Source organism: Streptomyces sp. MMG1121, from assembly GCF_001280015.1.
GTDB lineage: Bacteria > Actinomycetota > Actinomycetes > Streptomycetales > Streptomycetaceae > Streptomyces.
In genome coordinates, this window is record NZ_LGDV01000190.1 from 228897 (window position 1) to 286141 (window position 57245).

The 57245-nt window shown below is 72.2% G+C and carries 47 protein-coding genes and 2 pseudogenes (1 of these 49 only partly in view); 24 read left to right on the forward strand and 25 right to left on the reverse strand.

Features of this window, described 5'->3' with window-relative positions; all coding sequences use genetic code 11:
* Positions 1–846: the 5' portion of a helix-turn-helix domain-containing protein gene (locus tag ADK64_RS20545; protein WP_053661058.1), read on the reverse strand. It extends 156 nt beyond the left edge of the window; only the first 846 of its 1002 coding nucleotides appear in the window; the start codon lies at positions 844–846; its stop codon lies off the left edge, out of view.
* Between the two features lie 52 nt (positions 847–898).
* Between ADK64_RS20545 and ADK64_RS20550 the strand changes: the two genes are divergently transcribed.
* From ADK64_RS20550 to ADK64_RS20555, 4 genes and pseudogenes are all read left to right on the forward strand, one after another.
* The gene (locus tag ADK64_RS20550; protein ID WP_053661060.1) at positions 899–1285 is read left to right on the forward strand and encodes a cupin domain-containing protein; all 387 of its coding nucleotides are present in this window, start codon (positions 899–901) and stop codon (positions 1283–1285) included.
* Between the two features lie 59 nt (positions 1286–1344).
* A pseudogene (locus tag ADK64_RS48695) lies at positions 1345–1416 on the forward strand (hypothetical protein); the annotation flags it as partial.
* Positions 1402–1524: a hypothetical protein gene (locus ADK64_RS43210; RefSeq protein ID WP_324614427.1), complete on the forward strand. Its 123-nt coding sequence runs from the start codon at positions 1402–1404 to the stop codon at positions 1522–1524. The pseudogene ADK64_RS48695 and the gene ADK64_RS43210, both read left to right, overlap by 15 nt.
* A gap of 83 nt (positions 1525–1607) precedes the next feature.
* Entirely contained in the window at positions 1608–3446 is a 1839-nt protein-coding gene (locus tag ADK64_RS20555; protein WP_053661062.1) for an NHL domain-containing thioredoxin family protein, read from the forward strand.
* Between the two features lie 26 nt (positions 3447–3472).
* Here ADK64_RS20555 and ADK64_RS20560 read toward each other — a convergent pair whose 3' ends face one another.
* The 5 genes from ADK64_RS20560 to ADK64_RS20580 all read right to left on the reverse strand — a co-directional run bounded on the left by ADK64_RS20560 (position 3473) and on the right by ADK64_RS20580 (position 10336).
* Positions 3473–5833, reverse strand: a complete 2361-nt coding sequence (locus ADK64_RS20560; protein WP_053661064.1) for a hypothetical protein — start codon at positions 5831–5833, stop codon at positions 3473–3475.
* A 101-nt stretch (positions 5834–5934) separates the two neighbouring features.
* Positions 5935–6525, reverse strand: a complete 591-nt coding sequence (locus ADK64_RS46030; protein WP_159046304.1) for a hypothetical protein — start codon at positions 6523–6525, stop codon at positions 5935–5937.
* 163 nt (positions 6526–6688) lie between these two features.
* Positions 6689–7027, reverse strand: coding sequence for a hypothetical protein (locus ADK64_RS20570; RefSeq protein WP_053661068.1), 339 nt, complete (start codon positions 7025–7027; stop codon positions 6689–6691).
* Positions 7028–7131: 104 nt separating this feature from the next.
* Positions 7132–8430: a M18 family aminopeptidase gene (locus tag ADK64_RS20575; RefSeq protein ID WP_053661070.1), complete on the reverse strand. Its 1299-nt coding sequence runs from the start codon at positions 8428–8430 to the stop codon at positions 7132–7134.
* A gap of 79 nt (positions 8431–8509) precedes the next feature.
* Positions 8510–10336, reverse strand: a complete 1827-nt coding sequence (locus ADK64_RS20580) for an acyl-CoA dehydrogenase (RefSeq protein WP_053661072.1) — start codon at positions 10334–10336, stop codon at positions 8510–8512.
* Positions 10337–10554: 218 nt separating this feature from the next.
* Here ADK64_RS20580 and ADK64_RS20585 point away from each other — a divergent pair, with 218 nt between their 5' ends.
* The 3 genes from ADK64_RS20585 (at position 10555) to ADK64_RS20595 (ending at position 13267) form a co-directional block, all read left to right on the forward strand.
* On the forward strand, positions 10555–11028 hold the full coding sequence (locus tag ADK64_RS20585; protein WP_053661074.1) for an SseB family protein: 474 nt from the start codon (positions 10555–10557) through the stop codon (positions 11026–11028).
* Between the two features lie 118 nt (positions 11029–11146).
* Entirely contained in the window at positions 11147–12124 is a 978-nt protein-coding gene (locus tag ADK64_RS20590) for a pirin family protein (protein WP_053661076.1), read from the forward strand.
* Positions 12125–12190: 66 nt separating this feature from the next.
* A complete protein-coding gene (locus ADK64_RS20595) occupies positions 12191–13267 on the forward strand; it encodes an AI-2E family transporter (RefSeq protein WP_053661078.1) in 1077 nt (358 codons plus the stop codon).
* Here the strand turns inward: ADK64_RS20595 and ADK64_RS20600 are convergent.
* On the reverse strand, positions 13207–15360 hold the full coding sequence (locus tag ADK64_RS20600) for a SpoIIE family protein phosphatase (RefSeq protein ID WP_053661080.1): 2154 nt from the start codon (positions 15358–15360) through the stop codon (positions 13207–13209). The genes ADK64_RS20595 and ADK64_RS20600 overlap by 61 nt on opposite strands.
* Before the next feature lie 215 nt (positions 15361–15575).
* Here ADK64_RS20600 and aspS point away from each other — a divergent pair, with 215 nt between their 5' ends.
* The gene (gene aspS / locus ADK64_RS20605; RefSeq protein ID WP_053661082.1) at positions 15576–17339 is read left to right on the forward strand and encodes an aspartate--tRNA ligase; all 1764 of its coding nucleotides are present in this window, start codon (positions 15576–15578) and stop codon (positions 17337–17339) included.
* Positions 17340–17391: 52 nt separating this feature from the next.
* Here the strand turns inward: aspS and ADK64_RS20610 are convergent, their stop codons facing one another.
* Entirely contained in the window at positions 17392–18102 is a 711-nt protein-coding gene (locus tag ADK64_RS20610; RefSeq protein ID WP_053661084.1) for a hypothetical protein, read from the reverse strand.
* Between the two features lie 184 nt (positions 18103–18286).
* Here ADK64_RS20610 and ADK64_RS20615 point away from each other — a divergent pair.
* Both ADK64_RS20615 and ADK64_RS20620 read left to right on the forward strand, forming a co-directional pair.
* A pseudogene (locus tag ADK64_RS20615) lies at positions 18287–18649 on the forward strand (DUF5753 domain-containing protein); the annotation flags it as partial.
* Positions 18646–18855: a DUF397 domain-containing protein gene (locus tag ADK64_RS20620; RefSeq protein WP_053661086.1), complete on the forward strand. Its 210-nt coding sequence runs from the start codon at positions 18646–18648 to the stop codon at positions 18853–18855. The pseudogene ADK64_RS20615 and the gene ADK64_RS20620, both read left to right, overlap by 4 nt.
* 74 nt (positions 18856–18929) lie before the next feature.
* Here ADK64_RS20620 and metG read toward each other — a convergent pair whose 3' ends face one another.
* The 5 genes from metG to ADK64_RS20645 form a co-directional block, all read right to left on the reverse strand.
* Positions 18930–20546 (reverse strand): methionine--tRNA ligase, encoded by a 1617-nt coding sequence (gene metG, locus ADK64_RS20625; RefSeq protein WP_053661088.1) that lies wholly within the window; start codon positions 20544–20546, stop codon positions 18930–18932.
* 90 nt (positions 20547–20636) lie between these two features.
* On the reverse strand, positions 20637–22520 hold the full coding sequence (locus ADK64_RS20630) for a VWA domain-containing protein (protein WP_078992745.1): 1884 nt from the start codon (positions 22518–22520) through the stop codon (positions 20637–20639).
* Positions 22521–22593: 73 nt separating this feature from the next.
* Positions 22594–24543 carry an FUSC family protein gene (locus ADK64_RS20635; protein ID WP_053661090.1) on the reverse strand — a complete coding sequence of 650 codons (1950 nt, stop codon included), beginning with the start codon at positions 24541–24543 and terminating at the stop codon, positions 22594–22596.
* Between the two features lie 65 nt (positions 24544–24608).
* Positions 24609–25538, reverse strand: a complete 930-nt coding sequence (locus tag ADK64_RS20640; protein WP_053661092.1) for a hypothetical protein — start codon at positions 25536–25538, stop codon at positions 24609–24611.
* A gap of 286 nt (positions 25539–25824) precedes the next feature.
* Positions 25825–26316: a hypothetical protein gene (locus tag ADK64_RS20645; RefSeq protein WP_053661094.1), complete on the reverse strand. Its 492-nt coding sequence runs from the start codon at positions 26314–26316 to the stop codon at positions 25825–25827.
* Between the two features lie 165 nt (positions 26317–26481).
* On the opposite strand from ADK64_RS20645, the gene ADK64_RS20650 reads away from it, so the two are divergent.
* Together ADK64_RS20650 and ADK64_RS20655 are read left to right on the forward strand one after the other, a co-directional pair.
* Positions 26482–27663 carry a PP2C family protein-serine/threonine phosphatase gene (locus tag ADK64_RS20650; protein WP_053661236.1) on the forward strand — a complete coding sequence of 394 codons (1182 nt, stop codon included), beginning with the start codon at positions 26482–26484 and terminating at the stop codon, positions 27661–27663.
* Positions 27664–27745: 82 nt separating this feature from the next.
* The gene (locus ADK64_RS20655) at positions 27746–28858 is read left to right on the forward strand and encodes a hypothetical protein (RefSeq protein ID WP_053661095.1); all 1113 of its coding nucleotides are present in this window, start codon (positions 27746–27748) and stop codon (positions 28856–28858) included.
* On the opposite strand, the gene ADK64_RS20660 is transcribed toward ADK64_RS20655, so the two are convergent.
* The 3 genes from ADK64_RS20660 to ADK64_RS46035 all read right to left on the reverse strand — a co-directional run bounded on the left by ADK64_RS20660 (position 28859) and on the right by ADK64_RS46035 (position 32439).
* On the reverse strand, positions 28859–30826 hold the full coding sequence (locus ADK64_RS20660; protein ID WP_053661097.1) for a hypothetical protein: 1968 nt from the start codon (positions 30824–30826) through the stop codon (positions 28859–28861).
* Between the two features lie 145 nt (positions 30827–30971).
* Complete coding sequence (locus ADK64_RS20665; RefSeq protein ID WP_053661099.1) at positions 30972–32216, reverse strand: amidohydrolase; 1245 nt, start codon at positions 32214–32216, stop codon at positions 30972–30974.
* Positions 32217–32292: 76 nt separating this feature from the next.
* Positions 32293–32439, reverse strand: coding sequence for a hypothetical protein (locus ADK64_RS46035; RefSeq protein ID WP_199829666.1), 147 nt, complete (start codon positions 32437–32439; stop codon positions 32293–32295).
* Between the two features lie 184 nt (positions 32440–32623).
* Between ADK64_RS46035 and ADK64_RS20670 the strand changes: the two genes are divergently transcribed.
* Entirely contained in the window at positions 32624–33967 is a 1344-nt protein-coding gene (locus tag ADK64_RS20670) for a helix-turn-helix domain-containing protein (protein ID WP_053661101.1), read from the forward strand.
* 91 nt (positions 33968–34058) lie between these two features.
* Here ADK64_RS20670 and ADK64_RS20675 read toward each other — a convergent pair whose 3' ends face one another.
* A complete protein-coding gene (locus ADK64_RS20675) occupies positions 34059–34874 on the reverse strand; it encodes a hypothetical protein (protein WP_234384651.1) in 816 nt (271 codons plus the stop codon).
* A gap of 366 nt (positions 34875–35240) precedes the next feature.
* Between ADK64_RS20675 and thrS the strand changes: the two genes are divergently transcribed.
* From thrS to ADK64_RS20690, 3 genes are all read left to right on the forward strand, one after another.
* Positions 35241–36467 (forward strand): threonine--tRNA ligase, encoded by a 1227-nt coding sequence (gene thrS / locus ADK64_RS20680; protein ID WP_053661103.1) that lies wholly within the window; start codon positions 35241–35243, stop codon positions 36465–36467.
* A 63-nt stretch (positions 36468–36530) separates the two neighbouring features.
* On the forward strand, positions 36531–37499 hold the full coding sequence (locus ADK64_RS20685) for a nucleoside hydrolase (RefSeq protein ID WP_053661105.1): 969 nt from the start codon (positions 36531–36533) through the stop codon (positions 37497–37499).
* Between the two features lie 31 nt (positions 37500–37530).
* Positions 37531–39189 carry a glycoside hydrolase family 13 protein gene (locus ADK64_RS20690; RefSeq protein ID WP_053661107.1) on the forward strand — a complete coding sequence of 553 codons (1659 nt, stop codon included), beginning with the start codon at positions 37531–37533 and terminating at the stop codon, positions 39187–39189.
* Here ADK64_RS20690 and ADK64_RS20695 read toward each other — a convergent pair.
* Entirely contained in the window at positions 39186–39932 is a 747-nt protein-coding gene (locus ADK64_RS20695; protein WP_053661109.1) for a DUF4142 domain-containing protein, read from the reverse strand. The genes ADK64_RS20690 and ADK64_RS20695 overlap by 4 nt on opposite strands.
* 197 nt (positions 39933–40129) lie before the next feature.
* Here ADK64_RS20695 and ADK64_RS20700 point away from each other — a divergent pair, with 197 nt between their 5' ends.
* The 5 genes from ADK64_RS20700 to ADK64_RS20715 all read left to right on the forward strand — a co-directional run bounded on the left by ADK64_RS20700 (position 40130) and on the right by ADK64_RS20715 (position 43468).
* Positions 40130–40816: a DUF6445 family protein gene (locus ADK64_RS20700; protein WP_053661111.1), complete on the forward strand. Its 687-nt coding sequence runs from the start codon at positions 40130–40132 to the stop codon at positions 40814–40816.
* Positions 40817–40890: 74 nt separating this feature from the next.
* Positions 40891–41025 carry a hypothetical protein gene (locus ADK64_RS48455; protein ID WP_267888555.1) on the forward strand — a complete coding sequence of 45 codons (135 nt, stop codon included), beginning with the start codon at positions 40891–40893 and terminating at the stop codon, positions 41023–41025.
* 12 nt (positions 41026–41037) lie between these two features.
* Positions 41038–41715, forward strand: coding sequence for a DUF4328 domain-containing protein (locus ADK64_RS20705; RefSeq protein ID WP_053661113.1), 678 nt, complete (start codon positions 41038–41040; stop codon positions 41713–41715).
* A gap of 56 nt (positions 41716–41771) precedes the next feature.
* Entirely contained in the window at positions 41772–42437 is a 666-nt protein-coding gene (locus ADK64_RS20710; RefSeq protein ID WP_053661115.1) for an SDR family NAD(P)-dependent oxidoreductase, read from the forward strand.
* 83 nt (positions 42438–42520) lie between these two features.
* Positions 42521–43468: an MIP/aquaporin family protein gene (locus ADK64_RS20715; protein ID WP_053661117.1), complete on the forward strand. Its 948-nt coding sequence runs from the start codon at positions 42521–42523 to the stop codon at positions 43466–43468.
* A gap of 10 nt (positions 43469–43478) precedes the next feature.
* On the opposite strand, the gene ADK64_RS20720 is transcribed toward ADK64_RS20715, so the two are convergent.
* The 3 genes from ADK64_RS20720 to ADK64_RS20730 form a co-directional block, all read right to left on the reverse strand.
* A complete protein-coding gene (locus ADK64_RS20720) occupies positions 43479–43826 on the reverse strand; it encodes a transcriptional regulator (protein WP_053661118.1) in 348 nt (115 codons plus the stop codon).
* Positions 43823–44302 (reverse strand): hypothetical protein, encoded by a 480-nt coding sequence (locus ADK64_RS20725; RefSeq protein WP_053661121.1) that lies wholly within the window; start codon positions 44300–44302, stop codon positions 43823–43825. The genes ADK64_RS20720 and ADK64_RS20725 overlap by 4 nt, the downstream gene beginning before the upstream one ends.
* Positions 44303–44428: 126 nt before the next feature.
* Positions 44429–45490 (reverse strand): PucR family transcriptional regulator, encoded by a 1062-nt coding sequence (locus ADK64_RS20730; protein WP_053661123.1) that lies wholly within the window; start codon positions 45488–45490, stop codon positions 44429–44431.
* A 282-nt stretch (positions 45491–45772) separates the two neighbouring features.
* On the opposite strand from ADK64_RS20730, the gene ADK64_RS20735 reads away from it, so the two are divergent.
* Together ADK64_RS20735 and ADK64_RS20740 are read left to right on the forward strand one after the other, a co-directional pair.
* Positions 45773–48082 carry a hypothetical protein gene (locus ADK64_RS20735; RefSeq protein WP_053661125.1) on the forward strand — a complete coding sequence of 770 codons (2310 nt, stop codon included), beginning with the start codon at positions 45773–45775 and terminating at the stop codon, positions 48080–48082.
* 125 nt (positions 48083–48207) lie between these two features.
* Entirely contained in the window at positions 48208–53064 is a 4857-nt protein-coding gene (locus ADK64_RS20740) for a DNA repair ATPase (RefSeq protein WP_053661127.1), read from the forward strand.
* Between the two features lie 9 nt (positions 53065–53073).
* Here the strand turns inward: ADK64_RS20740 and ADK64_RS20745 are convergent, their stop codons facing one another.
* The 3 genes from ADK64_RS20745 to ADK64_RS20755 form a co-directional block, all read right to left on the reverse strand.
* Positions 53074–53442 carry a hypothetical protein gene (locus ADK64_RS20745; RefSeq protein ID WP_053661130.1) on the reverse strand — a complete coding sequence of 123 codons (369 nt, stop codon included), beginning with the start codon at positions 53440–53442 and terminating at the stop codon, positions 53074–53076.
* Between the two features lie 60 nt (positions 53443–53502).
* Positions 53503–54030, reverse strand: a complete 528-nt coding sequence (locus ADK64_RS20750) for a hypothetical protein (protein WP_053661132.1) — start codon at positions 54028–54030, stop codon at positions 53503–53505.
* Positions 54031–54109: 79 nt separating this feature from the next.
* Positions 54110–54973: an SCO2400 family protein gene (locus tag ADK64_RS20755; protein WP_053661133.1), complete on the reverse strand. Its 864-nt coding sequence runs from the start codon at positions 54971–54973 to the stop codon at positions 54110–54112.
* A gap of 235 nt (positions 54974–55208) precedes the next feature.
* On the opposite strand from ADK64_RS20755, the gene ADK64_RS20760 reads away from it, so the two are divergent.
* Positions 55209–55982, forward strand: coding sequence for a VOC family protein (locus tag ADK64_RS20760; protein WP_053661136.1), 774 nt, complete (start codon positions 55209–55211; stop codon positions 55980–55982).
* Positions 55983–56113: 131 nt separating this feature from the next.
* Here the strand turns inward: ADK64_RS20760 and ADK64_RS43215 are convergent, their stop codons facing one another.
* Positions 56114–57172, reverse strand: coding sequence for an LAETG motif-containing sortase-dependent surface protein (locus ADK64_RS43215; protein ID WP_078992747.1), 1059 nt, complete (start codon positions 57170–57172; stop codon positions 56114–56116).
* Positions 57173–57245: the final 73 nt, after the last annotated feature.

Consider the following 57245-nt stretch of genomic DNA (forward strand, 5'->3'; position numbering starts at 1 on the left):
GATCAGCCGGCAGGCCAGCGCCACCCGCTCCCCGGTCAGCCAGGCCAGCGGGGTCGTCCCCAGCTGGGCGCGGAAGCGGCGGTGCAGCGTGGCCGGGCTGACGGCCGCGCGCGCGGCGAGGTCCGCCACCGTCAGCGGCTCGCCCAGCCGTTCCTGTGCCCAGGCCAGCAGCGGGCCGAGCGACTCGTCGGGCACGTCGGGCAACGGACGCTCCACGAACTGCCGCTGGCCGCCGTCCCGGTGGGCGGCGAAGACGAGGCGCCGGGAGACGGCGTTGGCGAGTTCGGCGCCGTGGTCGCGGCGCCAGATGTGCAGCCCGAGGTCGAGCGCGGCCGCACTGCCGGCGGCGGTGAGGAGGTCGCCCTCGTCCACGAAGAGGACGTCCGGCTCCAGCAGCACTCGGGGATGCAGGTCCCGGAAGGTGTCCGCCCACATCCAGTGGGTGGTGGCCCGCCGCCCGTCGAGCAGTCCGGCCTCGGCGAGGGCGAAGGTGCCCGTGCAGAAACTGACGACGCGCGCCCCACGCGCGTGCGTGCGCCGGATGGCGTCCAGGACGTCGGCACCGCGCGGTACGACGTTGTCGGGGCGTCCCGGCACGACGAGCGTGTCGGCCTCGTCCACCGCCTCCAGGCCGGGCACGCCGGTCAGGGTGAAGAAGCCGTGGTTCATCCGCGCCCCGGAGCCGGACGCGCACAGCGTCACCGCGTACAGCGGCTCCAGCAGGCCCAGTTCGGGCCGGGGCAGTCCGAACAGCTCGGTGGCGACGCCCACCTCGAAGGGGTTCGTGCCGGCGTCGACGATCACGGCCACACGATGCGGGCGCCGGTGAGAGGATCCTTGCGGCATATGCGATTCCTAGCACTCGTGCGACGTCCCCGGCCACCCGCACGATGAAGCCATGGAACCGATCTCTCTCGACCAGGCCCTCGCCTCCTTCACCGAGCGGTGGAGCCCCCGCATCGTCACCACCGTCAACGACTACGACGTGCGCGTGGCCAAGGTGGAGGGCGAACACCTCTGGCACGTCCATGACCACACCGACGAGTTCTTCCTGGTCCTCGACGGCGAACTGCACATCGGTCTGCGCGAGCCGTCCGGAGAGCGCACGGTCGTCCTGCCCAAGGGCTCGGTGTTCACCGTCCCGCGCGGGACCGAGCACAAGCCGTACGCGCGCGTGCCCACCGAGATCCTCGTCCTCGAACCCAGCGGCACCCTGTCGGTCGGTGACCGGCACGAGGAGGTGCCGGACCACGTGGACGCGACCACCGGTCACGCCCTGTCCTGACCGGGCGCCCGACTCGACCGGGTGACAGGGCGTTCCGCAGGTGAACTTCCGCCAACGACACGGTCTACGCGAGCGGCGGCGACAACATCGTGCAGGGCGGCAAGGGCGACGACGTCCTGTACGGCAACAGCGGCGACGACCGGCCGTACGGCAACAGCGGGAACGACAGGCTGTACGGCGGTGCCGGCCGGGACGCGCTCTCCGGCGGCCCCGGCACGGACGTGGTCCGCCAGGACTGAAGAGCCTGAACCGGTTGTCCACAGCAAGCGCTTGTCCACAGGTGCCGGAGTGGTGGTCGGAGGCGGGTGGCACTCTTGGATCCATGACCGACTCCGCACCCCGACGCGTCCGTGTCCGCGCCCCCGAACTGATTGGCAAGGGCGGCTGGCTCAACACCGGCGGGAAGGACCTGAAGCTCGCCGACTTCCGAGGTCGCACGTTGATCCTCGATTTCTGGACCTTTTGCTGCATCAACTGCCTGCACGTCCTGGACGAGCTGCGCGAGCTGGAGGAGAAGCACCGGGACACGGTGGTGGTCATCGGCGTGCACTCCCCGAAGTTCGTGCACGAAGCGGAGCACCAGGCGGTCGTGGACGCGGTGGAGCGTTACGGCGTGGAGCACCCGGTGCTGGACGACCCGGAGCTGGCCACGTGGAAGCAGTACGCGGTGCGCGCCTGGCCGACGCTCGTCGTGATCGACCCCGAGGGGTACGTCGTCGCCCAGCACGCGGGCGAGGGCCATGCGCACGCGATCGAGCGGCTGGTCGAGGAGCTGGAGGCCGAGCACGAGGCGAAGGGCACCCTGCGCCGCGGCGACGGCCCCTACGTGCCGCCGGAGCCGGAGCCGACGACCCTGCGCTTCCCGGGCAAGGCACTGTTGCTGCCGTCGGGGAACGTGCTGGTGACCGACACCACCCGGCATCAGCTGGTGGAGCTGGCGGAGGACGGCGAGAGCGTCGTACGGCGCATCGGCTCCGGCGCGCGAGGCTTCTTCGACGGCGGCCCCGGGGAGGCGTCCTTCAACGAGCCGCAGGGCCTCGCGCTGCTGGACGACGGCACGGTGGTGGTCGCGGACACCGTCAACCACGCCCTGCGCCGCCTGGACCTCGGCACGGGCGCGGTCACCACCGTGGCCGGCACGGGCAGACAGTGGTGGCAGGGTTCCCGCACCGCGGGCCCGGCCCGCGAGGTGGACCTCTCCTCCCCGTGGGACGTGGCGGTGTTCGGCGGCAAGGTATGGATCGCCATGGCCGGCGTGCACCAGCTGTGGACGTACGACCCGGCCATGCGGACCGTCGCGGTGGCGGCGGGCACCACCAACGAGGGTCTGGTCGACGGCCCCGGCGCCGAGGCCTGGTTCGCCCAGCCCTCCGGTCTCGCGGCCACCGCCGAGCGGCTGTGGCTGGCCGACTCCGAGACCTCCGCGCTGCGCTGGGTGGACCTGGACGGACACGTCCACACCGCGGTCGGCACCGGCCTGTTCGACTTCGGTCACCGGGACGGCGCCGCCGGGCAGGCCCTGCTCCAGCACCCGCTGGGCGTCACCGCCCTGCCGGACGGTTCGGTCGCGGTCGCCGACACCTACAACCATGCCCTGCGTCGCTACGACCCCGCGACCGGCGAGGTCACGACGCTGGCCACCGATCTGCGCGAGCCGAGCGACGCCGTCCTCGCCGGTGAGGACATCGTGGTCGTCGAGTCGGCCCGGCACCGGCTGACCCGGTTGCGGCTGCCGGAGGAGGCGGTGCGGGTGGAGTCGGTCGCCCACCGCACCCGGCGCGCGGCCACCGAGGTCACCCCCGGCCGCCTCCGCCTCGACGTGATCTTCCAGGCCCCCGCAGGCCAGAAGCTCGACGTTCGTTACGGCCCCTCCACCCGCCTGCTGGTCTCCGCCACCCCGCCCGAGCTGCTGCTCAAAGGTGAGGGAGCGGACACCGACCTCGCACGCGAGCTGGAGCTGAACCCCGCCGTGCCAGAAGGCGTCCTGCACGTCTCGGCCATGGCGGCCTCCTGCGACGATGACCCGGCCAACGAATACCCCGCCTGCCACGTCCACCAGCAGGACTGGGGTGTCCCGGTCCGACTCACGGAGGGCGGCGCGGACCGCCTGGCGCTGGTTCTGGCGGGGATGGACGAGCCTTCCGCGCCAGGACAGAGCTAGGAGTCAGGGCCTGGGGGCCTGCCGGATCACGCGTCCACGTCCTCCAGGTCCTTCTCTGCTCGCGATTCCTCCTCCCGCGGCTCGCCCTCCTCCGGAGTGATCCTGCGGCGCAGGTTCTCCACGTCGGTCAGGACGCCGACGAGGAGTTCGTGCAGAGCGTTCAGCTGGTCCATCGGGACGATGGGGGTGTGCCCCCCGACCTCCGGCTCCAGGGTGTGCAGATGGTCCAGGGCATCCCGGGCGGCCTGGACCCCGAGCCGGAGAGCCTTCCGGTGCGCGGCGGCGCGCTGGCTGGGCGGAGTCGTGAGGTCCTCGTCCCGGGGGCCGGGCAAGGACGCCCCGTCCACGGTCCCCGAGCCTGCGCCGACGCTGCCGAACTGGAACAGCGGTGTTCCGGAGTCCGCAGCGCCGGACGTCTCGCCGGTCTCGTCGGCGGAGGTGTCGCTCTGCTCCGGCTCCGTCTCGTCGTTCGGCGCGGGCGGAGCCGAAGGCGAGGGGGGGACCGGCCCCGCGAGCTTCGCCATGCGCTCCGGGTCCGAGGCGGCGACGACGTCCCACTCGTACAGCGGCACCGGCACGCCGTCGCCGTCGACGGCGATGCGGTCCTTCGCGTCGAGGTCGACCTTGAAGTAGATGTAGGGCGGTTCGTCGGACGCCGCCGACTCCTTGCCCGTGAGGCTCTGCTTGGGCACGGAGTTCCGCGGCAGGTCGTCGCTGCGGAAGGTGTTGGCGGCCAGCGCGAGGGTCCACAGGCCGAGTTCGTTCGCCGGCCGGGAGAGCCCTTCGATGACCTTGTTCACGTCCGATCGGAAGGGGACTCCGCCCTTGTCCTTCCTGGCCCCCAGAGACGAGCCGACGTTCCTGGTCAGGAGCTTGTCGGCGATCAGCGCGACACCGCCGGCCACCGCCAGGGTGCGGCGGGCGTCGTCGTCGCCGTTCATCGCCGGTTCGATCAGCGTGGTGAAGTCCTCGGTGGGGACCGGACTCCAGCCCTGGGTGACGTCGGCCGACAGCACACCGCCGTTGTTCCACGCGTTGCGCGCCTGCTTGGTGACCAGCTTCTTCTTCGCGCGCCACGGCAGATCGACGATAGGCCCGAGCAACTCGCCGAACCCCTTCATGCTCATCCGCTGGCCGCCCTTGATGGCCTTGGCCTGGTCTTTGAGCAGCTCAAGGAGGTCCGGTTGGGTCAGGGCGCTGATCAGGTAGACGGCACGCCACAGGGCGGTCCCCTCAGCGGCCGGTTCACCTCCGAAGACCTGCGGAAGTTCGGCCACCGGGATACGGCCGACGGCAAGGCCGTACACAGCCTGGAGGTCGGCCGTGTTCCAGCGTGGGTCGCCCTGCTGGATGATCCGCTTCAAGGCCCGGGTGATGACCTCGACGTTCTGGGCCGCCGCGTCCCACTGCTTGAATTCGACGTGCACCGACGCCAGTACGGAACGGACGGCGTCGTCGAAGATGTCCTCGGGCGCCAGCACCCGGCCCTCGTGGCCCTCGACTCCGACGGCGATCTGTGCCGGAACGACGTAGGACTGGGCGATCTGGGCGGCCCGGATCCCCGGCGTCGCGCCGCGCATCTCGGCGTCGAACTCCTGGCGCAGTGTCTGCCGCCATTGTGCCCGTCCGGCGGCCAGCCGCCGGACGAGACCGGACCCCGTCGCCGACACCGTCGAACCGCCGAGCAGTGCGGAGGTGGCCAGCTCGGCCACCTCCGCGGGATCGGCCCCATGTCCGGCCAGTACCGCCCAGGCGCTGGCCAGCCGGGTGATGCCGTCGCGTACGACGAGCACGTGAATCGGTTCCGTGCCGTCCTCGAACGCGATCTCGACGGGGTGGGTGATCAGGTTGCGGGTCACCGAGCGCGTGAGGATCGATGTCGCGTAGCTGTTGAGCGACAGCGTGGCGTGGATGGTCTGCCACACGTGATTCCGCAGGTGGGAGGGGTCCTGGTAGCGGTACTGCACGATCGCGCCCGGTCGGCCGTCGTGGGTGATTCCGTGCACCTGCGGATCGGGGACCTCCGAGACCTCCATGCCCGTACGGGGCTGGGGACCGGGGAACAGCTCGCTCAGCAGGACTCTGGTGACGACCGAACGCAGCGTCGCGCCCTCGACGTTCTCGACCATCAGCAGCCCTGAGGGCTCGTCCGGTGTGGGGCGGAGCTGAACGGCCAGCGCGTCAGGGCGAGTTGTGGCGCTTGCTATGACCTCCCACGCCGCGTCCGGCAGCCAGACGCCCGGATTGGCCCGGCCCGCCTCGGTCACCGAACGCAGGTGTGTGTCCGTGGAGTCGGGGGGCAGTTGGCGGGCCACATTGGTCACGCGGATGGCGTCGCTGCCCCAGGAAACGTCGAGGGACAGCGCGGAGGAAGCGCTGTTGGACATGAGGACAGACCTCCATGGTGGATGGCCGGGCGGGGCGAGTGACATGCACTCACCCCGTTTGGCCGGATATCAGTGAGTAATGCCCTTGCGGAGCAATCGCTTCAGATCGCAAAGGAGTTGACGCCGGGGAGGCCGGAGCCGCGGTGGCGGTCGTAGGCCTCCAGTTTCGGCGCGAGCAGAAGGAGCTCGCTCTCGGCCGCGGTGCAGGGGAGCAGTTCCGGCGAGGGAGGTTCCGGCGCGGGGGCCGCCGGGGTCAGCCGGAACCAGCGGATGCCCTGGGGGGTGGGAAGGACGGCGAGCCCGGTCTGCCGTCCGTCGAGGAGCTTGGTGCTCGTCCAGCCGAGGAGATGCGGAATGACCTGGTGGATGTGGTGCTTGCCCAGGTGGACCGCCGTCATGGTTCCAGGCAGGTCGGGAAGGGTGTCGGCGAGGCGTCGGTACAGTGACCGCCCTAGCGCCGGATCCCACCGGGGCCGCCCCGCCGTGAAGCCGAGGGGCCATTCACCCTTGACAAGTCTACTGGGGTGTGGTAATTGCCCTTTTGAATGCCTCAATCGATCATCCAGGATGCTTGCCAACGGCTGGACGGCCCGGGTGATCTCGCTGGCGAGCAGGTCCAGGATGACGGCCGACCGCTGGGGCGGCTTGCCGGAGAGGCCGACCGCAAAGATGGGTATGTCCTCGTTTCCCATGACGCCCTCCTCGTGAACTGACGGCGGACGGCCGGGAGTTCAGTCGTCCGATGCGCGCAGACTTAAGGATGGTGGACGCAACGTGGCGCGGTCCAGCGAGTTGGGGTGCATTCGATCTTCGGCGTAGACCGAATGTAGACAACTGTCTGAGGTCAACTAGTCCTCACGCCAAGTTGCGCTTGGCGGCAGGGTAGTTCTCGAACAGTTGGGGCAACGGGTTCATCTTGATCTTGTCCAGCTCCGCCAGCGCTGCGGCGACGGCCATGACTTCGCCGAGGGCGCTGTCGCGCTGCATGACCCAGACGAACTCGTTCTCGGACCTCGGCAGCGTCCGGGGGAGGGTGACGAGGCCCAGTCGGTCGAACTCGTCGCTGATCTGATCGCACAACTCCGCGCTCAGCCGGGCGCGCTCCGGTGCGGCGTGCTTCTTGATGAAGTGCATGGACAGGCGCTTGATGCCGTGGTCGACCTCGACGGCGTGCTTGATAATTGTGAAGTCCATAACTCAGTAGTTTACTGAATTAGTAAGCCGGTTGTATGCGGAATGGCTGGACCCGCCATGGCGAACAGGTGGATCCAGCCATCCGTCGGGGCTTCGCGTCCCCTTTAGCCCTCCAGGAACGCCACCAGCGCGTTCGCCAGCAGGTACGGGTCGTCGGCGCCGCACAGTTCGCGGGCGCTGTGCATCGAGAGGATCGCCACGCCGATGTCGACCGTGCGGATGCCGTGGCGGGCCGCGGTGATCGGGCCGATCGTGGTGCCGCACGGCATGGAGTTGTTGGAGACGAACGACTGGAAGGGGACGTTCGCCTTCTCGCAGGCCGCGGCGAAGATCGCACGGCCCGAACCGTCCGTGGCGTAGCGGTTGTTGACGTTGACCTTGAGGATCGGGCCGCCGTTGACCCGGGGGTGGTGGGTGGGGTCGTGGCGCTCGGCGTAGTTGGGGTGGACGGCGTGGCCGGTGTCGGAGGACAGGCACACCGTGCCGGCGAAGGCGCGGGCCCGGTCCTCCCACGAGCCGCCGCGGGCGAACACCGAGCGCTCCAGGACCGAGCCGAGCAGCGGGCCGTCGGCGCCGGTGTCCGACTGGGAGCCGTTCTCCTCGTGGTCGAACGCGGCCAGCACGGGGATGTGAGCGAGCGGGGCACCGGAGGTCACCGCCGAGGCGAGTGCGGCCGTGGCCGCGTGCACCGACAGCAGGTTGTCCATGCGCGGGCCGGCGAGCAGCTCCCGGTCCCGGCCGAGGTAGGCCGGCGGCTCCACCGGGTGCACCATCAGGTCCCAGCCCGCCACCGAGCCGGCCGCGAGCCCCGCCTCCTGCTCCAGGAAGCCGATCAGGTCGCCCTCGCGGACGTCGTCGCCCAGACCCCACACCGGCTGGAGGTGCCGCTGCTTGTCGAGCTTGAGGCCCTCCGTGGACACCGAGCGGTCCAGGTGGATCGCCAGCTGGGGGACGCGCAGCAGCGGGCGGTCCACGTTCACCAGGACCGAGGAGCCGTCGCGCAGGGTCAGCCGGCCGGCCAGCCCCAGGTCACGGTCGAGCCAGGAGTTCATCAGCGGGCCGCCGTACAGCTCGACGGCGACCTGGCGCCAGCCGTGCGCCCCGCTGTCCGGCCGCGGCTTGACCCGCAGGTTCGGGGAGTCGGTGTGCGCGCCGACGATGTGGAACGGGGTGTGCGGCTCGGCGCCCTCGGGGACGTACCAGGCCACGATCGCGCCGCCGCGCAGCACGTACTTGCCGCCGGTGGTGCCGTCCCAGGCGTCCGTCTCCGCGACCTGCCGGAAGCCGGCCTTCTCCAGCCGCTCCGCGGTGGCGGCCACCGCGTGGTACGGCGACGGGCCGGCCGCCAGGAAGGACATCAGGTCGTCGGTGTGGCCGCGGTCGAAGCGGGCTGGTGCGCTCATGGGATTCACCTTAACGACGGGAACGGGCTCGCTCCCCGGATGGGAGCGAGCCCGTGTGAACGTTCGATGGACCTGCCGACTAGAACGCGGCCTCGTCCAGCTCCATCAGGTCCAGCTCGACGGTGCCGGCGACCTTGCGGGCCAGGGTGACGCCCGGCAGGACGTTCGCCGCGAAGAACTTCGCCGCGGCGATCTTGCCGGTGTAGAACGCCTTGTCCTTCGCCGGGGCGGTGGCCAGCTTCTCGGCGGCGATCGCGGCGCCCTTGAGCAGCAGGTAGCCGACGATGACGTCACCGGAGGCCAGCAGCAGGCGGGTGGTGTTCAGGCCCACCTTGTAGATGTTCTTGGTGTCCTGCTCGGTGGCCGCGAGGTCGGTCAGCATCAGGCCGACGATCGCCTCCAGCTCCACGGCCGCCTTGGCCAGGTGCTCACGGGCGCCGGCCAGGTCCTCGCCGCCGGTGCCGAGCGCCAGGAACTTCTTGATGTCCTCGGCGAGGGCGTTCAGCGCGGAGCCCTGGTTGCGGACGATCTTCCGGAAGAAGAAGTCCTGGCCCTGGATCGCCGTGGTGCCCTCGTACAGGGTGTCGATCTTGGAGTCCCGGATGTACTGCTCGATCGGGTACTCCTGCAGGAAGCCGGAGCCGCCGAAGGTCTGCAGCGACTGGGCGAGCTGCTCGTAGGCCTTCTCGGAGCCGTAGCCCTTGACGACCGGCAGAAGCAGGTCGTTCAGCGCGTGCTCGGCGGAGCTGTCCTCGCCGTTCGCCTCCTTGACCTGGATCGCGTCCTGGACCGAGGCGGTGTACAGCACGAGGGCGCGCATGCCCTCCGCGTACGCCTTCTGCGTCATCAGCGAGCGGCGCACGTCCGGGTGGTGGGTGACGGTGACCTTGGGCGCGGCCTTGTCCATGAAGTTCGCCAGGTCGGGGCCCTGGACGCGCTCCTTGGCGTACTCCAGCGCGTTCAGGTAGCCCGTGGAGAGCGTGGAGATCGCCTTCGTGCCGACCATCATGCGGGCGAACTCGATGATGCGGAACATCTGGCGGATGCCCTCGTGCTTGTCACCGATGAGCCAGCCCTTGGCGGGGTGCTGGTCGCCGAAGGTCATCTCGCAGGTGTTGGAGGCCTTCAGGCCCATCTTGTGCTCGACGTTGGTGGCGTAGACGCCGTTGCGCTCGCCCAGCTCGCCGGTCTCGAAGTCGAACTCGTACTTCGGCACGAGGAAGAGGGACAGGCCCTTGGTGCCGGGGCCGGCGCCCTCGGGGCGCGCGAGCACGTAGTGGAGGATGTTCTCCGACATGTCGTGCTCACCGGAGGTGATGAAGCGCTTCACGCCCTCGATGTGCCAGGAGCCGTCCTCCTGCTGGACCGCCTTGGTGCGGCCGGCGCCCACGTCGGAGCCCGCGTCGGGCTCGGTGAGCACCATCGTGGAGCCCCACTGCTTCTCCACGGCGATCGAGGCGATGTGCTTCTGGACCTCGTTGCCCTCCTCGAAGAGGATGCCGGCGAACGCGGGGCCCGAGGAGTACATCCACACGGCCGGGTTGGCGCCCAGGATCAGCTCGGCGTAGGCCCAGATCAGGGAGCGCGGCGAGGTGGTGCCGCCGATCTCCTCGGGCAGGCCGAGCCGCCAGTACTCGGAGTCCATGAAGGCCTGGTAGCTCTTCTTGAAGGACGCGGGGACCGGCGCGGTGTTGGTCTCCGGGTCGAAGACCGGCGGGTTGCGGTCGGCGTCGGCGAAGGATTCGGCCAGCTCGTTCTCGGAGAGGCGGGTCAGCTCGTCCAGGACGCTCTTGGCGGTCTCGACGTCCATCTCCTCGAAGGGGCCGGTGCCGTACACCTTGTCGCGCCCCAGTACTTCGAAGAGGTTGAACTCGATGTCGCGGAGATTCGGCTTGTAGTGCCCCATGGCGACGGCTCCGTAGAGAGATCGGCGAGGCACTGACTCCTCGCGCCTAATTCACGTACCAACAAGTAGCTACGATGATGCTACCCGTCGGTAATAAGACGCAACCCCTACCGGTCCAAGTGTGAGAAGGGTCTACTCGACCCCGCTCGCCGGCAGTGCCACCGCGCCGCCCGGTTCCCCGCCACCCGCCCGGATCCCTCCCTCGGTACGCTTGCGCCATGTACGGCTACGACCAGAATGCTGGCGCTCAGCAGCAGTACGCCCCGCCGCAGCAGCCGGGCGGTGCCGGTGGGTACGGCCAGCAGCCGCCGCTCTACCCGGAGCCGTCCCCGCCCTCGCTCGCGGACGCGGTGCGTGCCTTCACCACCGGGCAGATGTCCGCCGAGGACTTCCAGCAGATCTTCGCCACGTCGAAGGTGTACTGCCCGCGCGGTGACACCCCCGGCTTCCTCGCCCTGCACAACACCCAGCAGCCGGTGATCCCGATGTTCACCTCGCTGAAGGAGCTGCGCCGCTACGCGGGCAAGGAGTCCAAGTACTTCGTGATCACCGGCGCCGAGGTGATCGATCTGCTGCCGACCGGCTACGGATTCGTCCTGGACATGGAGGGCGAGCACCGGATGGTGTTCGACGCGAAGGCGGTCGAGCAGATGGTCGACTTCGCGATGCGCCGGATGTACGGCGGCGGCTGAACCGCACGCGCGCCACGACGCGACGAGCCCGGAGGGAATGCCCTCCGGGCTCGCTGTGTTGTGGGGTGGCAGAAAGTTCAACGCTCAACTAAAGTGGGCGCACAAGGAGGTACCGACCATGCCTGCAGTGACCGTCGAGAACCCGTTGACGCTGCCCCGCGTGACCGCTCCCGCCGACGCCGTCGCGCGTCCGGTGCTGGCCGTCAGCACCGCTCCGAGCGGTTTCGAGGGGGAGGGTTTCCCGGTGCGCCGGGCGTTCGCGGGGATCAACTACCGCCATCTCGACCCGTTCATCATGATGGACCAGATGGGCGAGGTGGAGTACGCGCCGGGCGAGCCCAAGGGCACCCCCTGGCACCCGCACCGCGGCTTCGAGACCGTCACCTACATCATCGACGGCATCTTCGACCACCAGGACAGCAACGGTGGTGGCGGCACCATCACCAACGGTGACACCCAGTGGATGACCGCGGGCTCGGGCCTGCTGCACATCGAGGCTCCGCCGGAGTCCCTCGTCGTGTCCGGCGGCCTCTTCCACGGCCTCCAGCTGTGGGTGAACCTGCCCGCCAAGGACAAGATGATGGCCCCGCGCTACCAGGACATCCGCGGCGGCAACGTCCAGCTGCTCACCACCCCCGACGGCGGCGCGCTGCTGCGGGTCATCGCGGGCGAGCTGGACGGCCACCAGGGTCCCGGCGTCACGCACACGCCGATCACGATGATCCACGCGACGCTCGCCCCGGGCGCGGAGGTCACGCTGCCCTGGCGCGAGGACTTCAACGGCCTGGCCTACGTCCTCGCGGGCCGCGGCAGCGTCGGTGCGGAGCGCCGGCCGGTCCACCTCGGCCAGACCGCGGTGTTCGGCGCCGGGTCCTCGCTGACCGTCCGTGCGGACGAGCGGCAGGACGGCCACACCCCGGACCTGGAGGTCGTCCTTCTCGGCGGCCGGCCGATCCGTGAGCCCATGGCCCACTACGGCCCGTTCGTCATGAACACCCGGGAGGAGCTGCAGCAGGCCTTCGAGGACTTCCAGAAGGGGCGGCTCGGAACCATTCCCGCAGTGCACGGGATGACGTCCGAAGGCCCGCGGGGCTGACCTGCCGCCCGACTCGGTCGGCGCGGAAAACAGGACACCCGCCGCTGTGCATGATCCGCTGGACGTGTGCAGCTGTTGCCCGATGCCGTCCGCCGCCTTGCCGCCTGGTGCGTCGTGCTGCTGCTCGTCGCCGGGGTGGGCTGGGTGGCGGTGCGGCTGTGCGGGGAGTTCCGGACGGCCGTCACGCCGGTGCTGCTCGCACTGCTCGGGACCGCGCTGCTCGGGCCGCTGTACCGGCGGCTGGTGCAGGCCCGGGTGCAGCCGTCGATCGCGGCCGGCCTGACCTGCGTCGCCGTCGTGGCCGTCGTGGGCGGTGCCGTGTACATCGTCGTCGCCGCCCTCATCGACACCGGGAACCAGATCATCGCCTCGCTGCGGGAGGCCGCCAAGTCCGTCTCCGCGCACTTCGGGGCCGCCGGTACCGGGCTGGACGACCTCGCCGCCAACTCCCGCAAGCTGCTGGGCAAGTTCGGCGGGACGGCCGCGTCCAACGTGATCAGCGGGGTCAGCGTCGTCGGCGAGAGCATCGCCATGGCCGTACTCGCCCTGCTGCTCGTCTTCTTCTTCCTGCGCGACTCCCACCGGGCCGTCGAGACCCTGAGATCCATCGCGCCCGGCGGCACCGCCGACACCCTGGAGGCGATCGCCCGACGGGCCTTCGAGGCGGTGGAGGGCTTCATGCGCGGGACCACCGTCATCGCCCTCATCGACGCCCTGTGCATCACGGTCGGGCTGCTGATCCTCCAGGTGCCCGGCGCGATCGGGCTCGGCGCGCTGGTCTTCGTCGGTGCCTACATCCCCTATCTCGGCGCCTTCATCTCCGGCGCGGTGGCCGTCCTGGTCGCCCTCGCCGACCGCGGCTTCGTCATCGGGCTGTGGGCGCTCGGCGTCGTCCTGGCCGTGCAGGTGCTGGAGGGGCATGTGCTCCAGCCGGTCATCCAGAGCCGGACCGTGCAGATGCACCCGGCCGTGGTGATGCTCGCGATCACCGCGGGCGCCTCCGTCGCGGGCATCCTCGGCATGCTGCTCGCCGTACCGCTGACCGCCGCCGCCTTCGGGGTCGTACAGGAGCTGCGGGTCCGTTACGCGGCACCCTCCGCGTCGGCGGCCAAGGCGCCTCCCGACGCGTCTTCGACCTCGTAGAGCTCGAACCAGATGCTCTTGCCCTCGCCGCGCGGGTTCACGCCCCAGGCGTCGGCGAGCAGTTCGATCAGCATCAGGCCGCGCCCGGAGGAGGCCAGTTCGCCGGGGTGGCGCTTGTGCGGCAGGTCGTCGCCCGCGTCGGTGACCTCCAGCCGCAGCCGGCGCGCGCCCACCTCGCCGGTGACCTCGGCCAGCAGCAGCGCGTCGGCGTCGGTGTGGACGAGGACGTTGGTGACCATCTCCGAGACCAGCAGCACCGCCGAGTCGACCTGCTCGGGAGAGATCCAGTCGTGCAGCAGCTCGCGCAGATGCCGGCGGGCCCCGGCGATCCGGTCCGGCTCGTCCTGGGCCACCGACAGCAGCGTGCGCCGTACCGTCGGCCGTGCCGTGCCCTCCTGGCGCCGGCCCAGCAGCACCAGCGCGATGTCGTCCTCGCGGCGGTCGGCGAGGGGGCCGGTGGTGTAGTGCGAGGACGGCCCGTGCACGCCCTGCACCAGCGCGTCGGCCAGCGACTCCAGGCCGCCCCCGTCGTCTCCCCGGTGGTCCTCCAGGATCGCCCGCAGCCGCTGCCAGCCGCTCTCCAGGTCGTGTCCGCCGGTCTCGATCAGGCCGTCGGTGCACAGCATCAGGGTCTCGCCGGGTTCGAGGGCGAACCGGGTCGTCGGATAGTCCGCGTCCGGGTCGATGCCCAGCGGCAGTCCGCCCGCCGTCGGCCGCATCATCACCGTGCCGTCGGCCATCCGGATCGCCGGGTCCGGGTGCCCGGCGCGGGCGATCTCCAGCAGCCCGGTCACCGGATCGACCTCCGCGTACACACAGGTCGCGAAGCGCAGGTCGGCCGGCTGGTCGTCCTGGTCGCCGTGCGTGATCCCGTGCAGGAAGCGGGAGACGCGGGAGAGCACGGCGTCCGGGTGGTGGCCCTCGGCGGCGTAGGCGCGCAGGGCGATGCGGACCTGGCCCATGAGACCCGCCGCCCGTACGTCATGCCCCTGGACGTCCCCGACGACCAGCGCGAAGCGGCCGGAGGGGAGCGGGACCATGTCGTACCAGTCGCCGCCGACCTGGAGCCCGCCGCCGGTCGGGATGTACCGGGCGGCCACCCGCATCCCCGGGATCTCCGGGCCCAGCAACGGCAGCATGGAGCGCTGGAGGCCCTCCGTCAGCTCCCGCTCGGACTCGGCGGCACCGGCCCGGGACAGCGCCTGGGCGAGCATCCGGGCGACCGTGGTGAGGACCGCGCGCTCGTCGGGAGTGAACGCCACCAGGTGGGTGAAGGCGGCCATCCAGGCGCCCATCGTGTGCCCGGCCACCGTCAGCGGCAGGAAGGCCCAGGACTGGCGGCCGAAGGGCTGGGCGAGCGGCCAGGTGACCGGGTAGCGCTCCTTGTACTCCGCCGGCGAGGAGAGGTAGACCGCCCGCCCGGTGCGCGCGACCTCGGCCGCCGGGTAGTCGGTGGCCAGCGGCATGTTCGAGAAGGGGTTCATGTCGCCGGGTTCGTGCCCGTGCTGGCCGATGATCGTCAGCCGGTCGCCCTCGGCTCCGAAGACCACGAGCCCGTCCGGGGAGAAGCCCGGCATCGACAGGCCGCCCGCCACCCGCAGCACTTCCTCGGTCGACCGGGCCTCCGCCAGCGCCCGGCCCGCGTCCAGCAGGAACGCCTCCCGCGAGCGCCGCCAGTCCCCGGTGACCGCGCTGCGCCCGGCCGCCGTGCCCGGGGCCGGTTCGGTGACCTCCTGGAGGGTGCCGATCAGCTCGTAGGCTTGGCGATCGGGGGCGAAGGACGGCTTGGAGCGGCTGCGGACGACCCGCAGGACCCTCCCGTGCTCGTCCATGATCCGGATGCGCACCTCGGCGAGCGTGCCCTCGGCGACCGCCAGCGGGATCACCCCGGTGATCTCGTTCCAGTCCGCCGGGTGCAGCCGGGCCCTGGTCTGGGCCTCCGTGAGGGTGACCGGCTCCGGCGGCAGCCCGAGCAGCCGCGCCGCCTCCGCGTCTACGGTGACCAGTCCGGCGGCCGTGTCCCAGTGCCACAGCCCGGTCGCGAGGGCAGCGAGGACGTCCCCGAGGGACGGAAGGGGCTCGCCTGTGCGCATTGCCCCACTTTAGGAATATGTGACCGAAGGGTGCCACCGTACGAACAGAGGATCCTGTACCCCCTGGCGAACGGGAGGATCCTCCAGTTGAGGGCGCGGAAAAGGGTGGGGAGCCGACCTTGGGCTGCCCGGTACCCTTGATGGGTCCGGGCCCCGTGCCCGTTCCGTCGGGGAGAGCACTCCGGCAGACCACGAACGAAGGACGATGAACGACGATGCATCGGTACAGGTCCCACACCTGCGGCCAGCTCCGCGCCTCTGACGTCGACACCGACGTCCGGCTGAGTGGCTGGCTGCACAATCGGCGCGACCTGGGCGGCATCCTCTTCATCGATCTGCGCGACCACTACGGCATCACGCAGCTGGTCGCCCGCCCCGGCACGCCCGCGTACGAGGCCCTGGACACGATCTCCAAGGAGTCCACGGTCCGCGTCGACGGCCGCGTTGTTTCACGTGGAACCGAGAACGTGAACCCCGACCTGCCGACCGGTGAGATCGAGGTCGAGGTGGCCGAGGTCGAGCTGCTGGGCGCCGCCGCCCCGCTCCCCTTCACCATCAACGCCGAGGACGGGGTCAACGAGGAGCGGCGCCTGGAGTACCGCTTCCTGGACCTGCGCCGCGAGCGCATGCACCGCAACATCATGCTGCGTACGGCCGTCATCTCGGCCATCCGGCACAAGATGACGGCGCTGGGCTTCAACGAGATGGCGACGCCGATCCTGTCCGCCACCTCCCCCGAGGGCGCGCGTGACTTCGTCGTGCCGTCGCGCCTGAACCCGGGCAAGTTCTACGCCCTGCCGCAGGCCCCGCAGCAGTTCAAGCAGCTGCTGATGATCTCCGGCTTCGACCGCTACTTCCAGATCGCGCCCTGCTTCCGCGACGAGGACGCCCGCGCCGACCGTTCGCCGGGCGAGTTCTACCAGCTCGACGTCGAGATGAGCTTCGTCGAGCAGGAGGACGTCTTCCGGCCGATCGAGCAGCTGATGACGGAACTCTTCGAGGAGTTCGGCGGCGGCCGCCATGTGACGTCCCCCTTCCCGCGCATCCCGTTCCGCGAGGCGATGCTGAAGTACGGCTCCGACAAGCCGGACCTGCGCGCCAAGCTGGAGCTGGTGGACATCACCGATGTCTTCGAGGGCTCGGAGTTCAAGGCGTTCGCCGGCAAGCACGTGCGCGCCCTGCCGGTGCCGGACGTCTCCGCGCAGCCCCGCAAGTTCTTCGACCAGCTCGGCGACTTCGCCGTCACGCTGGGCGCCAAGGGCCTGGCCTGGGTCCGTGTCGGCGAGGACGGGGCGCTGTCCGGTCCGATCGCGAAGTTCCTCACCGAGGAGAACGTCGCCGAGCTGACCAAGCGCCTCTCGCTCGCCCCCGGCCACGCGATCTTCTTCGGCGCGGGCGAGTTCGACGAGGTCTCGAAGATCATGGGCGCGGTCCGCGTCGAGGCCGCCAAGCGCGCCGGCCAGTTCGAGGAGAACGTCTTCCGCTTCTGCTGGATCGTCGACTTCCCGATGTACGAGAAGGACGAGGACACCGGCGCGATCGACTTCTCGCACAACCCGTTCTCCATGCCGCAGGGCGGCCTGGAGGCGCTTGAGACCCAGGACCCGCTGGACATCCTGGGCTGGCAGTACGACATCGTCTGCAACGGCGTCGAGCTGTCCTCCGGCGCGATCCGGAACCACGAGCCGGAGATCATGCTCAAGGCGTTCGAGATCGCCGGATACGACCGCGAGACCGTCGAGGAGAAGTTCGCGGGCATGCTCCGCGCCTTCCGCTTCGGCGCCCCGCCGCACGGCGGCATCGCCCCCGGCGTGGACCGCATCGTCATGCTCCTCGCGGACGAGCCGAACATCCGCGAGACGATCTCCTTCCCGCTCAACGGCAACGCCCAGGACCTGATGATGGGCGCCCCGACCGAGCTGGAGGAGGCCCGGCTGCGCGAGCTGCACCTGGACATCAGGAAGCCGCAGCCGAAGTAGCCGTAGACCGTACGCGTGGCTGAGGCCCGGAACCCCGAGGGGGCTCCGGGCCTCAGCTGTCGCCGGTGTCCTCGCCGGTGTCCTCGTCGGGAGAGGCGCCGTCCTCCAGCAGCCGTTCGGCGATGTCGTCGGACCAGTGCTGGGCCCAGGCGCGCAGGGCGACGACCTCGTCCTCGGTGAGGCCGTAGCGCAGGAAGTCCCGGTCGGCGTAGAAGTCCGAACCGGTCAGCCGGGACTGGAGGGTGGGCAGGTCGAAGGGGTCGTGGGCGTGCCGGCGGCCCAGCTCCTCCAGGCCGGGCAGCGGGAACCGGGCGGCCGCGGCCCGCGCGTCGACCAGGTCGACGGCCGCGCCCCGGTCGTACAGCGCGCGGATCTTCGTACCGACCGCGTCCGCCAGGGACAGCGTGGGGCCGTACTCGGTGAGGTCCGGCGGCTGCCAGAACGCCTCCTTGTGCAGCGCGAGCGCGCACGGCTCGCCGCTCTCGGGGTCGGTGACCGTCAGCTGAGCGGTGAGCACGCCGACGGTCCCGGTCAGCACCCGGCGGCCCCGTGCCTCCAGTGCGGCGGCCACGGCGCCGGCGATCATCGGCAGGTCCTCGGCGCTCTCCGTGGCGAAGTCGAGGTTCGCGTGCGGCCGGTGCAGCAGGCCGTGCGCCTGGAGGGCGTAGCCGCCGGCGAGCACCAGCCCGTGGGGGCCGCCCGCGGTGACGACGTCGGCGAGCAGCCGGCGGTGGGGTTCGGGGAGGTGGACGTGGTGGTTCACGACATCGGACTCTGCCAGAGAACATTCCGCGAAGGACGGCAACTCTGCGCGGCGCGGCGGCCAGCCGGGCGGCGACGCCGGGGGCGAGGTGCCGGTCCCGGTGAGGGTGGTTTCTGCCCGGGACACGGGACTGGGCGTGCGGGGGCGCGCTGGGGTTTTCGGTGTCCCTCAGGAAGGGCCTAACTCACCTGTGCCAGCGTTGAGCTTCGTGCTGGAAGATGCCCTGCTGCGTCGCCGGGTGGGAGGCACAATGGTGTGGCGCCGCCAGCTCGAACATCTGCTGGAGGTGGCCCAGTTGCGCAACGTGATGTTCCAGGTGATGCCGGCGGAGACCGATGCCCACCCCGGAGTTGAAGGCAAGATCGAGGTGCTGAAGTTCGGAGACGGTACGGCAGTGGGGCGCTCCGATGGTGCCTTCAACGGCCGACCGACTTCGGATCCGAAGCAGCTTCGGGTGCTTGAGCTGAGGTTAGGCGTCATCCGGGCCCAGGCCCTCACACCGGGGGAGTCGTGCGCCTTCATCGAGCAACTGCTGGGAGAAAAATGATCCGCAACGCCCCCGCCGGAGACGCCTCCGAACTGGCGTGGTTCAAGAGCAGCTACAGCGACGGCAACGAGGGCGACTCCTGCGTTGAGATCGCTTGTACTCCCAGTACCGTCCACGTCCGCGACTCCAAGCACATCGCAGGTCCGCAGCTCGCGCTCGCGCCGGGCGCGTGGGCCGACTTCGTGGCGCACGCGTCGCGGAGCTGACTCGGGGTGCCGGTGCGGGGTGGAGGCCCGGAAGCAAGTCGCTCCCAGGCCTCCTCACGCGAGGAACCACGCCCCTACGCGCTCGGCTTCTCCTCCAGGCGCGGGAAGAGGACCGCGCCCTTGGTGACCGTGGCGCCCGGCTGCAGCCTGCCCCACTCGCCCGTGTCCTGGACCCGCTGCTCGGCGAGCGCGCCGAGGGAGGGCTCCGCGCCGAGGGAGTCCCAGAGCTTCTGGGAGGTCTCCGGCATGACCGGGTTGAGCAGGACGGCGACCGCCCGCAGCGACTCCGCCGCGGTGTAGAGGATGGTCGCGAGGCGCGCCCGGCCCTCCTCGGAGTCGTCCTTGGCCACCTTCCACGGCTCCTGCTCCGTGATGTAGCCGTTGACCTGCTTGACGAAGTCGAAGACGGCCAGGATGCCGCCCTGGAAGTCCAGCTCGTCGCCGATGCGCCGGTCGGCCTCGGCGACCGCCTTCGCGAGACCGTCGTGGACCGCCTTCTCGGCCTCGCCGTCCGCGGTCGCCGCGGGCAGCGTGCCGTCGAAGTACTTGCCGACCATGGCGGCGACGCGGGAGGCGAGGTTGCCGAAGTCGTTCGCCAGCTCGCTCGTGTAGCGGGCGGAGAAGTCCTCCCAGGAGAAGGAGCCGTCCTGGCCGAAGGCGATGGCGCGCAGGAAGTACCAGCGGTAGGCGTCGACGCCGAAGTGCGAGGTGAGGTCCTGGGGCTTGATGCCGGTCAGGTTCGACTTCGACATCTTCTCGCCGCCGACCATCAGCCAGCCGTTGGCGGCGACCTTGCCGGGCAGGGGCAGGCCCTGTGCCATCAGCATGGCCGGCCAGATCACCGCGTGGAAGCGGAGGATGTCCTTGCCGACCAGGTGGACGTCGGCCGGGAAGGTGGTCTCGAACTTCTCCTGGTTCTCGTTGTAGCCGACCGCCGTGGCGTAGTTCAGCAGCGCGTCGACCCACACGTAGATCACGTGCTTGTCGTCCCAGGGGATCGGGATGCCCCAGTCGAACGTCGAGCGGGAGATGGACAGGTCCTGCAGGCCCTGGCGGACGAAGTTCACGACCTCGTTGCGCGCGGACTCGGGCTGGATGAAGCCGGGGTTCGCCTCGTAGTGGGCGAGGAGCTTGTCGCCGTACTCGCTCAGACGGAAGAAGTAGTTCTCCTCGCTGAGGATCTCCACGGGCTTCTTGTGGATCGGGCACAGCTTCTGGCCCGCGTACTCGCCCTCGCCGTCGAGCAGCTCGCCCGGGAGCTTGTACTCCTCGCAGCCGACGCAGTACGGGCCCTCGTAGCCGCCCTTGTAGATCTCGCCCTTGTCGTACAGGTCCTGCACGAACTCCTGGACGCGGTCGGTGTGGCGCTTCTGCGTGGTGCGGATGAAGTCGTCGTTCGCGATCTCCAGGTGCTCCCAGAGAGGCTTCCAGGCCTCGGTGACGAGCTTGTCCGCCCACTGCTGGGGCGTCACCCCGTTCGCCTCGGCCGTACGCATGATCTTCTGACCGTGCTCGTCCGTGCCGGTGAGGTACCACACCTTCTCGCCGCGCTGACGGTGCCAGCGGGTGAGCACGTCGCCTGCGACGGTCGTGTAGGCGTGGCCCAGGTGAGGAGCGTCGTTGACGTAATAGATGGGCGTGGAGACGTAGAACGCCTTACCCGCCTGCTTCTCGGATCCAGTGGCCGCCATAAGTCGGAATCCTACTGGGCTCGCGGTGATCGACTCACACGCGTTTCGGGGGGTGGACGGTGTGGTCCACCCCCCCGGGGCGCCGTGGGCCTACGGCCGCCAGGCGGCCAGTACGCCCTCGTACAGCTCGGTGTCCGTCAGCTCGCGTGGGGTGGGGCCCGCGTGGAAGAAGGACGTGTTGCCGGTCTTCAGCTTGCGGAGGTAGTCGAAGGCCTTGTTGTCGTGCTCTCCGAAGGCGACGAAGGAGAAGAACACGGTGGGGTGGGACGCCGCGGCCTCGGTGAGGGCCTGGGTGGCGGGGGTCTTCGCGTCGGGGGCACCGTCGGTCTGGAAGACGACGAGGGCGGGATCGCTGTTGTTCTTGTTGCTCTTGTGCTGGTCGTAGTGGGCGAGTACGGCTTCTACGGCGGCGTGGTAGCTGGTACGGCCCATGCGGCCGAGGCCCGCGTGCACGTCGTCGATCTTCGTCTCGTGGTCCGGGGTGAGGGTCAGGTCGGTGGTGCCGTCGAGCTCCGTGGAGAAGAAGACGACGTGGACCGTGGCCTCGGGGTCGAGGTGGGCGGCGAGGGCGAGGGTCTGGTCGGCGAGGGCCTGGGCCGAGCCGTCCTTGTAGTACGGGCGCATGCTCGCGGAGCGGTCCAGCACCAGGTAGAGCTTTGCTCGGGTGGCGGTGAGGTCGGTGTTCTCGAGGGTGGCCGTGGCGGCCTTGTAGGCGGTGGCAAGAGTGGCGGGGATGGCCGGGGCGGGCTGGTCCTGGCCGTCGGCGCCTTGCGGGGAGATCGATTCTTCGGCCGGTGTGGCCGCCTCTTCTGCTGGTGCAACAGCTTCGTCGGCCTGCGCGGCAGCTTCGTCGGTTGTCGGCTCCGCTTCCGTGGTCGCCGGTGCGGCTGCCTCCGCCGAGATCGGCTCCGGCTCCGTCGCCCGTGCCGGTTCGTCTGTCTCCGGCTCCGGCTCCGCCGCTTCCGGCTCGATGACCTCCGGCTTCTGTTCTGACACCGGCTCCGTCGTCGGCTCCGGTTCGATGGCTTCCGGCTGCGGCTGGGCTGCTGCTTCGGGCTTGGTCTCCGGCTTCTCTTCCGTTTCCGGCTCGGGCTCGGGCTCGGTCTTCAGGGTGGTGGAGCCGGCCTCGGGCTCCGTTTCCGTTTCCGCTTCCGTTTCCGGGGCGGTGGTGTCGGCCGTCGGTTCTGCTTCCGAGGTCGACTCGACCGTCGCCGTCGCTACTGGCTCCGGCTCCGAGACCGGCTCGGGCTCGGTCTCCGGCTCCGGTGCGATGGTGTCGGCCGCCGCCTCGGGCTCCGGCTCCGGTTCGGTTGCTTCCGGTGCGGCCGGCTCCGTCGGCTGCTGCGGCTCGGCCGCCGCCTCGGGCTCCGTTTCCGCTTCCGTTTCCGGGGTGGTGGTGTCGGCCGTCGGCTTCGCTTCCGTGGTCGCCGGTTCGTCTGCCTCCGCCGCGATCGGCTCCGGCTCCGGCTCCGGGTCCGTCGCCCGTGCCGGTTCGTCTGCCTCTGCCTCGACCTCTGCCTCGACCTCGACCTCTGCCTCGACCTCTGCCTCGACCTCTGCCTCTGCCTCGACCTCTGCCTCGACCTCGACCTCTGCCTCCGGCTCGCTCGATTCCTCGGCCTTCTCCGTGGTCGGCTCCTCGGCCTTGGGCTCGGTGGTGCCCTCGGTCGGCGTCTCGGCCTCGGTGGTGCCCTCGGTCTTCTTCGCTGCGGGCTCCTCGGTGAGGGTCTCGGCCGGGTCCGTCTCCTCCGATGGCGACGGGTGGGGGACCTTCACCTTGTCGAAGGCCTGTGCCACCAGGTCGTGCGTTTCGGGGGTCGAGCGGCGGGGCTCGGGGATGGTGGAGGACTCGGTCGCCGGAGCCGGAGTGGTGGGCTCGGGCTGGGGCGGGCGGCGGGTCGCACCCTCTGCCTCGGCGGCTCGTCCCTTGCGTGAGCGGCCGAATGCGTTCCGCAGGAGAGTGAGAATGCCCATGTGCGCAACCCTTCGCGTGAGTTGATGCCCGTAGATCCCTGGCCAGGACGGACACGTAAGGTTAGCGAAGGGCTCAGTGTGGGGATGCGATCGACCGGGCCGCCGCGACTTCCTGGCGGAGCGGTTCCAGAACGCTACCGGCCGGACCGGTGAGATCCGTGCGAACCGGGGTCAAAGTCTCGGCGTTGCGTACCCCCTCCGACAGCTCTCCGAGCTGCAGTGTGATCTGGGCGACTTCGGCCGTCGACGGCTGCGGCGCGCCGTGCTTCACGCGGACGCGGGCCGCCGTCGTGGCGTCGACGATGCGTTCGACGGCGACGACCAGCGGCCACCAGGCGGCGGCGCGGCGGCCGGTCGGCGGTGGTTCGGTCAGGGCCCGCTGGAACTCCGTACGGATCACCGACAGGTCACGGTAGAGGCGGCGGCGCATACGGGCCCGGGCGGCGGGGTCGGTCGCTGTGCCGGTGGTGAACGCCGTCTCCACGTACGCGGCCGTGTCCCGCACCGCGTCGGCCAGGCGGTCGCCGACCCGGGTGTGCCAGCTCTCCGGCCACAGGAGGTAGCCGGCGATCAGCGCGATCGCGCAGCCCAGCAGCGAGTCCGCCAGACGGGGCAGGAGCAGGGCGGTGCCCTGGTGGTTCAGGATGTGGGAGAGGAGCAGGATCACCGGGGTGATCGCCGCCGTCTGGTAGCCGTAGCCCCGGGGGGTCAGGGCCGGGATCAGCGGGGCCAGGAGCAGCATCACCGGTACGTCCCACCAGCCCAGGGGAACCTCCGCCAGGACCACCGCCGCGATCACCAGACCCGCCACCGTGCCGAGCGCGCGCAGCAGGGCGCGGGAGAAGACCGAGCCGAAGTCGGGCTTCAGTACGAAGGTGATCGTCAGGGCCACCCAGTACGAGCGCGCGACCGGGATCAGCGAGACGAGGGCCTGGGCGATGCCGATGCAGACCGCCAGGCGCAGGCCGTAGCGCCAGGAGGTGGCGGAGACCATCACGTTGCGGGCCGCTCTTGCCGTGCGGTTGCCCAGCGTCGCGGGGCGTCCCAGGCGGTCGTCGATGCCTCGTGGGTCCATGTCCGGGCACGCGACCACCTCGGCCGTGTGCCGCAGGGCGTGGTCCACCGCGCGGGCCGTTTCCGTGGTGGCCAGGGGCAGGGAGAGCGCTGTCGGGCCCGTGTAGCCCGTCTCGACCGCATGGGCCAGCTGGGCGACCGCGTCCGGGATCTGCGGGGGGAGGGGGCGGGCTGCCAGATGGGCGGCGGGGGCCGCCTCGACCACCGGGGTGATGGCGTTCAACTGGGCCAGCAGCCGGGTGAGTTCGTGGCTGCGGCCGTGCTGGCGGGCGCGCCGGGCCAGGATCAGGTCGTAGGACTGGTTCAGGGACTGGGTGACGGTCCGGCGGGCCTCGTCGTACTCCTCGGTGCGGTCCGTGCCGGAGACGGTGAGGAGTGCGGCGACCGTTCGGTAGGTGGCCGCGACCGCCGCGCGTTCCGGGATGCCCGAGCGCAACGGCCAGGCCAGCAGGGCGAGGAGGAGGACGAGGAGGCCGCCGCCGGTCATCAGGGCCGGCGCCACCCACCAGGGGCGGGGCAGGGGGAGGCCGGCTCCCACCACGCAGTTCAGGAGGAGCAGCAGGCCGGAGACCGAGGCCACCGCGCCGATCGTCGAGATCATGCCGGACAGCAGTGCCACGCCGGTGACGGCGGCGACCGCGTACCAGCCGTGGCCGTACACCAGCGCGCCGAGTGTGACACCGACCGCGCCGAAGAGCTGCGGTACCGCGATGTTGAGGATGCGCATGCGGTAGGCGTCGGCGGTGTCGCCGATGACGCCGGAGAGGGCGCCCATGGAGGCGAGGGCGCCGTAGGCGGGGTGGCCGGCCGCCAGGCCGATCACCAGGGGCAGGGCCATGGCGACGGCGGCGCGGGCCACGGCGGGCCCGTTGACGGGGGCCCGCTGGGGTTGGAGGTTCCGGACCAGCCAGTCGGGAGGGGTGAGGCCGATGGGGAACTCTCGGGGCATGGGGCCATTATCCGGCTCGGCGTCCTACGCCCGGCGGCGTCCCCGGCGTGGGGCTGTGGCGCCCCTCAAATCCGCGACCGTGCCCGCTCCGTCGGCGGTGTGGGGGTCGGCGGTCGGCGGCGGGCGGGGCGGGTCACTCGTACGTAGCGGGTCAGCCAGGTCGTGAGTGCCGCTGTCAGGCCCAGGGCCAGCAGGAGCCAGGCCGTGGTGCGCAGGGTGGAGGTGAGGGCGTCGTAGACCGCGGCCGCGGCGGGGTGGGGGACGTCGGGCGGGAGGCCGGACAGGGTCAGGGTGCGGCCCACCGACAGGGCCAGGGCCAGCAGGGCGCCGCCCAGGGCCGTGCCCAGGGCGGTCGCGGTGATGGCGCGGCGGCGGTGGACGGCCAGGCCGATTCCCGTCGCGGCGAAGACGACCGCCGTCACCGGCAGCCAGAAGCCGGCGACCTCCAGCACATGGAACCCCTTCCGGAACGTGGCCAGTTCCTCGGCCGGGAACACGGCGACCGCGGTGTGCTGCACCGGGATGCGCGCGGCGAGCGGTACGTGGTCGTGGGTCAGCCGGCGCTTGACCGGGTCGGTGACGGAGGCGAGGTCGACGGTGACCGGCTGCCCGGCCCTCGTGCCCCGCCCGTCGCGCAGGGCACGCAGGACCGCGTCGTGGGTGACCTGGTTGACGGTGTCCCAGGCCAGCCGGAAGGCCTCGGTCTGGGTGAAGGAGCGCACCGCGTCGTGCACGAACGGGCGCACGGAGCCACCGTCCGGGCGGACGCCCATGTGCTCGTCCACCGCGCGCAGGATCCCGTCTCCGACGGTGTCCGCGACGGCGTCCCGCACGTCCGGGTCGCCGGCGAGCGGGGCCATCGCGGTGACGTACCGGCCCGTGTCCACGAGCCCGTACGCCGCCCAGGCCGCCAGCGCGCCGAACGGCACGAGGAGGCAGGCCAGGGTGATCAGCACGGCCGACAGGGCGCTCCTGATCCTCAGACGTGGGGGCACGTTTCCAGGCAACGGCCTTCGGGGCGCGGGCGCGAGCCGGGCGGGGCATCGGGGGGACCCCTCTCGAACCCGCCTCGCACCCGCCCCCGTAGCCCTTGGGCCCGTACCCCCTGGCCGGAGCGGGGATTTCGGTCTCCGGTGGAGGGTTCGTCCGAACGGGTGTTTCCTGGTGCTGGGGAGACGGAAACCGGCTCAAGGGGCCGGTGTGGGAAGAGGGGATACAGGGGAGTGCGTGGGTCCCGGCCGGGTGGCCGGGGCCCACGCACACACCGTCGGCGTCCCCCGCTCAGCGGGTACGGCGGCCGGACGCGTCCTCGCGTGTGTAGTAGCGGTAGAAGAACACGATGAACGTCGCCGCCGCCACCGCGAGCGCCATCAGTATCGACCGCAGGACCGTCGCGCCGGTCTGGCTGTAGACGAAGCCGAACGCGCAGCCGGCGAACGCCGTCCACAGCAGCGCGTGCATCTCCCGCCGCATCCGCGGGGCCAGTGTCAGCAGGGCGGTGCACACCACCGCGAACACCAGCGCGCTGGCGAACCCGAGCAGCAGGTTCCAGCCGGTGATGGCGCCGCCGGAGCGGTTGTTGGCCGCGACCCAGTAGCCGTAGACCAGGCCGAGCACGACCGGGACGGCGATGTGGGCGACGCGATGGGTGCGCGCGTCGAAGACGTCCGGGGGCACGGGCGTACGGCCGCGCGCGCCGGATCCCCGTCCCTCGACCTCCGGCATACGCCCGGGACGGGACATCCCACCGGGCGCGGGTGCCGCTTGAGCCATGGGAGGACTCCTCTCTCTGCGTCTCCTTCTCCGTCTCTTCCTCCGTCCAGAGCACACCTGGGGGCACCGCCCGGCAAGTCGGCCGGGCGGGTGACGGGGCCCGGATGCGGGCGGTTGTCCGCCGTGTTTCGCTGGGTGCATGGAGGGCTGCCCGCCGTGACGGAGATGGAGTACGGGCGGGAGCGCCAGCTGCTGCGCTTCCGGGGCCGGAGCATCGCCTGGGTGCCGCCCCTGCTGCTGCTCGCCGGGGTCGTGCTGGTGGACTACAACACCACCGAGCAGTTCCGGATCATCTCCTGGATCGTGCTGGTGCCCGGTACGGCCGCCGCGATCTGCGGGGTGTGGACGACGGGCGCCTTCGTCGTGCTGGCGGTGGTGACGTACGTCGTCGTGGACAGCGCCTGGCCCGACCAGTTCCAGGCCGGTCTCGGCGACTTCGTGCTCGTCGCGCTCGGCGGCCTGCTGGCCACGCTGGCCTGCGCCGTGCGCGTGCGCCGGGAGCGGCAGATCGTGCACATCCGGGACATCGCCGAGACCACCCGCCGTACCGTGCTGCGCCCGCTGCCGCCGCGCTGGGCCGGGCTGGACCACGCGGGCGTGTATCTGGCTGCCGAGGTCGACGCCCGGGTCGGCGGCGACTTCTACGACATCCAGCCCGGCCCGCACGGCACCCGCGTCCTCGTCGGCGACGTGCAGGGCAAGGGGCTCGGCGCGGTGGAGGCCGCCGCGGCGCTGCTCGGCACCTTCCGTGAGGCCGGCTACCACGAGAAGGACCTCGCGACCGTCGCCGAACGCCTGGAGATCCGGATGCTGCGGCACTGTATGCACACCACCGCACTCGGCCACGACGACGGCGACCGGTTCGCCACCGCCGTGCTGATCGGCTTCCCGCAGGACACCCCGGGTCTCGTCGAGACCGTCAACTTCGGGCACGAGGCGCCGCTCGCCGTCGGCCCCCACGGCGTGCGCGAACTGCCCAGCGGGGACGGGCTGCCGCTCGGCCTCGGCGACCTCGGGCAGGGGGTGCCGCCCGTGCACCGGGTGCCGCTGGCCTTCGACGAGACGCTGCTGCTGGTCACCGACGGGGTGACCGAGGCCCGTGACCGCAGCGGTGTCTTCTATCCGCTGGCGAGGGAGGTCACCCGTGCGGTCGCCGCCGAGCCGGGCCGTGCCGAGCCCCGGCGGCTGGTGCGCACGGTCCGCGACGGCGTGCTGCGGCACAGCGGGGGGCGGCTCGGCGACGACACCACGGTGTTCGCCGTACGGCGCATGGAGCCCGAGGGCCCGGTGGAGTCCTCCGAGGAGCGCGGGGGCGAAGGCACCGAACAGGGACGTTTGCGGTCCTGAGGCGCGCGTGCGCAGTCGTAGCGGTTACGGTGCTGACTGGAAGCCGGTCCGCCGGCTGCACAGGGTCGACAGGGGAGGGACGATGCCCGGAACCGTGCTGCTGCTCGCGGCCGCACCGCTCGGCCGGGGGCGCCTGGTGGACGCGGCCGGCGTGCTGCCGGTGCTGGCCGCCGTCGCCCCCGCCGTGCTGTCCGGCACCGACACCGCCAACGTGGTCGAACTCGCCGATCCGCTGGAGCCGCAGGCGGTGCTGACCCGGTTGCGCGCCGCCGCGGCCGCGCCCGGACCGCTGACCGTGTACATCACCGGCCAGCTCCAGCTGGACCGCAAGCAGCATCTGCCGCATCTGGCGCTGGCCCGCACCACCGCGCCCACCGTGCGCTACACCGCGCTGCCCTGGCACTGGATCCGCGAGGAACTGCGGCTGCGCTCCGCCGTGGACACGGCGCTCGTCGTGGACCTGCACGCGGAGGCGGACGCCTGGCAGTACGTCGCCGGGCGCGGCCTGGACTGTGGGCCCAACGCGGCGGTGTACGGGCGGATCGCCCCAGGGGCCGGCCGCCGGGGCCTGGCCGAGCCGCTGTACATGAAGGCCGTGGCCACGCTGCTGCGCAGTGGACAGCGGCCGCCGCTGCCCGTGTTGCACGAGCAGGCGATGGCCCGGATCGCGCAGTCGAGTGCGGGCCGGGACCTGGTGCTGGCCCTCCCCGGGGGCTCCGGCCCGATACCCCCGTTCGCCCCGCCGCCCACCGGTCCCGGCCGGCCCGGGGAACAGGACCCGCACGCCGCCATCAGCGCCGCCGTCCAGTCCGGGCGGCACGGTGACGCCGATGCGCTCGCCGCCCGGTATGAGCAGCTCGCCGCACGGGCCCATGGCCCCGCCTCCGACGAAGCCCTGCACTGGGTGGAGGTCCGCGCCGATCTCGCGATGTTCGCGGGGGACGCGGGTCGCAGCTGCCGGGCGTGGCTCACGGTCGCCGGACTGCGGCTGGCCGCCGGGCAGCCGGCGGACTCGGCCGCCGTGGAGGCGGCCGTGGACCGGGCCCACCATCAGTGGGGGCAGGTCGAGGACCCGGTCCTGGCTCGTGAACTGGGCTCCACCCTCGCGGAGTTGAGGCTACGGGTGCCGGGCCGCCGGAGCGGCGCGCTGGACCATGTCAAAAAGCAGCTGCGCCAGCTCCAGGCGGCTCCCTAGTCACTTGGTGAAGGTGAAGTACTTCCAGGCGCCGTTCGTTGTGGAGTTCACCGTGTCACCGGAGGTGCCGTTGATGTACGAGGAGCGGACCCTGAAGCGCCAGCCGACGTCCTTGCCGTGGTCGCCGGTGATCTGCACCCGGGAGACGCCGTCGCCGCCGAGCTTGAAGTAGGCGGGGTCGCCCGGGTACCACTTGCCCTGGTAGTACACCTGGAACTCGAACTTCTGCGCCCGGCCCGGGTAGTACGTCATCCTCGTCGTGATCAGCGGGTTCTTGTTCTTGTGGAAGTAGGCGTACGTCTGGCCCCAGACGTGCGCCGACTTGTACTGGTTGCCCACCGAGGTGGAGACGCTCACCCGGTCGTAGGCCACGCTGTGCACGGAGGCCGGCTGGTAGCGGGAGTCGCCCGCGAACTTCGCGCTGACCGTGGTGTCCCGGTACAGGTTCAGGGTGACCGACAGATTGCCGTGGGAGTCGGCCTTGCCGGACTTCACCAGCTTGCTGGGCCGGTCGGGACCGTAGGGGTCGGCCCAGATCTCCACGGTGCGGTTCTTGTACGTCGTCCCGAGGTGGGCGGTGAACTTCACGGCCTTGCCGTAGTCGTACACCTTGCCGTTGTTGTCGATCGACAGCGCGGTCCTGGCGCGCGAGACGGCCGTGGTGTCGGAGGCGGAGACCGCCGTGTGGCCGGCGTCGCCGGCGTAGGCCACGGTGTACTTCACCGTGCCGCCGGCCGGCGGAGTGTCGGTGAAGGAGAACGTGCCGTCGGCCTTGACGGCGACCGGGGCGAGGGCCTTGCCCTTCGGGGAGTCCAGGTCGGTGCGGGTGACGGTCAGTTTGGTGCCCGCGGGCAGCGGCACGGTCGAGGCGGCCCTGCCCTTGACGGTGAGCTGCTTGGCGCGGGTGGCGGTCGCCGGGGCGTCCACGGTGAGCGTGGTGGCCGCCTTGGTGGGCGCGCCGAACACGCGCAGTGAGTAGACGCCGTTGCTGTTGTACGACACCGCGAACAGGCGGGAGGCGTCGGGCGCCCAGGCGAGGGCGGAGGCGGCGAGTTCGTCGGCGCCGCTGCTGCTGCCCGTGTTCGGGAAGTCGTAGGTGCGCACGGCGGTGGTGGCGCCCGGCTTGTAGACGAAGATGTCGGGGTTGTACCAGCCGTCGACGCCCGCCGCGACCGTGCCGTCCGGGGCGACGGCCACCGCGTTCGGGTAGGTGGCGCTGGCGTACGCGCCGTCCGGGGTCATGTCGGCGGTCTTGAACACCGGGTGCTTGTACGGCGCTCCGCTCGCCGTGATGACGTCCTTGCCGTCGGGTGTGACGGCCAGGTCCCGGAGGTTGTCGCCGACGTCGGCGCTCGCCAGGCGGGTGGGTGTGCCGGAGGTGACGTCGTACGAGGTGACCGGGCTGGGGCTGCCGCCCGGCTCCCCGGTCAGCAGGGTGTTCGAGCCGGGCGCCGCGTCCAGGAGCGGGGCGACGGACCAGCCGTCCGCCTGGTCGAGGGTCACCTGGTGCTGGACGTCGGCGAGGTCGACGGAGCCGACGTGGCCGGTGCCGGAGGTGCCGTAGCCGAACCACAGCCGGCCGCCGGCGAGTGCGACGCTGACCGGCTGGTCGCCCACGGTGAACGGGGTGCCGGGCGTGTCGGTGGCGGTGTCGATGACCGCGATCTGGTCCGCGTCCCGCACGGCCGCGTACAGCGTGCCGGAGTCGGCGGACAGTTCCAGGCCGGTGACGCCGGGCAGCGAGGTCAGCTGTTTGACGACCTTGCCGTTGTAGTCGGTGACGACGATCGTGCCGCTGGCCGGGTCGCTGATGAAGACCTGCTGGTGGGCGCCGTCGACCACGAGGTCGCCGGTCTGCTTGACCGGCAGGACGGTGCTGGAGTCGGCGAAGGCCGGGGTGGCGGCGAGAGCCGCCGAGCTGAAGAGGACCGCCAGAGTGGTGGCGGCCGTGAGAGAGCGCTTGCGCACGCTGATTCGAACCCCCCGGAACGAATGAAGATTGGGACGCCACGCGGGCACGGCGAATCCGTGGCCCCCCGGTGAGCCGTGCTGCGGGCTCCCGCGAACCGTGTGGATCGTGTGCGCCTCGTGTGGCGAGTGCGGAAAGACTAGGTCATGCCACTGACAACAGCGCCAGGGCCCCCGAGACGAGGGTGCGGACGCCCGGGGCGATCGTGCACAGATCGGGCGCGAAGTGCGGGCTGTGGTTGCTCGGCACGGCCGCGAGCTTCTCCGGGAGGGTGTCGCCGGGTGCCCGGTCCCACACCTGCGGCGGGGTGGTCGTCACGAACCAGTACGAGTACGGGACGGTGCCGTCCAGCGCGAGCTGGGGGAAGTCCTCGCTGCCCATCGCCGGGCCCGGGTCGAACACCGTGCCCGCGCCGAACACCTCACCGTGCACGGCGGCCACGGTGGTATCGGTGGCCGCGTCGTTCACGGTCACCGGGAAGGTGTTGCCGACGGTGATTTCGGGCTCGCGCGGGCAGTCGGCGGCCAGGCACTCGCCGCGCGCGATGCGCTCGATCGCCGCGAGCATCCGGCGGCGGACCTCCTCCGACTGGCTGCGCAGGTTCAGCGAGATGCGCGCCTCGGACGGGATGATGTTGTGCCGGGTGCCCGCCTCGATGCGGCCCACGGTCAGTACGGCCGACTCCCCGGCGGCCAGCTCCCGGGAGACCACCGTCTGCAGCCGCGTGACGAGATAGGCGGCGGTCACCACCGGGTCCACGGTCGCCTCCGGGCGCGAGCCGTGCCCGCCCCGGCCGTGCACGACGATGTCCACGTCCGTCGCCGCCGACATGATCAGGCCCGGTGCGTGCGGGTACAGGCCGGCCGGTCCGGGGGCCGCGTGCTGCCCGAGCAGGACGTCCGGCCGCCCGAACCGCTCGTACAGCCCGTCCTCGATCATCCGCCGGGCCCCCTGCCCGGTCTCCTCGGCGGGCTGCCCCACCACCAGCAGGGTGCCGCGCCAGGCGTCCCGCCCGGCGGCCAGCGCCGCGGCGGCGCCGGTCAGCCAGGTGACGTGCAGATCGTGCCCGCAGGCGTGCATCACGCCGTCCGTCTCGGAGGCGTACGGCAGCCCGGTCTCCTCCCGTACCGGCAGCGCGTCCAGGTCGGCGCGCAGCAGCACCGTCGGCCCGTCCCCGTTGCGCAGCCGGCCCACGACACCGGTGCCGCCGACGCCCGCGGCGGTCTCGTAGCCGGCCGCCGCGAGGTGTTCGGCGAGCTGCCCGGCGGTGCGGTGCTCGCGCAGGGACAGCTCGGGGTGGCGGTGCAGGTCCCGGTAGAGATCCGTCAGCCGCGCCACCGGCAGGTCGGCGGTGAGGTCCAGGGCGGCACGCGCGGCTGCGGAGGTCACGGGCGCAAGCGTAGGCCGCCGGCGGGGCAGGGGGGAGGGGCGCGCTGCCGGTGGGGCGGTGCCGGCCGGGCGGCCGTCAGCGATGCGCCTGTGAGGCCGTCGCCGTCGCCGTCACCGGTGAGGTGTCCGCGCGGGCCGGGCCGGCGTTGGCCGCGAGGATGAGGGTCGCCGCGGCGATCACGGCGGCCGCGACGGCCCGGGCGGTCGAGGTGCCTGCGGGCACGCGAATCCGGGAAGGGATCACTTCGGGGGTGGGGCGTCCGTAGGGTGCGGATGTACGTCCGGGCACGGCGACCTCGCAACACAACGCAACAACAACGTATTAAGCGCGCTTAATCCGCCGTTTAACCTAGAGCCGTACGGGGCGAACGGCAAGTGCTGCCAAGTGAGTTGGGGGGAAGCGGCGGATGCGGGAACGGGACGACCCGGCGGTCATCGGGCGGCGCGTACAGCAACTTCGCACCGAACGGGGACTGACCCAGCGGCAGTTGGCGGAGCCCGCCTACACACCCGCCTACATCTCCACCCTGGAGGCGGGTCGGGTGCGGGCCTCCGACGAGGCGCTGCGGCACATCGCCGGCCGGCTCGGGGTGGCCTTCGAGGAGCTGGCCGTCGGCCGCCCCGCCCGCCTCGCCACCGACCTCAGGCTGCGCCTCACCGAGGCCCAGCGGGTGCTCGCCGACGGCCGGGCCGAGGAGGCGGCGCAGGCGTACGCGGCGCTGCTCACGGAGGCCGGGACCCATGGCCTGGCCTGCGAGCAGGCCACCGCGCTGCTCGGGCTCGGCGAGTGCGCCCTGGAGACCGGCGAGCTGGCGAAGGCCCGCGACTGCTTCGAACGCGCCGAGCGGCACCTGGCCGGCGAATCGCTCCCGGTGCGGGCGCCCGCGCTGCGCGGGCGCGCGGTCTCCCACTATCTGGCCGGCGAACTCCGTTACGCCGTATACCTGTTGGAGTCCGCCCTCGACGAGTTGAACCGCGGCGGACTGCACGACCCCGACGCCCTGCTGCTCCTCTACGCCAGCATCATCGGCCCGTACATGGACATGGGCGCGCACGCCCGCGCCGCCCAGGCCGCCGAGTTCGCCCTCGCGCTCGCCCCGCAGGCCGGCGAGCCCGCGCTGATCGCCCGGATGCACCGCTCGGTGGCCCGCACCCTGCTCGCCGAGGGCCGCCTCACCGAGGCCGACGCCTCCCTCGCCAAGGCGGCCGAGCTGTACCGCCGGCTGCGGCTGCGCACCGAGCTGGCCAACTGCCACTGGATGCGGGGTTACGTCTGCGCCCAGAACGGCGAACTGGAGCGCGCGGAGGCCGAGTTGCGCCAGGCATACACGATGCTGTCCGAGAGCCGGGCCGCCCTCTACCGCAGCCAGGCCACGGTCGAACTGGCCGACGTGCTGCACCGGCGCGGCAAGTCGGCGGAAGCAGCCGGTCTGCTGGAGGGCGTCCTCGGTGACTTCTCCTCCGAGCGGGGCGCGGTGCACGCCGCCGCGGCCCACCGCCTGCTCGGCATCATCGCCGAGGACGCCCGGGACACCGAGGCCGCCGAGGAGCACTACGTCCGCGCGCTCAGCCTGCTGGAACGCGCGGGCGCCGCCGGGGATCTGGCCGACCTGTGCCGTCTGCTGGGCGACCTGCTGCGCCGCACGGGCCGCACCGAGGCGGCCCTGGACGCCTACCGCACCGGCCTCGGCCACCGCACGGCCCCCGGCACCACGACTCTCGGCCCGGCCCCGGCCCAGCCACCACTGTGAGCCCCTGGGGTTCCTCTCGCGGCCCGGCCCGGGGGCCGCTGCCGAGGCCCGGTCCTCCTTTGGCGCCCGCGCCCGCCGGGCCTGCCGCGGGTCACACCTGTGCCCGGCCCTGCCTGCGCACGTCCGCCAGGCGCAGTGCGCCCACCTGGACGGCCGCCTGGGTCGCGTCGTTCGGCACGTTGCCCAGGCCGCCGTTGGTGAGGGTGAAGGCGTCCTGGCCGACCCGGACGGCCGCCACGTCCAGCGTCAGTTCGGTCTCCTGGCCCTCGGACGTCGTGGTGGCGAGACTGACCCGCAGGCCCTGGCGGGCGTCGCCGACCTCGGGGAGCGGGGCGTCGTCGACGCGTACGTCCTCCTCCAGCCCCTCTTGGGTGGTGGCCGTGAACCGGGCGCATTGCACCGGCATCGTCTTCAGCCAGGCGAGCGCCGCGTCGACGTCGGCGGGTCGGCGGGCGCCGATCTGGTAGCGCAGCTGGGCGTCGGTGTCGGCGTCGTCCAGGCCGATGGCGACGCGGCCGGGGCCGCCGAGGAGTTCGTCGGAGTAGAGGGCGTCCATCAGCCGCCCGCACTGCCCGGCCGAGCTGGTCGCCTTCAGCAGCCAGTCCCGCCAGGTGGCCGCCCCGCGCGTGGCCGTCCAGGGGGCGCCGAGGTCGGTCTGGGTGATCAGCGCGGCCTGCGCCTGCCCGTCGGTGAGCGCGGCGACGTTCGTACCCGCCTTCGGCGTCGGGGTCGGCCTGTCGATCGTCGGCAGCGGCTGGGGCGCGGTCGCCGGATGGTTCAGACCGAAGGCCGCGCAGCCGCCGACGGCTATGAGGCCGGCGGCCGTCAGGGCGAGCTGGAGGCGGGCGCGGGAGCGTATCGCGTCGATCAACGAGGTCAATGAGGTCAACGAGGTCATCGACGGCATCGAGGTGCCTCCTGGACTGCGAGCCGGTGGGGACCGGGGCGGGGTGCCCGCTGGAGTGTCTGCTCTCACGGCATCACCGCCCCGCCCGCCTCACCAGCGCTCTGGGCCGTCCGGGTGAGCGCTCCGCCGGATCCGGGCGAGCGGCGACGGCGGCCGGTGCGTGCCCCGGCGAAAATGCCTCGATCCGCGGCTTCGGCCCTGTTACGGTCGCCGCATGCAGCGCGCCCACTCGTGTCCGTCGAGCACGACGACGCCGGAGACCGTCCCGGCGCGCTGACACCTGACCAGCATCGAAGCCCCGGGGCGAACGCCCCGGGGCTTCTGGCGTGTCCCGGGGCGTTCGCCTCTCCCACCGAGGAGGACCCCGTGCACGACCAGCTTCCCGACCACCGCCGCCTCGGCCGCGAACTCGGCCTGTTCGACACCGACCCGCTCATGGGCGCCGGCCTGCCGTACTGGCTGCCCGACGGCGCCCTCGTCCGGCACACCCTGGAGGAGTACGTCCGCGAGGCCGAACGCCGGGCCGGGTACCGGCACGTGTACTCGCCCGCGCTCGGCAAACGCGAGCTGTACGAGATCTCCGGGCACTGGGACCACTACCGCGACGACATGTACCCGTCGATGCGGATCGGCGCGGAGGAGGTCGTGCTGCGCCCCAGCCTCTGCCCCCACCACGCACTGATCTACCGCTCCCGCTCCCACAGCTACCGTGAACTGCCGCTCCGCATCGCCGAGTTGGGCGGCATGCACCGCTCCGAACGCTCCGGTGTCCTCGGCGGTCTGACCCGCGTCCGCGCCATCCAGCTCAACGACGCCCATATCTTCTGCACCCTGGAACAGGCGGTGGACGAGGCCCGCGCCGCGCTGGAACTGATCGCCCGCGCCTACGCCGACCTCGGCATAGAGGCCGTACGCCACCGGCTGTCGCTGCCCGGCGAGGGCGGCAAGTACGTCGCCGACCCAGAGCTGTGGCGGCGGGCCACCGCCCTGCTGCGGCAGGTGCTGGAGGAGTCCGGCATCGCCCACGAGGAGGCCGAGGGCGAGGCCGCCTTCTACGGCCCCAAGATCGACGTGCAGATCGCGGACCCCGCCGGCCGGGAGTCCACCCTGTCCACCGTACAGATCGACTTCCACCAGCCGGCCCGCTTCGACCTGCACTACATCGGCGCCGACGGCGCGAGGCACCGCCCGGTGATGGTCCACCGCAGCATCATCGGCAGTGTCGAACGGGCCGTCGCCCACCTGGTCGAGGCACACCGCGGCGCCTTCCCGGCCTGGCTGGCGCCCGTGCAGCTGGTCGTGCTGCCCATCGCCGAGGAGCAGGCGGAGCAGGCGGCGGAACTCGTCCGGGAGGCGGTCGGACTGGGGCTGCGCGCCGAACTCGCCGGCCCCGAGCAGGGCACCCTCGGCGCCCGCATCCGGGCCGCGCGCCTCGTGCCGTACCAGGCGGTGATCGGCGCCCGAGAGGCCGCCGCGGGCCTGGCCGCCGTACGTCTGCGCGACGGCCGCCGCCCCGGCGCGCTGCCCGGCGCCGAGCTGCTGCGCCGGATCGCGGACCGGGTGGCCGCCCGCGGCACCGTGCTCTGGAACTGATGGCCGCCGGGAACTGATCTAGGGTTTTGGCGTCGGAACGTCCGTACGACGAAGGAGTCCGCTGTGACCGGTCAGCCCGTACCCGTGATCATCGACTGCGACACCGGCGTCGACGACGCCCTCGCACTGCTGTTCGCCGTACGCCATCCGGGCCTCGACCTCAGGGCGGTGACCTGTGTGGCCGGGAACACGGACGTCGACGGCGTGGTCCGCAACACCCTGACCGTGCTGGAGCAGGCGGGCGCCCCGGACATCCCGGTGGCCCGGGGCGCCGCCCGCCCGCTGATCGAACCGGCCCGCTCGGCGAAGCACGTGCACGGTGCCGACGGCATGGGCGACCTCGGCCTGCCCGACCCGGCCCGCACCCCGGCCGACGTCGACGCCGTCACGCTCCTGCACCGCGAGATCCTCGCCTCCCCGCGCCCGGTCACGCTCATCCCCACCGCGCCCCTGACGAACATCGCCCTGCTGCTGCGCACCCATCCGGAGGTGACCCGCAACATCGAGCGGATCGTCTTCATGGGCGGGGCCGTGGCCACCGGGAACGCCACGCCGGTCGCCGAGTTCAACGTCTGGCACGACCCGGAGGCGGCCGCGGTCCTGCTCACCGCCGGGGTGCCGATCACGATGTACGGCCTCGACGTCTTCACCCAGGTCGTCGTGGACGGCCCGGACGTCCACCGGCTGCGCGCGAGCAGCGACCCCGGCACCCGGCTGGCCGGCGAACTCCTCGCGCACCGGCCGACCGCGGTGGGCGAGGACCCGGAGGCGGAGGAGGCGGGCGGCCTCGGCGACGCCGGTGCGGTGTGCGCGGTCGCCGATCCGCAGGGCATCACCACCCGCCGGCTGCCGGTCGAGGTCTCCCTGGCTCCCGGCCCGTCCCGGGGCCAGACGATCGTCGACCTGCGCCCCCGCCACGGCGAGTCCGAGATCCACGAGGGCAGCCGCGAACAGGCCCTGGTGGACGTGGCGTTGGCGGTGGACGCGGAGCGGTACGTGAAGCTGTACTTGGAGACGGTGGCGCGGCCCTAGGGCCGCGTGGACGCGTCCGAACGGAGCCCGCATGGCAGACGTCTCGCCGGACCTCTCCGCCAAGAACCCCGACTGGTGGCGGCAGGCCGTCATCTACCAGGTCTATCCCCGCAGCTTCGCCGACGCCGACGGTGACGGCCTCGGCGATCTGCGCGGCATCACCGAGCGGCTGAACCACCTCGCCACACTCGGCGTCGACGCCCTGTGGCTGAGCCCCTTCTACCCGTCCGAACTCGCCGACGGCGGCTACGACGTCGCCGACCACCGGGACGTCGACCCCCGCCTCGGCACCCTGGACGACTTCGACGCGCTGGTCGCCGAGGCCCACCGGCTCGGTCTGAAGGTGGTCGTGGACATCGTCCCCAACCACACCTCGCGGCTGCACCCCTGGTTCCAGGAGGCCCTGCACGCGGCCCCCGGCTCCCCGGCCCGCGACCGCTACGTCTTCCGCCCTGGCAAGGGCGCGCACGGCGAACTCCCGCCCAGCGACTGGCAGTCCGTCTTCGGCGGCAGCGCCTGGCGGCGGACGGCGGACGGCGACTGGTACCTCCATCTCTTCGCACCCGAGCAGCCCGACCTCAACTGGGCGAACGAGGAGGTCCGCGCCGACTTCCGCAGCACCCTGCGCTTCTGGTCCGACCGGGGCGTCGACGGCTTCCGGATCGACGTCGCCCACGGCCTCGCCAAGGACCTCGCCGAGCCGCTGCGGGACATCGGGGACATCGGCGCGACCGGCGAGCAGGCGCTGCAGCGGGTCGCACCGGGCGGCCATCCGTACTGGGACCGCGACGAGGTCCACGAGATCTACCGCGACTGGCGCACGATCTTCGACACCTACTCCCCGCCGCGCACCGCCGTCGCCGAGGCCTGGGTCCCCGGCGCCCGCCGCGTCCGCTACGCCCGCCCCGACGAACTCGGCCAGGCCTTCAACTTCGAGTACCTGGAGGCGCCTTGGCACGCCGACGAGTTGCGTGAGGCGATCACCGTGGCCCTGGCCGGCGCCCGCGCCGCCGACGCCTCCGCCACCTGGGTGCTGTCCAACCACGACGTCGTCCGGCACGCCTCGCGCCTGCTGCTGCCGCCCGGCACCGACCCGGCCGCCTGGCTGCTCTCCGACGGCACCGAGCCCGCCCTCGACACCGGCGCCGGGCTGCGCCGGGCCCGCGCCGCGACCCTACTGATGCTGGCGCTGCCCGGCTCGGCGTACCTCTACCAGGGTGAGGAACTGGGGCTGCCCGAGGTCGCCGACCTGCCCGCCGACGCCCTCCAGGACCCGATCTGGGAGCAGACCGGCCACACCCGCAAGGGCCGCGACGGCTGCCGGGTGCCGCTGCCGTGGACGACGAGCGGACCGTCGTACGGCTTCGGGCCGGGCCCCGGCTGGCTGCCGCAGCCGCCGTCGTTCGCGTCGTACTCCGTCGAGGCGCAGACCGGTGCCGAGGGCTCGACCCTGGAGCTGTACCGCACAGCCCTGCGGCTGCGCCGCAAGCTGCTGGAGGGGGAGACGCTGAGCTGGACGCCGGATACCCCCGCAGGCGTCCTGGACTTCAGCCGCTCGACGGCTTGGCGGTGCGTCACCAACCTGTCCGGTGTTCCGGTTCCACTGCCGCCCGGTGAGGTGCTGCTGGCCAGCGGGCCGCCGGCGGGGAGTGCGGTCCTTGCGCCGGATACGACGGTCTGGCTGGCCTAGCCCGCCGTCGGCGCCGGACTCGCCCCCGGCGAAGCGCCCGTGCCGCCCCCCGCGATCCCGTTGATGTCCACCGGCGTCGACGTGGCGTTCGGCGGCGGTGTGAGGACCACCTCCGGCTGTCCCGGTGCCGGGGGTGGCGGGGTCAGGTCGGAGCTGGGGAGCTTCGGCGGGGTCGTCTGCTGGAACAGCGTCTGGTCGAAGTCGACCAGGCCGGTCTTCTCCATCACCGTGATGTGGTCCAGCACGGTGTTGTTGGCCTGGTCGGCGAGGGCGCGGACCAGTGTGTTCTTGGTGGTGGAGCGGATCTTCGCGATCGTGTTGAAGATCGCGCCGTGCGTCATCCGCAGGATGTTGGCGAAGTCGCTGTCGAACTTCTTCCCGCTGTCGGCCGTCAACTGCTTGACGAATCCCTGCTGTTGGGGGCTCGGCAGGTCGGGCAGCGTGATGTTCAGCATCGGCGCGATCTTGCGGCAGGTCGTGTCCAGCGCCGCGTGCCCGTCGACCAGGTGCTTGCTGGCCGTGATGACGCCCGGCGTGGTGCCCTTCTGCAGCCCCATCTGCCCCACCGGGTACTCCCACAGGCCGGCCGCACGCACCTTCACCACGAAGTCCCGGTCCTGCTCGGTGAGCGGCCCCCACTGGGTGTTGGCGATGACGCGGTCCTGGGCGGTGGCCACCTTGCTCATGCCGAGCATGCCCGGGTAGGCCAGCGCCGCGAGCGTCAGAGCCATCGCACCGCCCACGAAGAGAGTTCCCGTCGCGTTCCGCGAAAAGCGCACCGTGCCTCCTGCCCGGTCGTGGAGCCGCCCCCGTGACGGCGCGGGCGGTTCGGACACACAGCGGTACGGACGCGGAAGGCGTTCGTATCTATGCGCGAGGTAAAGAAGAGTTGACCATTCCTCGGGAGAGGCGAGGGGAAACGCTGCCATAGATTCGCCGCATGCCCCCACAGCCGCCCCCCAGGATGCCCGCCGCGCTGCCCGTCCTGCCGTACCGCAAGCCCACCAAGGGCCGCGACTACTGGGTCTTCGACGACGTCCTGCCCGACGTCGACGCCGTACGGGAGCGCTGTCTGGCCAAGGACGACTGGGTCGAGGGCTACCCGTACACCTCCGAGACCTGGCCGGGGCTGCGTGCCATGCCCGGACTCGAACCGGCCGAACTGGCCCGTATCGAGCGGCTGGTGAAGCAGGCGACCGGGGCGAAGGAGCTGTGGGTGCAGCGGGCGCCCGGCGGCGGCACCCTGAACCACAACTGCGTCCAGGTGGTCGGCGAGGGCGAGAGCGAGCCCCGCCCGCACACCGACTCCCGCGCCCTGTGCCGGTACGCGGCCGTGCTCTACCTCAACCCCGGTGTCCCCAAGGACTGCGGCACCGCCTTCTACCGCCAGTCGCTGTCCGGCGGCCGGCTCGGCGGCAACATCGTCCAGGCCCCGCACAACAACCTCGTCGAGGCCCTCGGCACCCGGTTCGTCCCGGGCGACCACTTCGAGGAGGACGTCCGCGTCCCGCACAAGTACAACCGCCTGCTCCTCTACAACGCCAACCTCGTGCACAGCGCGACCGGTTACTGCGGCAAGGCGCTGGAGGAGAAACGCATGACTGCGGTGTTCTTCTGGATGGCCTGACGGCCCACGGCCTTCCTCCCGTCTTCCGTCGGGCTGTCTTGTGTCGGGCGGGGCCGGGCGGCGGCTGGACCGTCGTGATCAGGTGGCAGGTCCCGGGCACCGGGATGCCCGAGGGCGTCGGCCAGCCGGACCGGGGTGCCCTCGCCGACCTGGGTGCGCCGGCCGGGTTCCGACAGGGACAGGCCGGCCCGGCGCAGGCCACCGCCTGACATCATGAACCGATGACCGAACAGATGGACCAGTTCTCCGCCCGCTCGTTCGCGCTCCGGCCGATCCAGGTGTCCGGACGCCTGGCAACGGGGGGACTGCTGCTGGCCGGGCTCGCCTGGGTCGTACGGGCTGTGTGGGAGATCCGGCTCTCCGTCGCGGGCGAACCGGCCTCGGGGCCGCCGGACCAGGGCAACGGGGTGCACCGGCCGCTCAACTCCCTTGAGAACTCGTACCACGTGGTGACGTCGGTCGTCGGTGTGCTCGTCGTTCTCTGCGCGCTGGTCTTCGTGTCCTGGCTGTGGCAGCTGCGCGACAACGCCCGTGCGCTGTCGGGGCAGGAGCCGAAGTACCTGGGGATCTGGGTGTACCTCGGGTGGATCGTGCCCGTGGTCAACCTGTGGTTCCCGCGGGGGATCGTCGTCGACGCGTTCCGCAGCAGCGCCCCCGGCGGCAGGGTGCCCGCCTCCGTCAACGTGTGGTGGGGGCTGTGGCTGGTCGGCATGCTGAGCGGGGTGGGGATCGTGGCGCGCGACTCCACGGACCAGATCATCGCGCGGGCCTACAACGGGGTGTGGCCGCTGCTCCTGTCCGACGCGGCCGTCGTCGGCGCGGCGATCGCCGGGGTCTTCGCCGTGCGTGCCGTGACCGCCGCACAGGTGGAGCGGCTGCGGGGCGGCCCGGCGTCGTAGCCCCGGGCCTGGCCGCGGAGGTGTGGGGCGGCGCCGGGTGCGGTACGGATGGCCGCATGAGCAGTGTCGCCATCGTGGGTGCCGGGCCAGGGCTGGGGGCCGCTGTCGCGCGCCGGTTCGGGCGGGAGGGCTTCGCCGTCGCCCTGGTCGCCCGGCACCGGGAGCGGCTCGACCGGATGGTGGACGAGCTCGGCGGCCAAGGGGTCCGGGCCGGTGGGTTCGTCGCCGATGTGCGCAGGCCCGAGGAGCTGGCCGGGGCGTTGCGGCGGGCCGCCGGTGAGCTGGGGACCGTGGAGGTGTTGCAGTACAGCCCGGTGCCGCACCGGGACTTCATGCGGCCCGTGCTGGAGACCGGGCACCGGGATCTGGTCGCGCCCCTGGAGTTCTCCGTGTACGGGCCGGTCGCCGCCGTGCAGCAGGTGCTGCCGGGGATGCGCCGGCTCGGGCGCGGGACGATCCTGTTCGTCAACGGCGGGACCGCCGCCGTACCGCACCCCGAGCGGGCGGGGACGTCCGTCGCGTTCGCCGCGGAGAGCGCGTACGGGCACCTGCTGCACGAGCGGCTCGCCGGGGAGGGCATCTACGTCGCACAGCTCGTGATCCCGGGGGCGATCACCCTCGGGCACGCCCGGAAGGACCCCGGCGTGCTCGCAGAGGTGTTGTGGGGCCTGCATCTGGAGCGGCACGGGTTCCGGCACTTCGCCGACGATCTCGACAGCTGACGGGGCACCGTCAGACTGCGGGACCACGGTTTGTACGCCAATATGGTGGCGTTGGCCGCATTGCTCTCTTCAAGGGGGCCTCCATGGCTGTCGAAATCCCCGCGATCATCAAGCCGTCCCGGCTGCGCAGCAGGGGCGGGCTGCTCGGGGAGTGCCTCGCCGAGTTCCTCGGCACCTTCGTGCTCATCTCCTTCGGCTGTGGTGTGGTCGCGATGGCCGTCGCGGCGCTGCCCGGTTCGGGCCGCGCCGCGACGCCCACCACGATCTTCCTCGCGGCGGGCGACTGGCTGCTGATCGCGTGGGGCTGGGCGTTCGCCGTCGCCTTCGGCGTCTACGTCGCCGGCGGCGTCAGCGGCGCCCATCTCAACCCGGCGGTCACCCTGGCCATGGCCGTGCGCCGCGGGTTCTCCTGGGCCAAGGTCGTGCCGTACTGGTTCTCGCAGGTCGTCGGCGCCTTCGCCGGGGCGGCCCTGGTCTACCTCGTCTACCACGACGCGATCCACGCCTACGACCAGGCGGCGCCGGGCCCGAAGGTGAACGGGCACACGAACGCCACCTTCTCCATCTTCGCGACCTTCCCCGCCGCGTACTTCCACGGCGGCTACTGGGGGCCGCTGATCGACCAGATCGTCGGTACGGCCTTCCTGCTCATGCTGATCGCCGCCGTCCTCGACGCGCGCAACCAGGCCGTGAAGTCCAACCTCGCCCCCCTGGTGGTGGGTCTGGTCGTCGCCGCGGTCGGCATGTCCTACGGCGCCAACGCGGGGTACGCGATCAACCCGGCCCGTGACTTCGGGCCGCGGTTTTTGACCTGGGTCGAGGGCTGGAAGAGCCTGGCCTTCCCGGGGAGCGTGTCCGGCTCGTTCAGCGGCTACTGGTGGATCCCGATCGTCGGGCCGCTGATCGGCGGCGTGGTCGGGATCGTCGTGTACGACCTGTTCGTCGGTGATGTCCTGCTGCTCCGGGCGGAGTTGCAGGAACTGCCGGAGCCGGGCCGGTCGAGGCAGGTACGGACGACCGACGAGGAGTAGGCGCAGCACGTCAGGCGGTGTCGGGCGGGCCCTCGGTGCAGGCGCCGGCGGCCCGGCGGGCCGCCGCGGCGATCTCCTCCAGCGCCGCCAGATGGCGGGCCAGCGACCGGCGGCCGGTGAGCGTGAGCGAGGCCCAGGTGCGCGGACGCTTGCCCAAGTACCCCTTGCGGACACTGACATGGCCCGTCTTCTCCAGCGCCGAGAGGGTCTTGCTCAGCGTGGAGTCGGAGATCTGGCAGTAGTCCCGCAGGACGGCGAACTCCGCCTCGCCGCACGCCGAGAGATAGGCGGCGAGGGCCAGCCGGGTGGGATGGTGGAGTTCGCGGTCCAGGGGCGGTGGCGAGGCGGGTTCCCTCATGCGGTGCCGCCCAGACGCCAGCGGATCCCGCGCAGCACGTAGTCCGCGCCCGACGCCACGCCGAAGGTGACGAGCCAGCCCGCCACGCCGTACGGGATCCAGGCCAGCAGGCCCAGGGCGGTCGGGACGAGCGGCACCACCCAGGCGTACCAGGCCGGACGGCCCGGTCCGCGGTTCCGGTCGAACCAGCCGGTCACACCGCCGTGGTGGGCGCCGAACCAGATCAGCGCGAAGAAGCCGGCCAGGCTCGCCAGACCGGCGAGCACCAGCCAGATCCCGTACCGCGGCATCCGGTCGGACAGCCCCAGCGCGATGAAACCGGCCGCGAAGGTCAGGCCCTGGCCGATGGCGTACCCGAAGGGCCGGTCGCGCGCCCCGGCCTTCCGCGCCGCCGCCTTCGCGGCACACGCGGCGGCGAGCGCGTCCCGCGCCCGGCGGGCATCCATCACGTCCGTGGGTTCCCCCGTACTGTCCATGCGTCAACCTCCGTGAGGGGTGGGGTGGTTGGTCGGACCACCCCGGATTCGTACTGTCAGCATGGACATTACTTTCCAAGAATGCAAGTACTTTCCGTCGGTTGTGATCCCTGCCGGGTCCGCCGCTTACAGAGGCCGGTTCGGCCAGTCCAGGAGGCGGGCTCCTATGACCGCCGTCTGGAGCGTGTAGCGGTGGGCCGGGTCGGCCGGGTCGGCGGCGGTGAGGTGGTGGATGCGTTCCAGACGGTAGGTGAGGGCCCGGACACTGAGGCTGAGGCGGCGGGCGGCCTCGGCGGCCACGCAGCCGGAGTCGAAGTACGCCGTCAGGGTCTCCAGCAGCGGGGCGGCTCCGCCGCGCGCCTGGGTGAGGGGGCCGAGGGTGTGCCGCACCAGGTCGGCCATCGCCTGGCGGTCGCGGGCCAGTACCGGGTAGACCAGCAGGTCGGCGGCGCGCAGGACCGGCTCGGCCAGATCGAGGCGTTCGGCCATCTCCAGGGCGGCCAGGGCCTCTTCGTAGGACTGCACGACACCGCCGGCGCCGTGCTGCGGGCGGCCGATGGCGACCCGGCCGCCGTCCGTCGCCGCGTACGCCTGCTTGGCGAAGTGGAGGAGGATCTCGTCCTCGTCGCCGGGCGCGATGCACAGCAGCCGGCCGTTCTTGGTGGTGAACAGGATGCTGTGGGCGTCGTACCGGGCGAGGACGGCGGCCTCCACGCGGCGGGCGACCGGGCCGCCCTCGGTGTAGGCGCTCGGGCCCTCGGCGACGGCCACCGCGTGCGCCCGGGAGAGCCGCAGGCCGAAGCGTTCGGCGCGCTCGGCTAGCCGGCCCAGGTCGCTGCGGCCGTAGAGCAGGTCGTCGATGAACTCCCGGCGCGCGGCCTCCTCACGCCGCACCGCGAGCCGCTGGGCGCGCTCGTAGCCCTCGGCGAACGCGTCGACGGCCTGCTGCACGGCGGCCAGCGCGCTGTCGGCCGAGCCGGGCGCGGCGGGCCAGGCGGCGCGGGCGGCGGCGAGGTGGGCGACGACCAGGGCACGCAGCCCGTGCCCGTCGTCGGCGGCCTGCTCGCCCAGGGTCCGCCGGTTCTTCAGTTCCTCCCTGGTCAGCCGCCGGCCGCTGGCCGCGACCTCGGCCAGCGTCTGTGTGAAGCCGTTCAGATAGCGCCCGTACACGGCCTGCTGTTCCGGCATGCGTCGACGCCCCCCCGTTCCCCCGTGTCCCCGTTCCCCCGTGTCGCCGTGGGATCTTGACGCTCCGGTGACGCTTTCTTAGCGTCCGTCCGGCATCCAGACCCTAGTCAACACTGCCGGAAACCGGCAATGCGCCGGCATGCGCCCGTCCCGCACCATTCCTTGCGGGGAGCACTACGGAGGGTCGCGGTGCCGGGGTCCGGCAACCAGCCGGTACGGGGGTCCGGCACCGCGACCTTTTGGGGGGCTCCGTATCTCATCGTCTGACGCAAGGACGTAGTCATGGAAGCCCTCGGCGTGCTGGTCGCCGTATGTCTCGTCGTCGTGTTGCTCGCGGTGCTCGGGTTCTCCCGGCTGTACCGCAAGGTGGACCAGAGCCAGGCCCTGATCGTCTCGAAGACGCGCAGGGTGGACGTGTCCTTCACCGGACAGGTCGTCCTGCCGATCCTGCACAAGGCCGAGGTCATGGACATCTCGGTGAAGACGATCGAGATCAGCCGGGCCGGCCGGGACGGACTGATCTGCCGCGACAACATCCGTGCCGACATCCGGATCCTGTTCTTCGTGAAGGTCAACAAGACCGTCGAGGACGTCATCAAGGTCGCCCAGACCGTCGGCACCGAGCGCGCCAGCCACCAGGACACCCTCCAGGAGCTGTTCCACGCGAAGTTCTCCGAGGCGCTGAAGACCGTCGGCAAGCAGCTGGACTTCACCGACCTCTACACCAAGCGCGAGGAACTCCGGTACCACGTCATCGAGTTGATCGGCATCGACCTCAACGGCTACCACCTCGAGGACGCGGCGATCGACTACCTGGAGCAGACCCCGCTCACCCAGCTCGACCCGGCCAACGTCCTCGACGCCCAGGGCATCCGCAAGATCACCGAGCTGACGGCGGTCGAGCACGTGCGCACCAACGAGGCGCAGCGCACCGAGCAGAAGGAGATCACCCGGCAGAACGTCGACGCCCGCGAGACCATCCTGGAGCTGGAGCGCCGGCAGGCGGACGCCGAGATCAAGCAGAAGCGGGAGATCGAGACCTCCCGCGCCCGCGAGGAGGCCGAGACCGCCCGCGTGGTGGAGGAGGAACGGCTGCGCGCCCAGGGCGCCTTCCTGCGCACCGAGGAACAGCTCGGCGTGCAGCGCGAGAACCAGGCCCGGGAGATCGCCGTCGCCGCGAAGAACCGCGAGCGGGTCATCGCCGTCGAGAACGAGCGCATCGAGAAGGACCGGCTGCTGGAGGTCATCGCCCGGGAGCGGGAGACCCAGCTGACGAAGATCTCCGCCGAGAAGGAGGTCGAGGCGGAGAAGCGGGAGATCGCCGAGGTCATCCGGGAGCGGGTCGCGGTGGACCGTACGGTCGCCGAGCAGGAGGAGTCCATCAAGAAGCTCCGCGTGGTCGAGGAGGCGGAGCGGGAGCGGCAGGCCCTCGTCATCGCCGCCGAGGCGGAGGCGCAGGAGAAACTGGTCAAGGACATCAAGGCGGCCGAGGCCGCCGAGCAGGCCGCGACGCACCGGGCGGCGGAGGAACTGACGCTCGCCGAGGCCCGGATGAAGACCGCCGACCTCGACGCCCGGGCCAAGCTGCGGCTCGCCGAGGGCGTCCAGGCCGAGGCCGCCGCCGAGGGGCTGGCCGCCGTACAGGTCCGCGACAAGGAGGCCGAGGTCACCGTCAAGGCCGGCCGCGCGGAGGCGGAGGCCACCGAGGCACGGCTGCGGGCCGAGGCCGAGGGCACCCAGGCCAAGGCGCTCGCCGAGGCGGAGGGCGCGCGGGCCAGGGGGCTCGCCGAGGCGGAGGGCGCGCGGGCGGCGGCGGAGGCCACCGTGGCCCGGCTGAAGGCCGAGGCCGAGGGCGCGCGGGCGAAGGGCCTTGCGGACGCCGAGGGAACCAAGGCCAGGTCGCTCGCGGAAGCGGAGGGCGCGCGGGCCAAGGGGCTCGCCGAGGCGGAAGGCGCGCGGGCGGCGGCGGAGGCCAACGAGGCCCGGCTGAAGGCCGAGGCGGAGGGCGCCCGGGCGAAGGCCCTCGCGGAGGCCACCGGCATCGGCGAGAAGCTGAAGGCCGAGGCGGCCGGTCTGACCGAGAAGGCCGCCGCGATGGCCGCCCTCGACGAGGCCTCGCGCGGGCACGAGGAGTACCGGCTGCGGCTCCAGGCGGAGAAGGAGATCCGGCTGGCCGGCCTGGAGACGCAGCGGCAGGTCGCCGAGGCGCAGGCGGCGGTCCTCGCGACCGGGCTGGAGCACGCCGACATCGACATCGTCGGCGGCGACTCCGTCTTCCTCGACCGGCTGGTGTCCTCGATCTCGCTCGGCAAGAGCGTGGACGGCTTCGTCGACAACTCCCACACCGCCCAGGTACTGGGGAAGTCCTGGCTGGACGGCTCGGGCAGCTTCACGGAGGACCTGGGCAGCGTTCTCGGCTCGCTCGGCACGGCGGATGTGCGCAACCTGACGGTGTCCGCGCTGCTGATGAAGCAGATCAAGGGCGGCGGCCCGCAGGCGGGCCAGCTCCAGAAACTCCTGGACAGGGCGAGTGAACTGGGCCTGTCGGACACACCGGTGACGGCGCTGAACGGGAGCGCGGCGCAGAACTGAGGGCCGGCGGTACAACCTCCCAGGGCCGCGGGGCCGTATCGATATGCGGCTCCGCCGCGATGGGGGCACCGGGTTCGAGCGAAGCCGAGAACCTGGGGGAGCGACCAGCCACGAAGCACCCGCACATGATCACGAAGGGAAACACCCCCATGGCCACCGTCGACGCCGGTACCTACGAGGTGCTCCGCGACCGGCTGGCAGCCCGGGCGGCGGAGCTGGGCCGGCGGGCCGAGACGCTCAACGCCCGCCGCGCCGAGGAGTTCGGCTCGGCCCGGGTGGAGCTGGCGGCCACCGCCCGGCTCGCCACCGGCCACCCGTGCGTGCCGTGCGACATCGTGGCCGTGGGGGAGGCGCTCCTCTTCGGCGGCACCGGCAGGACGGCCGGCGGTACCGACACCGCCGAGGCCGCCGTGGCCGACGTCCTCGCGCTCTACGACCGGGACGGCGCGCGGCTGCCCGAGGACGCCGTGCCCGGTCTGCTCGACGACCCGGCGTTCGTCCGCGAGTTCACCGCCCTGCACCGCTACTACCGGCAGGCCCGGCTGCTGCGGCTGCGCCGGGTCGACGGCCGGCTGCTGGCCGTGTTCCGCACCGGTGAGAAGGCCGACGACGTCCGCGTGCTGCGCTGGAGCGTCGCCGACGACGGCCGGGTGGCGTTCCTGGACGCGCGCGGTGACCGCGACGACGTCTTCCCGCCCGGCCAGGACGTGACCTGGACCGAGACCACCCGCGAGGACCACGTCCTCGGCCGGGACCCGTACGTGGCCGTGCCCGGCGGGCTCGGTGTGACCACCGTCGGCGGCGCCCTGACCGTGCGCACCCCGGACGGGGCGACGCTGTACGCCGAGCCGGTGCAGGAGCCGCTCCAGGCGCTCGCCGACGCGGCCGTCGCGCACGCCCAGGCCGGCCCGCTGGTGCTGCTGCGCATCCGGCCGTACAAGGAGGACGCCGACCGTCATCTGGTCTTCGACACGCTGACCCGGACCGTCGTCCGGCTCGACGGCATCGGACAGGCCTGCCGCCGGCTGCCCGAGGAGCAGGGCATCGTCTTCCCGGGCGGCTACTGCCTGGCGGGCGGCACCCACAAGACGTACGAACTCGACGTGCACGGGCTGGAGTTCGAGCGCGAGACGCGGGCGCCGAACGGCGAGGACGTGCTGTACGCGTTCCGCTCCCGGGCCGGCGGCCGCACGCTGCTGCTGCCGTACAACACCCTGCGCAAGGAGGTCGCGACCCCGCTGTCGTGCCGGGGCTGGGCGCTGTTCGAGGACGGCGCGCTCGCCGTGCTGCGCGCCGACGGCGACGAGCCGGCGCACACCCATCCGCTCCAGTGGTGGACCTCGCCCTACGTCTCCGACACCCACGCGGCCGCCCTGCGCACCGGCACCGGGGCCCTGGCCAGGGTCGGCAACGCGGACCTGGTGCGCGGGCTCGCCGACTGTCTGTCCGTGGCCCGGCTGGTCGCCGACGGTATCGAGACCAGCGAGGGCTACCGGGCGCTGGCCGCCGCCTGTGTGCGCGCCGCCGACACCCATCACTGGCTCGCCGACGACGAACTCGGCTCCCTGGCAGACCCGTTGGCCGAGGTGCGGGACACCGCCGAGCAGGTGCTGGCCGAGTTCGAGACGGTACGAGAGCTGACCCGGCAGGCCGCCGAGGCCCTCGACGAGGCCGCCGAGCGGATCTCCTCGGCGGTGCGCCGGCTGCGCGGCGAGGCCCCGCGCGAGGCCGCCGCCTGGGTGCGCGGGCTGACCGAACTGCGGCACGCGCACGGGCATGTGCTGACCCTCACCGAGCTGCGCCACGCCGATGCCGCCCGGGTGGCGGAGCTGGCCGCCGGTGCCGAGGCAGACCTCGCCGCGTTCGGGCGGCGCGCGGTGGCGTTCCTGGCCCGCGAGGACGCCTTCACCGGCCAGCGGGAGGAGGTCGAAGGGCTCGTCGCCGAGGCCGCGGCCATCGAGACGGTCGCCGCGGCCGCGCCCGTCGCCGCCCGCCTCGACGACCTCGCCGAGGGCCTGCGCACGGTCACCGAGGTCGTCACCGGCCTCGACATCGCCGACGCCACCGTCCGTACGGCCGTCCTGGAGCGGATCGCCGACGTGCTCGGCGGCGTCAACCGGGCCCGCGCCACCCTCGACGCCCGCCGCCGCGGCCTCAAGGACCACGAGGGGCGTGCCGAGTTCGCCGCCGAGAGCGCCCTGCTCGCCCAGGCCGTCACCGCCGCGCTGGCCGGGTCCGGCACCCCGGAGGAGTGCGACGACCAACTGGCCTCCGTACTGGGCCGCTTGGAGGATCTGGACGGCCGGTTCGCCGAGTTCGACGACTTCCTCGCCGAACTCGCCGACCGGCGCACCGAGATCTACGAGGCCTTCGCCGCGCGCAAGCAGTCCCTCGCCGACGCCCGCGCCCGCCGCGCCGAACAGCTCGCCGTCTCGGCGGGGCGGATGCTGGAGACGATCGGCCGCCGGGCGGGCACGCTCCCCGACACCGACGCGGTCACCACCTACTTCGCCTCCGACCCGCTGGTCGCCAAGGTCCGCCGCACCGCCGACGACCTGCGCGCCCTCGGCGACAGCGTGCGCGCCGAGGAACTCGACGGGCGCCTGAAGTCCGCCCGTCAGGAAGCGGCCCGCGCCCTGCGCGACCGCACCGACCTGTACGCCGACGGCGGCCGCACCCTGCTCCTCGGCGCCCACCGCTTCGCCGTCAACACCCAGCCGCTCGACCTCACCCTCGTCCCGCACGGCGACGCCCTGGCCTTCGCGGTGACGGGGACGGACTACCGCGCCCCGGTCACCGACCCCGACTTCGCGGCGTACCGCCCCTACTGGGAGCGCCACCTGCCCTCCGAGTCGCCGGAGGTGTACCGCGCCGAGTACCTGGCCGCCCGCCTGCTCGCCGAGCACGGCCCGGCCGCCCTCGCCGCCGCCGACGACCTGCCGGACCTGGTGCGCCGGGCGGCGCAGGAGTCGTACGACGAGGGCTACGAGCGCGGTGTCCACGACCACGACGCGACGGCCCTGCTGCGCGCGCTTCTGCCGCTGTACGAGGGTGCCGGGACCCTGCGCCACGAGCCGGCCGCCCGGGCCGCCGCCCAGCTGTTCTGGGCGCACGGAACGACGCGGGAGGCCCGTACGGCCTGGACCCGGCGGGCGGTGTCGCTGGCCCGCGCCCGGGACACCTTCGGCGCCGTACCGGCCGTCGGCGAGCTGGAGCGGGAGCTGGCGGCGGCGATCCAGGAGCGGGACCCTTCGGCGCCGGGCGGCCCGGCCGCCGCGTACCTCTTCGAGGAGCTGACCGGCGGTCCCGAGGGCTTCGTGCTCGGCGTCGTGGCGCGCACGCTGCTGGAGAAGTTCCGGCAGGCCGCCGGGAGTTACGGCGACGACCTGGAGGGCCTCGCCGATCTCGCCGCGCGCAGGCAGGTGGTCGGGGCCTGGCTCGGGGCGTACACGGCCGCCACCGGCACCGAGGCCGGACCCGGTGAACTGGCCGAGGCGGTGGCCGCCGAACTCTGCCCCGACCTGCCCCGCTACGACGGCGACGCCCCGCTCACCGCGGCGGCGGAGGGCCTGCTGGGCACGCACCCACGCGTGAGCGCCGGTCAACTCCCCTTGCGCATCGATGAGTTCCTCGCCCGGACGACACGCTTCGCGGCCGAGGAGGTACCCGCCTTCCGTGCCTACCAGCGCCGCCGTACGACCCTGGTGGCGGCCGAACGCGACCGGCTCCGTCTGGCCGACCACCGCCCCCGGGTGATGTCGGCGTTCGTCCGGGGCCGGCTGGTGGACGAGGTGTACCTGCCGCTGGTCGGCGACAGCCTGGCCCGGCAGCTGGGCACCACCGGCGCCTCGAAGCGCACCGACACCGGCGGGCTGCTCCTGCTGGTCTCCCCGCCCGGCTACGGCAAGACGACGCTCATGGAGTACGTCGCCGACCGGCTCGGCCTGATGCTGGTGAAGGTCAGCGGCCCGGCGCTCGGCCACGGTGTCACCTCGCTGGACCCGGCCGACGCCCCGAACGCCACCGCCCGCCACGAGATCGAGAAGATCAACTTCGCGTTGGCGGCCGGCAACAACACGCTCCTGTACCTGGACGACATCCAGCACACCTCGCCGGAGCTGCTGCAGAAGTTCATCCCGCTGTGCGACTCCACGCGCCGGGTGGACGGCGTGTGGGACGGCGAGCCGCGCACCTACGACCTGCGCGGCAAGCGGTTCGCGGTCTGCATGGCCGGCAACCCCTACACCGAGTCCGGCGAACGCTTCCGCGTCCCCGACATGCTCGCCAACCGGGCCGACGTGTGGAACCTCGGCGACGTCCTCACCGGCAAGGAGAACGTCTTCGCGCTCAGCTTCGTCGAGAACGCCCTCACCGCCAACCCGGTCCTCGCCCCGCTCGCCGCCCGCGACCGGGCCGACCTGGACCTGCTGGTCCGGCTGGCGTCCGGCGACCCGACGGCGCGCGCCGACCGTCTGGCCCAACCGCTGCCGGCGGCCGAACTGGACCGGGCGGTAGGGCTGTTGCGCCATCTCCTGGCGGTCCGCGAGACGGTGCTGCGGGTCAACGCGGCCTACATCGCCTCCGCCGCCCAGGCGGAAGCCGCCCGGACGGAGCCCCCCTTCCGGCTCCAGGGCTCCTACCGCGACATGAACAAGATCGCCCAGCGGCTGCGTCCGGTCATGAACGACGCCGAGCGCGAGGCCGTCGTCCACGACCACTACACGGCCGAGGCCCAGACCCTGACCACGGGCGCCGAGGCCAACCTGCTGAAACTGGCCGAACTGCGCGGCACGCTCGACGCCGGGCGTGCCGAGCGCTGGGCCGAGGTGAAGACGGCCCATGTCCGCGCCCGCGCCCTCGGCGGGCCCGAGGACGACCCCTTGACGCGGGCGGTGGCGGCGCTGGGGCTGCTGGCGGACCGGGTGGCGGCGGTGGAGTCGGCGATCACGCGGGTGGGGCGGGGGACCGGCTCTACGGGGTGAGGGCGAGGCTCAGAACTCCCAGCCCGGGTTGTCCAGGCTGTGCTTCAGGCAGACCAGCGTCACGGCCCAGACCGCGAGCGTGCCGAGCAGCGCACCGGCCGCCGCCCACAGCCCGGCCCGGCGCCGCAGCAGCCCGCCGGTGACGCCGAGCACCGCCGCCCCGCAGAGCGGCCCGCCGACGAGTGCCAGGCCCGCGTGCACCACCGACATCACTGCCGCCCGGTTCCCGCGGCAGCCGGCCGGCCGCGAGAAGCAGGCGAGGGTGTCCTGGCTGACGTAGTACAGCCCGTACAGCAGGGGCAGCAGCAGGAACGCGGTCAGCACCAGCAGGGCGACGACCGGGCCGCGGTCCGTGGCGGGCGAGGAGGAAGAGGTCACGGCGGCATCGTGGCCGCCTGCCGGGCGACGGCGCATCCGCTGTCGTACTCAGGTGGGCGATCAGCAGCCGTTGTCCGGGAACACCGGGACGAAGCGCAGCCGGGCCCGGTCGTCGGCGGTGCTCGCCGTGTCGTAGTCGGTGCGGGTGACCCGGAACCAGACGTCGTCCCGCCCGGGGTCGCCGTTCACGTCGTCCAGGCGGACGCACCAGCGCTCCGGACGGACCTCCCGCCGGTATGTCTCGGTGCCGTGCCGCACCTGGTGGCAGTCCTGGTAGTGGTCGTCGGTGTACCAGGTGCGGGTGTGGCGCTTTTTGCCCGAGCCGGAGCTGGTGGAGTGCCTGACCTCCCGGGTCTTGGTCGTGCAGGTCTTGACCAGGTGCGGCCGGGTGGCGGTGGTGGTCCTCCTGGTCACGTGGCGGACGCTGTCCCTGAGACCGGCGACGGCGTCGGGGGTCGGCCGCGGGGAGGGGGTGGCGGAGCCGCCGTTCGCGCTCGCCCCGGCGGCACCTCCGTGGCCGCCGCCGCACGCGGTGAGCGCGGCCAGCAGCAGCGCCGTACCGGCCGTGGACCATCGCCTGCCGAGCATCGTGCCTCTCCCCCGGTTGTCGGACGCGCAGCGTAACCGATCGGCGGGGGCGCGTCCCGCCGCGGGCCTGGTGCCTGGATCAGCCGAGGCAGATCAGGACCAGGCAGAGCTGGTTGGACGAGGACGACGAGGAGGACTGGCCCGTTCCGGAGGAGTTGCCGGACGAGCTGCCGGTGCCGGTGCTGGGCGCCGGGTCCGTCGTCGTACCGGTCGTACCGGTCGTACCCGTCGTCCCCGTAGTTCCGGAGGCGGACGGGGCGGTGCTCTGCGGTGCCGGCGCGGCCGTGGTCCCCGTGGGCCGGGGAGTCGAGGGGATGCTGTCCGGCCGGCCGGCGGGTACGGCGGTGCGGGGCGCGGAGGCGAGGGACTGCTGCTGCGGGAAGTTGGTGTGGGAGTGCGGGGAGCCGACCGGTGTGCGTGCCGTGGACGTGCCGGGCGTGGCCGCCGTGTGGCGGTGTGCGGCAGGCGAGGTCGGCGCGGCGGTGGCCGGCAGGCTGGGGGAGGCCGGCTGTCCCTCGCCGAGGTCCATGCTGCGGTTGTCCGGCGCGGTGGCCGCCTGGGCGCGGTCGCCGGAGCCGCGGTCCATCGAGGCGAGCGTCAGCCCGCCTCCGACGAGTGCGACGGCGGTCGCCACCACGGCCCGGCGCTGGCTCTTCTTCCAGCGTGCCAGCTGCCGCCGCCGGGCCGCCCGTCCCTGCGGCGCGGGCGGAGCGTCCACGACATCGGTGCCGTGCGCGACCGTGTCGTCCGGCGAGGCGTGGTCGAACCAGGAGTCGGCAGTGCAGGGCGCGACGGTGGCAGCCGGTGCGCGGAGGGCACTGACCGTCGCCGTACCGGCGAACCCGTCGGTGCCGGGCGGGGCGATGTCCGGGGCGTAGGCGCCGCACCCGGGACAGACCAGGGCGCCGTTGAGGTGTCGGCGGCACGAGGAGCAGTAGTCCATCTGCGGTCTTCCTGAGTTGACTGCGCCGTCGGCCACCGGGGCCACGGCCTGGTCACGCTCGCACGGGGGATCGAGCGATCAGTCACGCTAACGAGCCTTTCGAAAGGCTGTGTGCAGCCGATGTGGCGCTCCTGCGCAGATTCGACGCCGACGGTGCGCCGTGTCCCGCCCCGTCCCGCCGGGTCCGTCGGCATAGTGGCGGGCGGCTCCGCACCGGATCGGCAGGAGGAAACGCATGCTCGGCACAGACTTCCGCACCGGCTCACCCATCTGGATCGACCTGGGCAGCCCCGACATCGAAGGGACCGCCGCGTTCTACGGCGCCGTCTTCGGCTGGCGGTTCGTGTCCGCCGGTCCCGAGGCGGGCGGCTACGGCTACTTCCAGAAGGACGGCAAGACCGTCGCCGCCGCCGGCGCGCTGACCGAGCAGGGGGCGCGGCCCGCCTGGATGACGTACTTCCGTACCGTGGACGTCCACAGCGCGGTCGGCGCGGTGACCGCGGCCGGCGGCGCGCTGCGCGCCGAGCCCGTGAACCTGGGGGAGGCCTGGATGGCCCAGGTCACCGACCCGCAGGGCGCGCAGTTCGCCGTGGCCCAGTCCGGCGACGGCATTCAACTGGCCTCGCGGGACGACACGTTGGTGTGGGTCGAACTGCACACGCGCGACCCGGAGGCGGCCGTCGCCTTCTACCGCGGTCTGTTCGGCTGGCGCTCGCAGGAGATGTCGGCGCCGGGCATGACGTACCGGGTGCTCAGCGTCGCCGACGGCGACCAGCAGGAGGGCTCCTTCGGCGGCGTGGCCCCGCTCCAGGGCGGTCAGGAGGAGGCGCGCTGGGTGCCGTACTTCGCCGTGGCCGACACGGACGCGACCGTCACGGTGGCGCGGGACAACGACGGCACGGTCCTGATGCCACCGGCGGACGTCCCCGGCGTCGGCCGCATCGCCTGGCTGACCGACCCGAGCGGGGCGGTCTTCGCGATCCTGAGGCCGAATCCCCGGCAGGCCTGACCCGCGCCCGAGGGGCCACTTCCCGGTCCCCCGGGTCGTGGCCCCTTCGGTCCTTCGGTCCTTCGGTCCTTCGGTCCTTCGGTCCTTCCGGCCTTCGCGCCTTCGGGTCTTCGGATCGAGAGCCCGGTCGGTCAGACCGCCGTGCCGGAGTTCGTCTGCCGGCGGCGGCGGACGGTGAACACGGCGCCCGCGCCGAGTGCGACCGCGGCGCCGCCCGCCAGGGCGATCACCGGGAGGGCCGAGCTTGAGCCGGTCTGGGCGAGGTGGCCCTGCGGGGCGATCTCGGTGTTGCCGGCGGGCTGCTTGGGCAGCGGCTTCTTGCCGCCCTGCGGCTTGGCGTCACCGGGGTTGCCGGGGGCGGAGCCCGCCTTGAGGATGTCGAACTCGTAGTAGCTGTCGTCGCCGGAGAAGACGCAGTTGCCCTGGTCGTCGGCGTACATGCCGATGCTGATGGCGTAGCCGAGACCGGCCGGTGCCTTCTTGTCGACGCTCAGCCGCATGTCGATGGAGAAGGACTCCTTGGCCTTGACGCCGGTGTAGCCGACGTAGCCGGCGCCCGCGTCGTTCTCGTCCAGGGAGACGCCGACCCAGGCGCCGGAGGACGGGTCCTTGTACTGCAGGGTGAGGTGGCTGGTGTCGATGAAGTAGTCGTCCTCGTTCACCTGGGCGGCGAACACGCCGAGGTCGACCCGCGGGTAGGAGCGGTCGCCGGTGTTCTTCACGTTCAGCCGGAAGCCGTGGAAGCCGCTGCCGGCGACGATCTTCGACGGCAGGCCGGAGACGGTGGTGTGCAGGTTCTTGTCGAACTTCGGCTCGTCGCTGTCGTCGCACTGGCCCGGGAAACCGCTGGGCGAGGACGAGGGGGAGGGCGAGGCGGAGGTAGAGGGTGAGGCGGAGGACGAGGACGAGGGCGAGGGCGAGGCGGAGGACGACGCCGATGCCGACGCGCTCGGCGAGGCCGACTCGGAGGTCGCCGGTCCGGACTCCTCGCCCGCCGGGGTGCTCTCCTCTCCCGTCGGAGTGGTCTCGTCCGCCGCGGGCGTGGACTCCCCCTCGGCCGGGGCCGATTCGGTGACCGTGGGCGTCGGGCTGGTGTCGTCGGACGCGTAGGCGACCGGAGCCGCGAGCAGGACGGCCGGCGCGATGGCGGCCGTCGCGGCGGCGAGGGCCAGGGAACGGCGAAGCTTCATGCGAACCTCAGGGCAGGAGTGACCAGTGTGTTCGCAGACATGACCTGTACACACCGTAAAGAGTTGCCCAAAG

Coding starts and splice junctions, on each gene's coding strand:
- ADK64_RS20750 (WP_053661132.1), bottom strand. CDS start 54,030: ATGCTCGGCAGGCGATGGTCCACGGCCGGTACGGCGCTGCTGCTGGCC.
- ADK64_RS20720 (WP_053661118.1), bottom strand. CDS start 43,826: ATGAGGGAACCCGCCTCGCCACCGCCCCTGGACCGCGAACTCCACCAT.
- ADK64_RS20725 (WP_053661121.1), bottom strand. CDS start 44,302: ATGGACAGTACGGGGGAACCCACGGACGTGATGGATGCCCGCCGGGCG.
- metG (WP_053661088.1), bottom strand. CDS start 20,546: ATGGCGGCCACTGGATCCGAGAAGCAGGCGGGTAAGGCGTTCTACGTC.
- aspS (WP_053661082.1), top strand. CDS start 15,576: ATGCATCGGTACAGGTCCCACACCTGCGGCCAGCTCCGCGCCTCTGAC.
- ADK64_RS20755 (WP_053661133.1), bottom strand. CDS start 54,973: ATGGACTACTGCTCCTCGTGCCGCCGACACCTCAACGGCGCCCTGGTC.
- ADK64_RS20555 (WP_053661062.1), top strand. CDS start 1,608: ATGACCGACTCCGCACCCCGACGCGTCCGTGTCCGCGCCCCCGAACTG.
- ADK64_RS20715 (WP_053661117.1), top strand. CDS start 42,521: ATGGCTGTCGAAATCCCCGCGATCATCAAGCCGTCCCGGCTGCGCAGC.
- ADK64_RS20655 (WP_053661095.1), top strand. CDS start 27,746: ATGCCCGGAACCGTGCTGCTGCTCGCGGCCGCACCGCTCGGCCGGGGG.
- ADK64_RS20570 (WP_053661068.1), bottom strand. CDS start 7,027: ATGGACTTCACAATTATCAAGCACGCCGTCGAGGTCGACCACGGCATC.
- ADK64_RS20645 (WP_053661094.1), bottom strand. CDS start 26,316: ATGGCTCAAGCGGCACCCGCGCCCGGTGGGATGTCCCGTCCCGGGCGT.
- ADK64_RS20580 (WP_053661072.1), bottom strand. CDS start 10,336: ATGGGGCACTACAAGCCGAATCTCCGCGACATCGAGTTCAACCTCTTC.
- ADK64_RS20590 (WP_053661076.1), top strand. CDS start 11,147: ATGCCTGCAGTGACCGTCGAGAACCCGTTGACGCTGCCCCGCGTGACC.
- ADK64_RS20675 (WP_234384651.1), bottom strand. CDS start 34,874: ATGCCGTCGATGACCTCGTTGACCTCATTGACCTCGTTGATCGACGCG.
- ADK64_RS20560 (WP_053661064.1), bottom strand. CDS start 5,833: ATGTCCAACAGCGCTTCCTCCGCGCTGTCCCTCGACGTTTCCTGGGGC.
- ADK64_RS20635 (WP_053661090.1), bottom strand. CDS start 24,543: ATGCCCCGAGAGTTCCCCATCGGCCTCACCCCTCCCGACTGGCTGGTC.
- ADK64_RS20735 (WP_053661125.1), top strand. CDS start 45,773: ATGGAAGCCCTCGGCGTGCTGGTCGCCGTATGTCTCGTCGTCGTGTTG.
- ADK64_RS20650 (WP_053661236.1), top strand. CDS start 26,482: ATGGAGTACGGGCGGGAGCGCCAGCTGCTGCGCTTCCGGGGCCGGAGC.
- ADK64_RS20575 (WP_053661070.1), bottom strand. CDS start 8,430: ATGAGCGCACCAGCCCGCTTCGACCGCGGCCACACCGACGACCTGATG.
- ADK64_RS20620 (WP_053661086.1), top strand. CDS start 18,646: ATGATCCGCAACGCCCCCGCCGGAGACGCCTCCGAACTGGCGTGGTTC.
- ADK64_RS20670 (WP_053661101.1), top strand. CDS start 32,624: ATGCGGGAACGGGACGACCCGGCGGTCATCGGGCGGCGCGTACAGCAA.
- ADK64_RS20710 (WP_053661115.1), top strand. CDS start 41,772: ATGAGCAGTGTCGCCATCGTGGGTGCCGGGCCAGGGCTGGGGGCCGCT.
- ADK64_RS46030 (WP_159046304.1), bottom strand. CDS start 6,525: ATGGGAAACGAGGACATACCCATCTTTGCGGTCGGCCTCTCCGGCAAG.
- ADK64_RS43215 (WP_078992747.1), bottom strand. CDS start 57,172: ATGAAGCTTCGCCGTTCCCTGGCCCTCGCCGCCGCGACGGCCGCCATC.
- ADK64_RS20760 (WP_053661136.1), top strand. CDS start 55,209: ATGCTCGGCACAGACTTCCGCACCGGCTCACCCATCTGGATCGACCTG.
- ADK64_RS20585 (WP_053661074.1), top strand. CDS start 10,555: ATGTACGGCTACGACCAGAATGCTGGCGCTCAGCAGCAGTACGCCCCG.
- ADK64_RS20700 (WP_053661111.1), top strand. CDS start 40,130: ATGCCCCCACAGCCGCCCCCCAGGATGCCCGCCGCGCTGCCCGTCCTG.
- ADK64_RS20730 (WP_053661123.1), bottom strand. CDS start 45,490: ATGCCGGAACAGCAGGCCGTGTACGGGCGCTATCTGAACGGCTTCACA.
- ADK64_RS20550 (WP_053661060.1), top strand. CDS start 899: ATGGAACCGATCTCTCTCGACCAGGCCCTCGCCTCCTTCACCGAGCGG.
- ADK64_RS20740 (WP_053661127.1), top strand. CDS start 48,208: ATGATCACGAAGGGAAACACCCCCATGGCCACCGTCGACGCCGGTACC.
- ADK64_RS20630 (WP_078992745.1), bottom strand. CDS start 22,520: ATGGGCATTCTCACTCTCCTGCGGAACGCATTCGGCCGCTCACGCAAG.
- ADK64_RS20690 (WP_053661107.1), top strand. CDS start 37,531: ATGGCAGACGTCTCGCCGGACCTCTCCGCCAAGAACCCCGACTGGTGG.
- ADK64_RS20705 (WP_053661113.1), top strand. CDS start 41,038: ATGACCGAACAGATGGACCAGTTCTCCGCCCGCTCGTTCGCGCTCCGG.
- ADK64_RS20600 (WP_053661080.1), bottom strand. CDS start 15,360: ATGCGCACAGGCGAGCCCCTTCCGTCCCTCGGGGACGTCCTCGCTGCC.